Raw genomic sequence first — 46,243 nt, forward strand, 5'->3', positions numbered from 1 at the left:
CCGAGCCTGCCCTCATTCACCCCGGGATGAGTAGGGTTGCAAGCGCCGAATGCTTGATCGAACGGCCAGGCGCGCGCGGATGGCCTGCTCGATCGCGCGACGGTGAGGCTCTCAGCGAGCGTCGATGACGGATGACAAAAGACATGGCCTTCCCTGTTGGAGACGCCAAGGCCGGAATCCAGGCGCTGAGCCGATACCGCGAAACGAAAGCCGCGCGCAGTGCATTTGAACTGCTGATCACGGCGGTGCCGTTCGCGGTGCTTTGGGCCCTCATGTGGGCCGCGCTCGGCATCGGCTATTGGCTGTCATTGCTGCTCGCGGTGCCGACCGCGGCCTTCCTCATGCGCCTTTTCATGATTCAGCACGACTGTGGACATGGAGCCTTCTTCCGTCGACGCGTCATGAATGATTGGGTGGGCCGGGTCATCGGCGTCTTGACGTTGACGCCCTATGGCTTCTGGCGCCGTACCCATGCGACGCATCACGCGGCGGTCGGCAACCTCGACCATCGCGGCATCGGCGATATCGACACCAAAACGGTGAGTGAATACCTCGCGCTCGGCACCGCCGGCCGCCTTGCCTACACCGTCTATCGCCATCCGATCGTGATGTTCGGCATCATTCCAGCATACCTGTTCCTGCTGCACCACCGCCTTCCCTTTGGTCTCATTCGGGCCGGCGGACAGCCCTGGGCCAGCACCATGGGAACGAACGCGTCCATCGCGGCCGTCGTCCTGTTGATGGTGTGCCTAGTCGGGGTCGGGCCATTTCTCCTGGTGCAAGGCCCGGTGGTGCTGATCGCCGCCTCGATCGCGGTGTGGTTCTTCTACGTGCAGCATCAGTTCGAGGACACGCGATGGGCGCACGAAGAAGACTGGGACTTCCATGAAGCCGCCCTGCATGGGAGTTCGCACTATGAGTTGCCCCGTGCCCTCGCCTGGTTCACAGGGAACATCGGCGTGCATCATGTGCATCATCTGTGCAGCCGGATCCCGTTCTACCGTCTGCGCCAGGTCCTGAATGATCACCCCGAACTGGCGGGCGTCGGGCGGCTGACGTTCGTTCAGAGCTTTCGATGCGCGACGCTTGCCCTTTGGGACGAAAGACAGGGACGGCTGATATCGTTTCGCGAACTGCGGATGCGGCGTTCGAATGCGCGCTCCGCCGTTCCAAGACCCGCTGGCAACTGAAACACCGACGCCGAGATCAGCTCGGTCGCCGTGTTCGTAAGGCAGGGCCGTGAGCACCTGCAGCGCTAGAGGCACTCCGGCAGAAGACTGTGAATCGGCACGGGGTCTCGGTGCCGATCGGCGCCGAGACCCCGCGCCGATTCACAGAGATGGGTCGACAGGTGCCAAAGCCCGCCTTTGCTTTGAAGGACCGCTTCTCTATCGCGGCGTAGGTCAAGTGGGCGCGAGCTGTCGACAGCTGCAGAGTTGCAGCAGGCCGGGTCGGAGGAGGTTTTCGCGCAGCGTGGGTTAGGGTGCAGGAGGAGTTTTGCCCGGCATGAGGCCGAGCCACACGGGGTTCGTGCTTCTCTTCGGGGTCGGCACATTGGCCGCCCCATGATGGGATGAGAAGGCGGGGGTGGATCAATCTTTGGGGCGCCCTTGCCATCGCTCGGACGGCAGAGGCTGCGGACATTGCGATCTCACCCCACCCATCGTCCCCGTGGGGACCTCTTGCTGCCAAGGCAGAACTGGTTGGTGCTGGTTCTGAGCTGGCAGAGGTCAGCCGGCCTGGGCGCCGGCGGACACATCCATGCGGCTCCAGCGGAAGTCGGTGCCATCGATCCACATCCGATGGAGGATCACCGCGAGCCGCCGGGCGACCGCAACGATGGCACGCCGCATCCCGCGCCGTTGCGCCACCCGCAGGCCCCAGGCCTTGAGCCAGGACCAGGACCGACTCTGCGTCAGCATGGTCTGAGCGGCCTCGTACAGCATCGTCCGCAGCATGGCGTCGCCGCACTTCGAGATGCTGCCGTCATAGTCGGCTTCGCCGGACTGGTGGCGTTTAGGCACCAGTCCAACATGGGCGCCGACGGACTTGGAGTGGAGGAAGCGCTGGGGCTGGTCGACGGTCGCCTGGTAGGTCAGCGCGACGACTGCACCGACGCCGGGGGCCGTCATCAGCCGCCGGCAGGGGATCGTGCCGCACGAGCTCGAGTAGCATCTTGTGCAGCCTGGCGAACTCCTGGCGCATGATCCGCCGGACGACGAGCAGGGGTTCGACGATCGCCGACAGCCGCGGGAAGCCATCGACCAGCTCGCGGATCCGGGCCTCGAACCCGCCCCGAGCCACCGCACCCACCTTGAGGCCGAAGTTCCGCAGCGTGCCGCGCAGATCGCACTCGATGTCCAGGAGCTTGCGCTGGAGGAGCTTGCGGCTGGTCAGCAGCATCCGCTTCTCCTGGCTCGCCAGCGTCTTCACATGGACCGGCTTGAACAAGCCGACGCGCATGATCTGCGCAATCCCGCGCGCGTCATGGCGGTCCGACTTGTTGACCTGCTGCGCCTTCAGCAGCGACTTCATGTGCCGGGTCTCGACGCAGATCACCGGCAGGCCCGCCTCGGCCAGGCCGTTGACCAGCCACTGTGAGAGCGGTCCGGCTTCCAGGCCCACGCGGCTATACTCAACTCCGAGCGCCGTCAACAGCCCGACGATCTCGTCTGGCTCTGTCGCCACCCGATGCTCGGACACCACCTGGCCGGCGTCGTCGACGACGCATACCGACGTCTCCTTCACCGACACATCAAGGCCAACGAAATGTAGCATCATCGCGCTCCTTCCCCGATGTCTGAGGTCGAACCGACCTCCTCTGCATCGAATGTGAAGGGGCTGCGCGCTTCCGACATCAGTCGAGCCGCAGCCGCCGCGATACACCATCTTCGGGGGGCAAAGCGCCGTGGAGACAGCCGAAAGCGAATGGGCGCATTTGGGTCGATGCCATGTTGGCACTCTCCCATTGACTCTGCTAGTTCGCACCCTAAATCGAACTTGAGCGGCGGTGGGCAGGGGCTCCACCAGGCTGCCCCCGCCACGCTTCGGCAACCGTTTCATATTCATGGGGTGCAGCTGTGAGTATGACATCCAACGATCCCTTCGACGCGCTCTTCCGATTCCAGAGGGCCCTTGAAGCACGTCTCGCGAGCGATTGGCTCCGAGACGCGACCACCAGCACGGGGCCCTTTCCACCAATCAACGTCTTCCGACAGGGCGATGATTTCGTCGCTATCATCGAATTGCCGGGCGTCAGTAAGAGCGACCTTGAGATCCAAGCTAAGGAGAATGCGCTTCGCATCGCAGGCAGGAAATCAGTCAGTTATGTCGAGGGCGCGAGTATTCACCGTCGTGAGCGAGTTGGAGGCGAGTTCGATCGGACACTCTCGCTTCCCGTGGGAATCGATCCGGACGGCATAACGGCCGAGTATCGCGACGGTGTGCTCGCTCTGTTTATTCCGATAGCTGAGCGCGCAAAACCGCGGACCGTCCAGATCACGTAACCATGCATCGCCCTTGAAGATCGCCAACCCCAACTCGGGAGCGCAACCATGGTTTCCAAGCAAGAGCTTCAGGTCCAGCAGAAGCGAGAGGTCGAGAAGAGAGAGGAGGTCACCGTCCCCTCCCGAGTGTTCTTGCCGACCACCGACATCTATGAAACTCAGGACGCTTTGAACGTCGTTATGGACATGCCCGGGGTGCAGAAAAAAAATATTGACGTGGCCATTGAGGATGGCGTCCTGAGAGTGAGCGGCCGAATCGATTTCGACAAATATGAAGAGCTTCAGCCGATCTATACTGAGTACAACATCGGCCACTATTCGAGAAGCTTCCGTCTTTCGAGCAAAATCGATCAGACCAAGATCAGCGCGGAATTGAAAGATGGCGTGCTTTCATTGGTCCTGCCGAAGGTGGAGGAAGCAAAGCCGCGCGCTATTTCGGTCGCCTGACTATAAGGCAGCTGTCTGACACGCGAGCGAGCCGGCAAAGTGCTCGCCCGCGGCCGGTCGCCTGTCATGTCGTAGTCGCGGAGTTGCACACCGCGCCGAGCCTGAGCCTCTTGAACGCCCTGCGCGCCGTCCTTCGCTCTATGTGACGAGAGATAGGCCGATTACACCGCAGCAGATAGTCCGCCCGTCGACCGTGCGCGGTAGGCAGTGAAATGCTGATCTCCAACACGTTAGCAATCCCGCAAATGCCTGGCAGACCCGCCATAGGTCAGCGAAGGGGCTTGCGAACCCGGCGTTGCCGTCAGGCCCTCTAGGAGGGCCCCCATTTCCGATCACGACTGGCGTCCGGCCGGGAGCCCGGCCCCACCGGCCACGCTGGCGAACACTCGATCGTGGATGGCCATGCCGGCGAGCATCGCAACGACGAACACCGTCTTCGTCGGCAGGTCGAAGCTCTGCTCCAGGATGGGCCGGGAGCGGCGGCGCAGGATCAGGGTCCCGACCGCGGACACCGCCACCGCGCCACCGAGCACGAAGGCGAGGCTCGGATCCTAGCCACCCGCGACATCAAGGAATCCGCGGACCCGGGCCGGGTCCATCATGCCGGACATCGCGAGTCCGAGCCCGAAGATCAGGCCGGCGACCGGAGCGACCCCGATCCCCCCGATCATGGCAGACCTCCCCAGCGCATGAGGGTGGCGGTCGCGATGCCGGTGGCGAGGGAGGTCGCCACGGCCACGATCGACCGCGGCGAGAGTCGCGCGAGACCCGCAACCCCGTGACCGCTGGTGCAGCCGGAGCCCATCCGTGTCCCGAACCCGACCAGAAGTCCGGGCGCCACGAGGAGAAGCAGCGAGCCATGATCACCACTGTCCGCGAGGCTGCCTATTCCAAGCGGTTCTGTGCAGATGAGGCATTACTCTTGGGCGACTACGCCACTCGCTCCTATCGGGAATGCGCGAGCCCAAGGCAGCGTGCTTCTCGCTGTCAGGCAGTCGTGCATCCTGCAGCTCGACTCGATCTTCACATCCTCGCAAAGCTCAAGGCGGTGCCTGCGGCTCGTTTCTGCAATGTTGAATCCCTTCCTTCGCCCGAACTCCGAATCATGATGTCGTTGGTCGGGTGCGCCGGCGGCGGGGGAACATGGCTCGGACAACGACATTGGCGCTTCTGGGCGACCTCATGCTCGGCCGCGGCGTGAGCCGGGCATTGCGCCACCGGCCCCCCGAATGGTTCTGGGGCGATGTCCTGCCCATCCTCCGCCGGGCCGATGCGGTGCTAGCCAATCTCGAAAGTCCGATCACAACCGCCAGCCGGCGCCGAAGCTGGAAGATGTTCCACTTCCGGGCCGATCCGGAGGCCGTCCGGATCCTGGACTGCGCCGCCGTCCGCTTCGTGTGTCTGGCGAACAACCACATGCTGGACTTCGATGAGCGCGGGTTGCTCGACACCATGGCCGCGCTCGACACCGCGGGCATTCGATATGCGGGCGCGGGGCGAAACGCTGCCGAGGCGGCGGCCCCGGTCATGCTCGATCTGCCGGAGTTGAAGCTCGGACTGCTCGCGGCGACCGACAACATGCGCGCCTTCGGCGCCGGCCCCGATCGCCCGGGGACGAACGTCATCGAATTCAGGGAGGACTCCGCCGGCCTCGATTGGGTCGCCCGCTCGGTCGACACGCTGCGGTGCGCCGGCGCGGCTGTCGTGCTGCTGTCGCTGCATTGGGGTCCGAATATGCGCCTGTCGCCGAGCCGACGTTTCCGGCGGTTCGCGCATGCCGCGATCGAGCGCGGCGTCGACATCATCCACGGCCATTCCGCGCATGTGGTCCAAGCAGTCGAGCGGCATCGGGGCGGCATCATCCTCTACGACACCGGGAACTTCATCGACGACTACTGGAAGTTCCCGTTCCGCCGGACGTTCTGGTCGTTCGTCTTCCTCCTGGACATCGAGGGTGATCGGCTCGGGCGGCTCCGGCTGGTGCCGGTCCACATCCATTCCTCGCCGCTCGGCCTGGCGAAGGGCGAGACGGACTGGGCTATCAGGACGCGGATGCAGTCCCTTTGCGCCGCCTTCGGCACCCCCGTCCTCGATACTGCGGAAGGGCTGGAGATTCCGATCTCCCGATGATGTCGGCGACGTTTCCGCAGGCGCTGACATTGTCGAACCGACCTTGAATTGCAGGGTCGAGTGACGGCATCGGCAACGACAACAGATGGAATAATCGGCCGGTAGGCAATTGATCCTGGTGGTTTACACTGCCAGACGGTCTCGTACATTCTGCGGCAGCACTGCGCGCAACTGCGGCTTGCTCTTTTGCCTGTCGGGCGACCGCAGGAACCGACCACGAAAGTCTGGACACCATGAACCGCAGCCTTGAGCGGCTTCCACAGGAACCGGTGGACCGGTTTACCAAGCCGTTCACGCGGTTCCTTCGCATCGAGGCTACGGCCGGTGCCGTCTTGCTGCTCTGCGCCCTCTTGGCCCTGGTTCTCTCCAACTCCTCCTGGTCGACGTCGTTTCTCGCTGTGTGGGACATGCAGGCCGGTTTCCGGCTGCGCGGCTTCGAGTTCTCCCGCTCGCTGAAGCACTGGATCAACGATGGGCTGATGACGCTGTTCTTCTTCGTCGTCGCCCTCGAACTGAAGCGCGAGATGGTCCTGGGAGAATTGCGCAACCCGCGCATGGCGGCTCTGTCCATCGCCGCGGCTCTTGGCGGAATGGTCGTGCCGGCGGGCCTCTTCCTGTTGCTGGAAGGCGGCGGCAAGGGCGCCCACGGCTGGGGCATCGTCACGGCGACCGATACCGCCTTCGTGATTGGCTGCCTCGCAGTCCTTGGATCCCGCATTCCGCAGAGCTTGCGGCTGTTTCTCCTGTCGCTGGCGATCTTCGACGACATCGGCGCCATTGTGGTGATTGCGATCGGCTATGGCGGCGCTTTGGATTGGGCCGCTCTCGGAGTGGCAGGGCTGGGACTTGCGGTCGTCGCGGGGATCGCGCGCCTCGGCGTCCGGAGCTTCCAGATCTATTTCGCGATCGGCGGTACGATCTGGCTGGCCCTTGACGCATCGGGCATCCACCCGACGCTCGCGGGCCTTGTCCTGGGCCTGATGACCCCGGCGCACAGCTGGGTGAGCGACAACCGCTTGCGCGCGATCCTGAGTCGCGTGGTCGCCTATCCTCCGGGGAACCGCTGGAGCGGCGATACGACGGACCGGCGGGATCTCCGCCGCGCGAGCATCGCTTCCCGTGAAGCCTTGTCTCCCATCGAGCGTCTCGAGATCATCCTTCACCCTTGGGTGGCATTCACGATCATGCCGCTCTTCGCGCTGGCGAATGCCGGTCTGGCGATCTCCCCCGAAGACATGGGCGGAACCCTCGGGGTCGCGATGTTTGCGGGTTTCGTGTTCGGCAAACCCATCGGTGTGGTGGCTTTCAGCTGTCTGGCCGTGAGCCTCCGATTTGCGGTGCGCCCGCCCGAACTGCCTTGGAGCGTGCTGGCGGCAGGCGCTCTCCTGACCGGCATCGGTTTCACGATGGCGCTGTTCATCGGCGAATTGGCCTTCGATTCCAGCCTGCTCAACGCGGCCAAATTGGGCATTCTGGGCGCCTCTGCCGCCTCCGCGGCATGCGGATTGCTGGCGTTGGCATGGCTGACGTCTCCCGCCTGGCGGTGACCCGGATCAGACCGATCCTTCAGCCCACACCCTTGAAGTCCCCCGCCGAATTGCTGAACTCGCGACATCATCTCCATTGCAGCTCCCGCGCGCTGATCGCGAACCACCTGGAAGCCGGAAGACATGTGTTAGGATCCGTTTTGAAGGGCTGCGCACCCGCACTTGAACGATGATGGCGGGATACACAGGCAGGTGTCCGAAGGCTCCCCGGCCCGGAGGCTTTATGTGGATCCTGGAGGATCGCGGGCTGGCTGGTGATCGTGGGTCCGGCCAGGCGCTGAATGACGAGTTCGACTGCGAAGGTTTGCTGTGCGGCCGGATTCTTTGGCTGCAGATCCCCAGGATCAGGCGGTGCGTGACAAGAACAATCCGGAGCCGGCGCTGCGGCAGCGGCAACTCTGCGGCCTGACGATCATTTCGAGGATGCGGCCGACGGGCCCTGATCGCTGGGAAGGTGGTTCATTCTACAACTCGCATGATGGGAAAACATACGGTGTCTCAACGGAACTCAAATCCACCGATGTGCTCATTGCGCGAATCTATGCGGGGATCCCGGCTCTCGGCGAGACCAAGAGCCTTCAACGGATTCCACACGGCACATTGGAAGGTTGGTGATGAGATATTCGGCAGAATCCAAGAATTGATGCCGCCACGATTGCATTTGCATCGTGTCTTGGAGGAAGGGCGCGCCTGCTTCCTTCTGTCGACCTCACGCCGACGAGTCAGTTCGCAAGACCTCCGCACTGAGATTCGAGCTCGCGGAACGCACTAGAGAATGCGCCGAGCTGGTACTCCTGAGTCGCCCCGTCATGCCGCTCCAACTTGAAAGGCCTGCCGATCTTCGCGGAGTCGAACAGTTTCTTGGAATGCTTAGGCGATAGGATAATGGAATTGGAGCCATCTTCGGCCATAAGAGCGACGCTTTCGCGATTTTGATTGATTGTAAGATATCCAATGGGCGCCGATATAGCGCCACGGCTGCTATCAGCGCGACCAAATTTGAAAAATACGGTCATCGACAGATCAGGGGCTTTGCAGACGAAATTGACAGAGTCCTCCTCGTCGCGATGCTCTCTTATTGCCAGCGTTACGAAATTTCCTCCCAGGTCTTTCGTGATCTGACCAACATATTCAACCGTCTCATAAGACTGAGAGTTCCCGGCAACTGGACTCAGGACAGCAATGCCGATGCATGCAAAACACGTCCACTTCATCTCTGCCTCACTGAGGCCGTATCAGCCGCACTATCACTGACCCCATCGTCTTCTCCATTGAGCACACAATCACGTCTGGGAGACGCATCGCTCAAACCCAAGATTTAGTCTTCGCATCATGGCCACAACATGGGGTAGCTTCTGCTGTCATCGCACCACTAGGCTAGGCGCGGCACGAACTTCGCACGGCCCTCGCTGAGGCGGGCGATCTGGCGAATCTCCGAAAGGCCGAGGAGATAGGACACCACGGACTCGCCGCCCCGGTTCTCGTTCAGGCGGTCGGGATGCAGGCCATCACGGCAACTGCCGGTTTCCGGATCGACCAGAGACAGCGACAGGTCGTTGCCGCCGAGGAACCAGGCGAAGGCTCGTGCCGCGCCGGCTTTCCATTCGGCGTCGTCATCCGCCCGCCACGCCGCCAAGCACGCCGAGATCGCCGCCGCGGCCTCCAGGGGCTGCTGATCGAAGGGCTGCGGCGCCGTTCGCTTGTCGCCGAAGCTGTCCGACCCGACCGGGCGGAACACGCCTGCCGGCGTCGTCTGCAGCGCCATCAGCCAGTGCAGGGTTCGCAGGCCGGCATCGACAAAGCTCAGCGATCCGGTGGCCATTCCGGTGACGATCAGAGCCTGGGACAGGCGCGCATTGTCATAGGCCAGCCCCTCCTCGAACCACACCCAGTCCCGGGTCTCGACCGCCGCCAGGATCGCCATCAGCCGCTCGGCCAGATCATGCCGGACCCGCTCGGCCAGAGTGTCCTCAGGCACCACCGCGCAATATCCGTCCAACCCGAGCAGGGCGAAGGCCCAGGCGCGCGGCGATCTGAAGCCCTCGACCGTCGGCAGCGCTTCGGCAAACAAGGCCGTCGCCCAGCGCCGGCGCGACGGGCTGGCGTCGCCACGGGCGCATTCGCCCAGAGCCCAGAGGGTCCGCCCGTGGCTGTCCTCGGAGCCGCTGTCCTCGAGCCAGCGGCGGTCGAAGCTCATGAAGTTGCGGAACCGCTTGGTGTCGGGGTTCCACGCATGCTGGACGAAGGCGGCCAGACGGGCCGTCAAGGGCTCGGGCAGGCGCGGGTCGTGGGGGGTGTTGAGCGCACATGCCACCAGCAGCGCGCGGGCATTGTCGTCGATGCAATAGCCGTGGGAGCGATCGGGCACCGAATGGACCGCGTGCTGGAACAGCCCGGTGTCGTCGCACATCGACAGGAAATGGCCGAGCTCCAGCTCCGGCGCGGCGAGGCCGTCTCCCGACGGCTCGAATCGGTCCGGCTGCGCAATCACCCTGAAGCGACGCACTCGCTGGGCACGCGCGAAGACGGCCAGGTAGCGTTCCGCGGTTCGCGGCCAGGTCATCGACCGGCTGGTGGCATAGGCGCGCCTGCGCATCGCCTGCCGCCGGACGTCGTCGGTCAGCAACCCCGTGATCTCGCGGCCGATGGCCTCGGCATCGCCGAACGGAACCAGGATGCCGCGTCCTTCGGCCAGCAGTTCCCGTGCGTGCCAATAGCGTGTCGAGACGACCGCCTTGCCCAGCCCGAAGCTGTAGGCCAGGGTGCCCGAGGTCATCTGCGCTTCGTTGAGGTAGGGCGTGACGTAGACGTCGCACATGGCGATGAAGTCGAGCAGCGTCGCCCGGTCGACGAACTGGTCGAGCAGGACGACATTGTCCTCGACGCCACGGTCGCGCACCCGGTCCAGCAGACTTTCGCGATACGCCTCGCCCTGGTCGCGGACGAGATTGGGATGCGTCGCGCCGAGCACGACATAGACCGCATCGGCACGGCTTTTCAGGATCGAGGGCATGGCATCGATCATGACCTCGATGCCCTTGCTGGGGGAGAGCAGGCCGAAGGTGAGGATGACAGGCCGGCCGGCAAATCCGAGCTTGGACTTCGCCTTGTCGGGTTCGACGAAGGCGACATCGGGGATCCCGTGCGCGATGACCTCGACCTTGTCCGCCGGCACCGCATAGACCCTCCGCAGCAGCTCCCGGCCTTGCTCGGCCATGACGACCACCCTCGACGACAGCTCGATGACCCGGTTCAGGACGACGCGCTGCATCGGTGTCGGCTCGGACAGAACCGTGTGGAGCGTCGTGACGATCGGCATGGTCAGCCGCGACAGCAGCGCGATGATGTGGCCGCCGGCTTCACCGCCGAAAATGCCGAACTCATGCTGGAGCGAGACGACGTCGAATTGGCCGGCATTCAGACAATCGGCCGCATGGACGTAGTCCTCTATCCGGTCATCCTTGACCTGCAGGCGAACAGCGGCCGGGTAGTCATAGGCATGACCGTGGTCGGTCATCGCCACGATGCAGGTGTCCGCCGCCGCGATCGCCTGCTGCAGGTCGGTCGTGAAGGTGGCGATCCCGCAGCGGCGGGGCAGCGAGTTTCCGATGAATGCCAGACGGCTCGGCTGGGCCATGATCGTACCTCCTTCGGTCGGTCGGCGAATCCACCCCTGTTCCGTGACGGCCGTGCGGGGCGATCCGGACCTTCAGAGGACAGGTGCGGCACCGAGCGCGCGTTGAATGGCGCGGGCCAGGTCGGCCTCCCGAAACGGCTTCTGCATCACCACCGCGTCCGGCCTGAGCGCTTGGACAATCGACGAATCGCCGCTGACGAACACGTGCGGAACGGGCCCGGTCCGGAGTATTTCCTCGACGGCCGCGACGCCGCTGCCGGTGCCCAATCGCGCATCGACGATCATCAGGTCCGGCCTGCACCGCGCGGCCGCGGCCACCGCATCCGCCTCGGTGGCCTCGATCGCGCAAACCTCATAGCCCATCCCGCCGAGCACTTCGGCCAACAGCACGGCGATGACGGCTTCGTCTTCCACGAGCAGGACGCGGAGCGCTGCCATTTGGTTCATGTCGCCTCCGGCACTGTCTCGGTTCGTCCAGACTCATAACCATAGCCGGCGCGAGATCGCCGAGGGCAGGCTCGGAAACTACGCAGACCCACTCTGTCGCCGCGCTCTTGGCCGCCGCCACTCCCATCAGCAGGTCGCTGCCGCAATGCGGTTGTGATAGCATCGGGATGTTCCTCCTATTGGGAGGCAACCCCGTGAGGCCCATGCACCATGCCGGCAAGCCGTCCGCAGCGGGCCGGAGCGGTCCGGCCGCGACCGAGCCGGCGTGCCTCGCAGCCGCTATCCGGGGATTTCCCGGTCGTCGGAATCGGTGCCTCGGCGGGTGGCCTCGATGCCTGCAGGAAGCTGCTGGATGGCCTGCCCACTAAGACCGGCATGGCCTTCATCCTGGTCCAGCATCTCGATCCGACCCATGAAAGCATGATGGTGGGGCTGCTGGCCGGCCACACGACGATGACCGTGCGGCAGGCCATGGACGGAATGCCGATCGAGCGCGAGCACCTCTATGTCATCCCCCCCGGGACCTACCTGTCGGTGGGCGATGGGGCCCTGCACCTCTCACAACCCCAGGCGCGTCACGGCGCGCGACTGCCGTTCGACTTTCTGCTGCACTCGATGGCGGAAGCCTACGGTCCGCGGGCGATCTGCGTGATCCTGTCAGGAACCGGGGCCGACGGCAGCCTCGGGCTGAAGTCGGTGAAGGAGACGTCCGGGCTCGTCATCGCGCAGGACCCCGACGAGGCCGGCTATGACGGCATGCCGCGGAGCGCGATCGCGACGGGGGCGGTCGATCTTGTGCTTCCCCTGGCCAGGATTCCCGATGCGCTCGCGAAGCACGACCGGAGGATGAAGGGCATTCCTGGGCCCGACGGTTCGGCACCGCAGGATGCCGCGCAGATCCAGCTGCCCCGGATCATCGATCTTCTGCGGACCAGGACCGCCCATGATTTCACGCTGTACAAGCCGGGGACGCTGCAGCGCCGGATCGAGCGGCGCATGGCGATGGCGTCGATCGGGACCGCCGACATGGGCCGGTATCTCGAGATCCTGCAAAGCGATCCCCGCGAGCTCGACCTCCTGGCCAGGGACCTGCTGATCAACGTCACCAGCTTCTTCCGGGACCCGAAGGTGTTCGATCTCCTGGCCAAGGAGATCGTTCCCGACCTGGTCCGCAACCACTCACCCGACCACCCGTTGCGCATCTGGATCGCCGGGTGCAGCACCGGCGAGGAGACCTATTCCCTCGCCATGCTGTTCCGCGAAGAGATCACGGCGACGAGGCCCGGCCTCAAGCTGCAGGTCTTCGCCTCCGATGTCGATCCGGATGCCATCGCCGGGGCTCGCGAGGGGTTGTACCCGGAGACGATCGGGTCGGAGGTGCCGCCGGCCCGTCTCGCCCGCTTCTTCTCGAAGGAGGACCACGGCTATCGGGTGTCGCCCGAACTGCGCGCGGCAGTCGTTTTCACGGTTCAGGATGTGCTGGCCGACCCGCCCTTCTCGCGCATCGACCTGGTGTCCTGCCGGAACCTGCTGATCTATCTGCGCCCCGAGGCCCAGGAGAAGGTGGTCTCGCTGTTCCATTTCGCGCTGCGCGAGGGCGGCATCCTGTTGCTCGGCTCTTCGGAGACGATCGGGAGCCCCGACGGCCGCTTTGACGTGATCTCCAAGCCGGAGCGGCTGTATCGGCACATCGGCCGCAGCCGGCCGGGCAACCTCGGATTTTCGGCGGGTGCCGGCGACGGCGTCCGGGTCCCGGCGCGCCCGGGACAAGGCCCGGCGCCCTCACGCCAGGCCGTTCTGGCCGAGCTGTGCCGGCGGCTGGTGATGGAATCGTATGCGCCGGCGGCGGTCCTGATCAACCGCAAGCATGAGTGCCTGTATTCCCTGGGGCCGACGGACCGCTATCTGCGCATGGCGCCGGGGCACCCGACGCACGATCTGCTGGCGATGGCGCGGGAGGGCATGCGCACCAAGCTCCGCGCGGCGATCCAACGGGCCGGTCACGAGAATGCGCGCATCGTCGTCGGCGGCGGCCGGACCGATCACGACGGTCATCCAGCCGCGTTCAGCATCGCCGTGCAGCCCGTCCAGAGCGAGGGCGAGGAGCTGCTGCTGATCTGCTTCATCGACGAGCCGAAGCCGGAGCGCGAAGCAGGACGCCCGGCCTCCCCAGGACGCGGTCCGCGGTTCGCCGAGCTCGAGCAGGAGCTCGAGGCCACGAGGGCGGAGCTGCAGGGCGCCATCCGCAACCTCGAGATTTCGACCGAGGAGCAGAAGGCGATCAACGAAGAAGCCCTGTCCGTGAACGAGGAATACCAGTCGACGAACGAGGAGCTGATCACCTCGAAGGAGGAGCTGCAGTCGCTGAACGAGGAGCTGACCGCCCTGAACAGCCAGCTCCAGGAAACGCTGGAACGACAACGCACGACCTCCAACGACCTGCAGAACGTGCTGTACAGCACCGATGTCGCGACGCTCTTCCTCGACACCAGCCTCAACATCCGCTTCTTCACGCCCGCCACCAGATCGCTGTTCAACGTCATCCCCGGCGATGTCGGCCGACCGCTCGCGGATCTCCATTCGCTGGCGGCCGACGGCGCCCTTCTGTCCGACGCCAGGGCGGTGCTGCAGACCCTCGCGCCGATCGAACGGGAGATCGAAGCGCAGAGCGGCGCCTGGTATGTCCGCCGCATCCTGCCCTATCGCACCCAGGACAGCGGGGTCGAGGGCGTCGTCATCACCTTCGCCGACATCACCGAGCGCCGGCACACGGCGGACGCGCTGGAGGCGGCCAGGCGGCAGGCGGAGCTGGCGACCGCGGCGAAGTCGCGCTTTCTCGCCGCCGCCAGCCACGACCTCCGCCAGCCGCTGCAGACGCTGGCCCTGCTGCAGGGGCTGCTGGCGAAGAGCGTCGACGGGGAGAGGGGGCGGAAGCTGGTCGCGCGGCTCGACGAGACGCTGGGTGCCATGACCGGCATGCTGAACGCGCTGCTCGACATCAACCAGATCGAGGCCGGGACCGTCTGCGCGGAGAAGGTCCATTTCCCGGTCAACGATCTGCTGGAGCGGCTGAAGGACGAGTTCACCTACCATGCGCAGGCCCAGAGGCTCGCCTTGCAGGTGGTCCCGTGCGGCCTTTCGATCCACAGCGATCCACGTCTGCTGGAGCAGATGCTCCGCAACCTGCTGTCGAATGCGCTGAAATACACCAAGCAGGGTAAGGTGCTGCTCGGCTGCCGGCGGCGCGAGGGGATGTTGAGCGTCGAGATCTGGGACACCGGGGTCGGGATCCCGGTCGGGGAGTTGCAGACGATCTTCGAGGAGTACCATCAGCTCGACAATGCCGCGCGCGAACGGAGCCGCGGCCTCGGCCTCGGACTTTCCATCGTGCAGCGCCTGGGGAACCTGCTGGGTCATCGGGTGCGTGTCCGCTCCCAGCTGGGCAAGGGCTCGGTCTTCGCCGTCGAGATCATGCTGCCGCAAAGCGAGGCGGGGCCGTCGCGCGAGCCGCAGCGGCACGGCAGCGACGACCGGATCGCGGAAAGTGTCCACCGCACCGGCGCGATCCTGGTGGTCGAGGACGATCCCGAGGTGCGCGAGCTCCTCGAACTTCTCCTGAAGGACGAGGGCCACCGCGCCGCGGCGGCACCAGACGGCACCGCCGCGCTGGAGCTGGTGGCGCGGGGCACGATCCGGCCCGACCTCATCCTCGCGGACTACAGCCTGCCGGGCGGCATGGATGGGCTCCAGGTCACCGCGAAGCTGCGGGACAGGCTTCGCCGCCAGGTTCCGGTCGTCATCCTGACCGGTGACATCTCGACCGCCACCTTGCGCGACATCGCCCGGCAGGACTGTGTGCAGTTCAACAAGCCGGTGAAGCTGAAGGAGTTGGCGCAGGCGATCCAGCGCATGCTGGCGACGGCGCCGTCCTCGGCGCATCCGCACACCGCAAGCCCCGCCGAAGGGGCCGGCGACCCGGGCGAACCGGTCGTCTTCATCGTCGATGACGACAGCCATGTGCGGGACGGGATTCGCAGCGTGCTCGAGGAGAACGGCCGGATCGTCGAGGACTATGCGTCTTGCGAGGCCTTCCTCGAGGCCTATCACCCGGGCCGTGCAGGCTGCCTTCTGGTCGATGCCTACCTGCCCGGGATGAACGGGCTCGAACTGCTGCAGTGGCTGAGGGATGCCGGCCATCGGCTGCCGGCCATCATGATCACCGGCAACAGCGACGTACGCATGGCGGTCCAGGCGATGAAGGCCGGTGCGTCGGACTTCATCGAGAAGCCGGTCGGGCGGAGCGAACTGCTCGCCGGCGTCGAGCGGGCCGTCGAACAATCGCGCGATGCGAACAAGCTGGCCGCCTGGCGGGAGGCCGCGGCCAACCACGTCGCGGGGCTGAGCGCGCGCCAGCGCCAGATCATGGAGCTGGTCCTCGCCGGCCAGCCCAGCAAGAACATCGCCGCGGATCTCGGCATCAGCCAGCGCACGGTCGAGAACCATCGCGCCGCGATCATGAAGAAGACAGGATCGAGGTCCCTTCCGGCGCTGGCCCGACTGGCGCTGGCCGCTGCCTGGACCGGCGCCGACGAACCGCTCACCTGACCTGGTTTTCCAGCCTCAGCCGCGCGGCGACAAGTCGACAGGGTTTGTTGCATTCGCAGAGCGAGTGACGAACAGCCGACAGATCTTCGGAAAATACTCAGCCGGCCACAATCGCTTTGCAAATCGACTTGTGTCGTCCCCACCTGAATTGTGCCGCCGGGCGAATCCAGCGCCGGCGGGGCACAGGTCATCCGGCCAATTCGGGTGCGGCGTCGAACTCCGGCATGCGCATGACAGCATCCTCTCCCTCGGACGGGCGGCCCGTTCAGGCGGGCGGCATCAGCCCGCAAGTGCGGCAGCTGGCCGAACAGCTGCTCGCCACCGGTTTCGACAAGCTTTCGGAGCGGGAGTGCCGGGTGATCGCCGGTGTCGCCCAGCGCGCCCAGGTCAGCCGGAACGTCAATCACGCCTTCGAGGAGAGGCGCACCTTCGGCGACCGGCTCGCCGATCGTGTCGCGACCTTCGGCGGCTCATGGGTGTTCATCACGCTGTTTCTCACAACGCTGGCCGGCTGGGCTCTGTTCAACAGCGCGATTCTGGCCGGGCTTGTCGAGGCCTTCGATCCCTATCCCTACATCTTCCTCAACCTCCTGCTCTCGATGCTGGCCGCGCTGCAGGCGCCGATCATCATGATGTCGCAGAACCGCCAGGCGGCGCGAGACCGCGTCGCCGCAGGTCTCGATTATGAGATCAACCTGAAGGCCGAGGTCGAAATCATGGAGCTTCACGAGAAGCTGGATCGGATCCGCTCGCAGCATCTCGAGGAGCTGCTGCGCGCCCAGCAAGAGCAGCTCCGGCTGCTGACGCGCCTGGTCGACGGAGGCGGCGCGGTGTGAGTACATTCCGAGCCTGCCGACGCCGCGGCCTTCCCGCTACGCTCGGAAATGTCGAAGGCGTGGAATTTCGAAGCCTCGCGACGGATGGCTACAGCCCCGCTTGGAGAACGCTGTCATGGACAAGGATCGGATCGCCGGATCGGCGAAGGAGATCAAGGGCTCGGTCAAGGAAACCGTTGGCGCGGCGACAGGCGATGCCAAGCTGCAGGCCGGCGGCAGGGTAGACAAGGCTGAGGGCAAGATCCAGAACGCCGTCGGACGCGTCAAGGACGCGATCAGGCATGCGCTGAGGATGTAGCGGCGCTCCCGACTCTCGCACGGCGATCATCGTCTGATGGGGCAATGGCAATGGGCACAATTCTGATCGTCATCCTGCTGATCCTGCTGTTCGGCGGTGGCGGCTACTACGCTCACGGCCGCTATGGTGGTGCAGGACTCGGCGGCGTCCTCGGGTTGGTTGTTCTCGTTGTCGTGGTGCTCTGGCTTCTCGGCGGCCTGGGCGGCAGGATCTAGTCGACCGTCACTGATCTGAGGCAAGACTCCGATGCCTCTCGGGCGGGTCTGAGTAGTTTCCGAGCCTGGCGCCACCATTTCGCTGCCGATTACGCTGCGCTTGGTTGTTCGAAATCTCTGGACCATCGGTACCCGGCCCCTCGGTCAAGTGCGCCGGATGCCGATGCGATGCGGGCGCAAACCGGACATCACCGACAGCATGCCGATCAACGTCGGCGACATGAATCCGGAACGAGGGCGGCCGAGCCAGGCGGCTTGCGCCGCCCTCCTCGAGAGGTATGCCAGAGCCTCGGCACCGTCGTGCCGATCATCCTGGTGGCGGCCACGACTGAAGGATGCTTCTCAATGTCCACCATCACTGCCGCGACAGAGCGGCAATTTCTCGCGACCGTGGTCCCCTGCATCCGGGATCTTCGCCGCCTCGCGAACTTCCTGACGCGAAACCCCGCCGACGCTGACGATCTCGTTCAGGACACGCTGTTCCGTGCAGCCCGCAAGCTCCACCTATGGCAGCCGGGCACCAAAATGATGGCCTGGCTCGTCGTGATGATGCGCCGACTCTACCTCTCGCATTTCATCGACAGCAAGCACAACCGAGCCAAGACGATTCCGATCGACGACTGGGATGCCAGCACGCCGGCGACGCAAATGCAGACGGTCGAAGTGATGGAGGTTGCGGCGCGCTGGCAGAATCTCTCGAAGGACCATCGAGAGGTTCTCGACGTGGTGGCGGTCTGGGGTGCCTCCTACGAGGAAGCTGCGGAGCATTTCCACATCCCGACGGGGACGATACGGTCCCGGTTGGCCCGGGCCCGAATCCGCCTGCGAGACGACACGGGAGCGGCACGCCGCGCGGCCTTCAGACCAGACGTCCAATTGCGATCGCCTGGTCCGAGGCGTCCACCAGATCCATCAATCGGGACGGGTTGAAGTCGGGGTCGTCGTCGTCGAGCAGGGCAACGGCCAGCGTGCAGACGATCGCGCTCTTCTCGTTGTCGGACATCGGGACCTCCGAATGCATGATCAGCTGCCGCAGCCATGTCGCCAGCTCCACTGGCGACATTCTCTCCTCGCGGACCTGATCGAGCATCGCCCGGGTCATACGGGCGGCGCATTCGAACCTTGCTCGGTCACTGAGCGGTGTGATTTTGGGCGTCGGCGAATGTTTCATCGGTTGGTGGGTAACGGAGCAAAGCCCTGTTCCAATCTTTGTGCCCTCCGGCGGTTTTATTTTTCGGGTCGCGCGAATGTGACGGCCTCACTGACCGATCCATGGATTTCGGAAGAATTCGTCCGGGATGCCGAGTTACGTGGGCATTCGCTTCGGCCACCCCGGAGTCCGGCTCATGAAGGGACGGATGAGATGATGTACCTTTCCCCCCGGCCCTCGCAGCGCGTCCTGGTTCTCGGCCGATCGCCGGCGGTCAACCAGAGTGTGGTGGGGCCGCTTCTCGCGCTCGGCATCCCAGTCCAGGGGTCGACCGATCCTGAGGAAGCCGCCCGACAATTCGACGCTGCCGATTTCGACCTGATCGTCTTCGGGCGTGGCGTCGTCGGGCCGTTGAGCGAGCGGTTGACGCGTGACTTTACCCTGCAGAATCGCGACATCCGATGGATCGCCGCCGTCGCCCCGGCGGCGGTCAGGCAGATCCTCTCGGCGCTCGATCACGATCCGCGGCTGCCCCGACACGCCATGAACTTCCGGGTGATGGAGGACGGCCCGGACTGCCTGGTGCGGGCCACGGTCCTGACGCCCTGCACCGTGACCATCGAGATTTACCATCACCCCGGCGCGGGCGCCCCCGCCGCCGGGCTTGTCGACCGATCCGAGACTGAGCCCGGCCCCTTCGAGCGTCGGGTCGCGGGCCGTCATCTCGAACAGGCGCACACGCTCCTGATGACGCTGGGTGGGAACGAGTACTTCCTGCACCCGATCAGTTCGCCTCCGACACAGACGGCTTCGGAAGAACAACCTCCATCTTCGCCACGGAAGATCAACTGAAAGCAAGAGACGGGGTTTGATCCTCAGTGGGTTGCTCACGTCTTCGTCATCAATGCAAGAAAAAGGAATTCGAGATGCTTGCCCTCATTCGAAAAGTCGCCATCGTGACCGGGGCCAGTTCCGGAATTGGCCGCGCGACCGCGTTGTGGCGGATCGGCCGCCGCTTGTCGTTTGTAAATCGGCATGGGGTCCAAACGCCGATCGGGGCGGCAAGGGCCAATTTCACTCGATACTGAGGGGTCCCGACCTTGCGCCTACTCACACTTGGGGACCAAATTGCTCGGCGCCTCCGACTTACGCTCTGGAGGGCCATTTCCGTGCGGGGTAGAAGCTATAACCCAAATGATCCATAAAATATTATGTAATCCGCTTGACTCTCCCGAGCTCGCTCAGGCTTTATATCCCCATCCACCATGCAGTCGTGGATCATAGTGGATAGGTTATGGTTCGAAATCGTTAAGGCTGGTGCGGATTGCTCCGCAGCAGGCGACGCAACGCTAGAATTTCTATTACTCGAAATACTTCAAATCCACTTGCCCGGCCTGTCGATCCCCAGCTAGGCAAATCTGTTGCGTCGACTTTTTGCAGGAGAGATTCGTGATAGCCTATAGAGCTGTAAGGCTGGCCGCGATCAGCACCGTCGATCATGAAGATGACACGGCGCCTCCTCAGTCGATTCTTCGGCCCGATGTCCACACCACAGACCGTGTCGCTGTCGCCGCGCCACCGCCGATGCCGTCCAAAGGAGATGTGCCGCTGATCTCGATCATCGATCCCCGCACCCTCAACCGGGACAGCTTGGCGCGGGCGCTCGAGGTGACGGAGAGCCGGTTCCGCAGCCACACATTTGCCTGCCTCGGCGACTGGCTGCAGAATGAGCAGATCCGTGAGGAGACGGTGGCAGTGCTGCTGGGCATCGGCGCGACGGATGCGGACGATCCGGGTCTGGCGGAAGACATTCAGCTCCTAGCGCGGGAGTTCGGCCACATCCCGGCGATCGTGATGGGAGACGTCGAGGACCCGTTCCATGTGCTCAAGATCCTGGGACACGGCGCCCGGGGATACATTCCGACCAGCGTCAGCCTGCCCGTTGCCGTCGAGGCCATCTCGCTTGCCCGGGCCGGCGGCCTGTTCGTGCCGGCCAGCAGCCTGATGCAATCCCAGCGGACGCCATCTGAACGATCCCAGGCCCCTTCCTCCGTGGTCCAACTGCTCACCGAGCGGCAAGCGGCCGTCGCCGAGGCGATTTCCATGGGCAAGGCCAACAAGATCATCGCTCTTGAGCTGAACCTCTGCGAGAGCACGGTGAAGGTCCATGTCCGCAGCATCATGAGGAAGCTTCAGGCCCGCAATCGCACCGAGATTGCCTTCAAGCTCCACAATTTGGCGCCGCGCCGGGCCGGCCCCGCCAAGGCCTGGTCACCGGCCATGGCCGCCTGAGCCGACAGGCGGAGTATGTGCCAGCAGTAGATGGCGCTCCGTCCAACCAGCCGGACCCCAAGCGCGGCGGCGCGGCGTGCGGTAGTCTGCGCACCGAGACCTGCTGGTTGGCTGGCACATCCAATTGATCACCGCCTCGCGAGATCGATGGCGGACATTGATGGCGGCTCAAGCCAACTGTCAAGCACTTCGGGGTTCAGGGGCGGAATTCGTCCTGGCTGGGTCTTGATAGATGCCAATTGATAGCGGCCAGCCGCGCAATCGTGTTAAATTCAAATAGATATTGCGCGCCCCGTGTTTGGGTGGCGTCGTCAAAAGGCCTTGCGCCGATGAATAAGCCTGCGCCGATCGTCCTGCGACGTCTCGCCGCCATCTTCAGCGCCGATGTGGCCGGCTACACCCGCCTGATGAACATCGATGAGGCCGGCACACTCCGTCTGCTCGGCTCCCATCGCGAGGTGATGGATCGCCTGATCGCGCAGTATGGTGGGCGCGTCGCCAACACCGCGGGCGATGGCCTGCTTGCTGAATTTCCGAGCGCCGTCGATGCGCTCCAATGCGCACTCGGCATCCAGGAAAGAATTGCCGCGGTGAATGAGGAGGTGCCAGAGGAGCGCCAAGTCACCTTTCGCATGGGTATTCACGTCGGCGAGGCGATGGTCAGGAGCGGCGACCTCTTTGGCGACGTAGTGAATGTCGCTGCGCGAATGCAGGGCTTGGCACAGCCAGGATCGGTGTGCGTGTCGGGCGCGACGTTTGACTATGTGCACACGGGGCTATCGTTGGACTTCGACGACCTCGGCGCGCGGCACGTCAAAAACCTTGAAGCGCCCGTCCGCGCGTACTTGGCGCGTCCGTCCGGGCGCCCGCTATCACGAGCTCTTCCGCCTGTTCATCGCCGCGCGGAAGCACATCTGGCGCGGCGCTTCCATGAGCTCTGCCATGCTGCGGCATTGAAGGTCACGCACACAGACGATCTCCAGCCGAGGGAATTCGGAGTCATCGCATCGGTGCATGACGCTCCCGGGATCGACCAGGAGCGGCTGGCCGAGCGGATGGGCCTCAATCTGGCGACCGCCCGACGGATTGTTAAGCGCCTTGAGGGCCGGGGCGTCATTGAGCGTTCGCGGCAGGTGACCGGCGGGCGCTCCCGAGTGCTTGGTGTCACGCCGGTGGGCGCAGAAATTCTTCAGCGCATGCGCCCAGCCATCCGCGCCGCCCACGACCGTATCATGGCTCCGCTTTCGGAACGCGAGCGAGAAATACTCACCGAACTTCTGGCAAGGGTCATTAAGACCAGGGACATCAAGGCCAGCAACGGTTGATAAAGGACATCCGCAAAGCTTCCTTGTTGACCTGATTTAAGGCCTAATGGACGTGTGGCTCCGGCCTGATACACTCGGGTTGCTCCAGGCCGAGGAAATGAATGTGCTCGGGCTGTCACCCGACACACGGCCTTGCGGCTATAGTATTTCTACCCGTACTGACAGGCTCGGGAAGGAACGCACGGAGCGTAAGGGTCACCCGAGAGGGTGGCCCTTCACGATCGGCGATCCTCTGGCGCGCAGCGTCACGCACTTCGCTCAGAACATGCCGAGCTGGGTACTGACAACCCGCGCACGTCGGCACCCGATGGCCTCCGCACCTATGCCAACCCGCTGGGAATCGCCGACCGCATCGATCGTGGCGTCGTCGTCGACCGCGTCACCAACGTCTTCGAGTAGCCCGGTACCTGCCGGATGCCGGATGCCGTGTAGAGCTGACGGGACCTGGATGGGCCGCCGCCATGGCCTGGTGGCGTCGCCGCAAAGCCCACGGGGACGGCAGCCGGCCGTTTGACGCGGGCTGCGACGGTGTGCAAAGCGGTGATTGCCGGAAGATCCGACCTTCGGTACGAGAGACTGCTTAGGGTCACGTGCGATCAGGTCCGCTTCGAAGAGCCGAATGCGTTGGCCGGTTTTGGGCATCCTACTCGGGCCGACTTGATCGGGAAGGGGCCGGATCCAGCCAATTCGGTCTATGTCCGCTGTCGGAACGCCGGCGCTGTGGCCGCATATGGCGCTCTCCAGAAGCGCGATCGCCGAGCCGACGACGGCAGGAGCATCCGGGTCACGACCGGCAAGATCGTTGGAATAATCTGTCTGTTTCATGAAGGCCCGCTCGGGATTACCTCAGCTCACGCGAGCGGAGCGGCACGAGGCCTGAGCCCATCCGCAATCACCCAATGTCCCGAATTCGTCATCCCCATGACGACTGCGAGCCGGACGGCGCGAGCACTCTGGTCCTAGGGTCGACACCTTCTGCAATCTCCGCGACCTAGGAGACCCGCCTTGCTCTCGACGGCCGCATGACCGGCGCGCTGAAACTCCTGACTCTCGCCGGCTATGTAGCGCTCCTGCTGTGGGGCGTGCACATGGTCTCGACCGGGGTGATGCGGGCCTTCGGCTCGGATCTGCGCCGGGTGCTGGGCCGGAGCCTGCGCTATCGCCTCAACGCCTTCCTGGTTGGGCTCGGGGTGACCGCCGCGCTCCAGAGCAGCACCGCCACCGCGCTGATGGCGACGTCGTTCGTCGCCTCCGGCGTGATCGGCCTGGCTCCGGCGCTTGGGGTGATGCTCGGCGCCAATGTGGGCACCACCCTGATCGTGCAGGTGCTGTCATTCAAGATCGCCCTGGTCGCGCCGATTCTGATCCTGGTTGGCGTCATCGCCTTCAAGCACGGCGGCCGCACCCGCACCCGCTATCTCGGCCGGGTCTGGATCGGTCTTGGGCTGATCCTCCTGGCGCTGCACCTGCTGGTGGTGGCCATCGAACCGGCGGCCGAGGTGCCGTCGGTGCGGGCGGTGTTCGGCGTCGTTGCCTCGGCCCCGGCGCTCGGCGTGCTGATTGCGGCCGGCCTGGCGTGGGCCGCCCATTCCTCCGTCGCGGTCGTGCTGCTGGTGATGTCGCTCGCCGGGGCCGGGGTGATCGAGCCGGCGGCGGTGGTCGCGCTGGTGCTGGGCGCCAATCTCGGCAGCGCGATCAACCCGGTGCTGGAGGGCGCCGGCAGTGGCAACCCTGCCGTCCGCCGGCTGCCGGTCGGCAACCTTCTGATCCGCGTCGTAGGTCTCGTCGTCGCGCTGCCGCTGGCCACCCTGGTCGCCGACCTGCTGCTCTGGCTGAATCCTGACCCGGCGCGCCTGGCCGCCAATGTCCACACCGCCTTCAATCTCGTGCTCGCCATTCCCTTCGTCATCGCCCTGCCGGCGGCGGCAAGGCTGCTGGAATGGCTGCTGCCCGACCGGCCGGAGAACCTTCAGGACCCGGGCGCGCCGCTCCATCTCGACGAGGGCGCCCTCTCCGACCCGCACCTTGCCTTGGCCAACGCCGCCCGCGAGACTCTGCGCATGGCCGACATCGTCGAGGGCATGCTGCGCGGGGTGGTCGATGCCTTTCAGGCCGACGACCGCAGGCGCGTCGCCGAGATCAGCCGCATGGACGACGGCGTCGACGGCCTGCACCGCGCGATCAAGCTGTATCTGACGAGGATCAGCCGCGACGGCTTCGATGACGAGGCCGGCCGCCGCTATTCCGACGTGCTCAGCTTCGCCATCAACCTCGAGCACATCGGCGACATCATCGACAAGAACCTGATGGAGCTGGCGGCCAAGAGGGTGCGGTTCCGCCTGGCCTTCTCGGCCGAGGGCACTGAGGAGATCCGCGCCATGTGCGAGAGGCTGCTGGCTAACCTGAAGCTCGCCGTCGCCGTATTCATGACCGGCGATGCCCACGCGGCAGCCAGGCTGATCGCCGAGAAGGAGGTGTTCCGCGAGCTCGAACGCCACGCAACCGAGACGCACTTCCTCCGGCTGCGCGAGGGCCGTCTCGAAAGCATCGAGACCAGCTCGTTGCATCTCGACATCCTGCGCGACACGAGGCGCATCAACTCCCACATCTCCGCCGTCGGTTACCCGGCGCTCGATGCCGCCAACGGTGCCCGCCCGATGTCGGTGCAGGAGCGGTCATCTGGCTGGGCCGAGGCGGCGTTCGACGGCGGCGGCTAGCGCAAGCGCCGGGGCTGAAGAGGCCGCTCGGAGCATAGTGCCATGACGGTGTCGGGTTTCGTGCCCCGGCACCATGCCGGCGTACCGAAGAACGATGTGCAGACAGACACTTACGGCGCCGCCTCGCAGAGGTGGTGTCAGTCTTTCATCTTGCTTTCGCGCGGCCCCTCCCGCCCCGAGCCCGCCCACCTGCGATCCCTCAAATCCAATCTATCGGTCTCCAGACCCTCGAAACCAGAGAGCGGCCGGCCGTTTCGACCGCTCTCCGAGCCTCGATCCGGCCTCTCAATCGCCGTTTCGGAACGCGTTTTCGGCGCTGGGAAGGTCATCGAATTCGCGCATGACGAGCATCATCTGAAGCCTGCGGGAGCGGTCGACGATGCAGGTCGCGACCCGATATCGGCCGCGGAAGATGCTCAGGATGCGCACCCGATCCGAGCCGTCGAACTCGTCGTCATCGAAGCTCTCATGAGGTCCGAGATCGCGTTCGGCGATGCGTCCGTCCCAGATGAATTCGCCCAGTTCAGCAGCGACGAACCGCTCGACCACGGCGTCAAGTCCGTCGCGTCCGAACTCGATCTCGAGATCACGGACGAGCTGCGGGAAGCGGTCGAACGAAGCGTGCGGATGATCGAAAACGTGCATCGGTTCCTCCGTCATTGAGCCGTCCTCCTCGTCGAGGACATCTTCCGGGAGCAGCCGGCGGAGGCTCCGTCAGGGACGCCGAAGGCGCCGCGAAGCGGGGCGTGGGGGAGCCGAATTGCGATAGCAATTCGGGGGGACCGCGCATCCTTGACGGAGCCTCTGCCTCCGGCTGGTAGGATGGGGAGGCCGAGACGAAGCCCCTGTCACGGCGGTGCCGATGGGCCGCGGCTCTGTCGGCCGGAGCTGCGATTCCTGGCGAGAAAGCCGCCCCCGCGAGGTGCGAGGGCGGCGGGCCCGAGGCTCAATCGATCGGGTTCCAGATCAGGGCGAAGACGTCCGGGTCGTCCTGTCCGGCGGCGCGGCCGAGATTGGCGTAGAGCTTGCGGGGGCCGAACTCGGGGGCGGCGAGCGACAGGCTGACATAGGGCTTGCCGGAGGCCTCGCCGGTGCGGATCCAGCCGGCGCCGATCTCGACGCCTTGGGTGAGGACGCGGAAGTCGGGCTGGGTGTCGCCGGACTTCGAGCTGTTGGGGACGATGTCGATCTCGGCGCGGATGGAGAGGGTTTTGACCTGGCCCTTGTAGCCGCCGGTGGCGAGCTTGGTGACGTGTCCGATCGCAGACATGGTGTGTCTCCTTCTGAGTGTCGCGGGGGCCTGTCCCGCCGCGATGGCGGACCGTCGCGGGCGAGACCGGGCGGCCCGAACCCGTGAGGGCCGGAGCGGCAGCGAAGGACCCGGACGGACCGGTTTTGTGGAGCGAAGCGGGCGCGAGGAGCCGCCGGAGGCGGCGGGGAGAAAACCGGTCCGGGAGGGTTTTGGGACGGCCGGCGCCGCCCGCAGGTCACACGCCCGAGCGCGGCGGACCAGGCCCCGGCACAGAGCCGGGAGGCACCATGCCGGGCGGGCAACGCCAGCCTTCGCGGCCGGCAGCAGGGCGCAGAAAAAGGCCGCTCCCGCGCTGGACGGGAGCGGCTCCGGGAAGGGCAGGGACGGCGATCCGTCCTGCCGCTGCGCCTCAGGCAAGGGCGCCGCGATCGGTGTAGGAGCGGGCCGAGAAGGCCATCCAGGCGGGCGTCCAGCCGTCGACCTTCTCCCGCCCGTTGGCACCCTCAAGGCAGTCGCGGACGATGCTCTTGCGGACCTTGAGCGTGGCCGAGAGGTTCGCATCCGCCACGGCCCGGCCGGCAACCTCGGCCAGCATCGCGTCCACCGCCTCGCGGTCGCGGACCAGATCGAAGAAGGCCTGGTCGGCCTGCCAGGCCTCGGCCATGCGGACGCCGAGCTTGGTGCCGGCGGCATCGACAGCGGTGCTGCCGGCCATCAGCGTGTCGCCCATGGCAATGGCGAGGAGGCGCATCACCTCCTCGTCGGAGAGCGCCATCAGCGCCTCGAACACAGCGGCGGTGGCGTCCTCCCCGGCATAGCGGCCGACCGTAAGGGCCTCGTCCTCGCTGCGGTCGAGCCGCTCCAGGACGGCATGGCGCTCGGTCGCGAATGTCGCCTCCGACGTGCTGCTGGCGAGGCTCGCGGCGACGGCCTCGTTCGGCGCCTGCTGGCCTTCGCGCTCCACCTGCCAATGGCCCGAAGGCGCGATGACATGCGCCAGCAGCAGCCGCAGCGCGATGCCCGGATGGCCGGGCAGCGCCGCCCGCACGGCAGCATGCCGGTGCAGATCGAGATAGCGCCGGAGCGCCCTGCTGACCTCCGGCCGCGCCGCCGGCTCCCGCTTCTCCGCGTCTGTCTTCGGCCGCAGGCGGCGGGCTTCCTTGCGGGTGAGCCAGCCCTCGTGCAGCTCGACCTCGCCCTGATGCGAGACGGTGACGAAGACCTTGCCGCCCTTCGCCTTCGGCACCCGCTCATGCTCCCATTCCGCGAAGTGGCGGCCCGTCTCCAGCACCTCGACGGCGGCCCAGCCCTGGCCGAGGAAGGCATCGCGGCGGGCGGCGATCGCCGCGTTCTGGAGCGGCCAGAAGACCTCAGGATCGGCGAAGTAGCGCTCCTCCCGGAACAGGTCGGAGACGATCCGGCCGGGATAGTCGTCGAGCGGGAACAGCGCCGCCGAGACCGGGATCGCCTGCCCGCCGAACAGCCAGCGCTTGGCCTGGAGCCCGGTCGGTGTCCACTGCTTCGGATCGTCGAACAGCGCCAGCCATTCGCGTTGCTTGCCCTTCGGCGCCATCGTCAGGTGACGGATGGTCTCCGCGTCGACCTCCTGCCGGCGGTAGAGGTCGCGGAGTCGGGGCAGCAGGTTGCCGAGGGCGAGGCGCTGCTTCACCATCGTCTCGGTGAGGCCGAAGGTGGCGGCGATCTGGGCGATGCTGCGGCCGGCCCGGATGAGCCGGGCGAAGGCCTCGTGCTGGGTCATCGTGCGCCAGGATGGTGGTGTGGGAGCCACCTGGCTGTTTGCATCCCTGCGGGGTGGAAGACCCCGAACCGAGTGCGCCGCAGTGCGCGAGGAGAAGCAGATGGGTGAGGTGAACCGGGTGCCTCCGGGGAGCCATACATCAGCAGAACCCGTCAAAGCCGGCCGCGGGAGGACTTCCGCCCTCCTGAGCGGGCCGGCCAGCGAGTCCGTCACGGCGAGGGCAACCGAACCGATGCTTGAAGCCCCGGAAGAGCACGAATGCCACCAACGCGGAAGTGGGTGGACCGGCCGCAAGGCCGGTGGAGAGCTGGGCCGCACTGATGACGTTGCGGTCCGGAGGCCGGCGCGTAGCGTCGGTCAGTCTCTGGTCCAGCCTGCGGTGACCAGAGATCGGATTCCACACGGGGTAAAGTCGGCGCCTACAGCGGACGAGGGGAAGCAAACGGAACCTGGGAACCCTGCCACCGTCTCCCCAGCCTCCGGGCGAGGGATGATCGAGGCGACCGGTGATCGCGGCGGCGGGGGGCGGAGTCCTCGTAGTAGTCAGAGGGCGGGAAAGCCGCTCACACGGCGAAGGGGGACAGTGGGGTCAGCTGGCCAGCAGGAGGAGGGCGCATGCCCGGCTCGGTGAATGCCGAGTTCATCCTCGACATGCAGCGCAAGCTGTACCGGTGGAGTCACGCGGACCCCGACAAGGGGTTTGCCGACTTGTTCAACGTGATCTGCGATCGTCGAACGCTCACCTTTGCCTGGAAGAAGCTGACTCGCAGCGCGGGCAGCAACACACCGGGAGTGGACGGGCTGACGCGACGCAAAGTCGAAGGGCGACCTGGCGGTGCCGAGGCGTACCTCGAGGGTATCCGAGAGGAACTCCGCACTGGAACCTACCGGCCCGAACCTGTCCGGCAGAGGCTGATCCCGAAGCCGGGCAAGCCGGGAAAGTTCCGACCGCTGGGCATTCCCACGCTCAAGGATCGTCTGGTGCAGATGGTCCTCATGCACGTCCTGGAGCCCATCTTCGAGGCGGACTTCTATCCGACCTCGTACGGGTTCCGACGCGGGCGGAGCACCCATGATGCGGTAGCCTCGATTCGAGGCCAACTCCAGCCGACGCGGGCGGGGCGCACACGCGTGCGCTACGTCATCGAAGGCGACATCAAGGGATGCTTCGATGCCATCGACCATCACCTGCTGATGGAGCGGATCCGACGAAGGATCGGGGACCGCAAGGTCCTGCGCCTGATCGGGGCGTTCCTGAAAGCCGGTGTCCTGGCCGAAGGCATGGTCCGGCACCCGGTGACGGGGACGCCGCAGGGAGGCGTGATCTCGCCCCTCCTGGCGAACGTCTACCTGACGGCGCTCGACGAGCGTTACCGGCGCTGGACGCCTGCTCCGCGTGACGATCCCGGACGGGCGGTCCGGCAGCGCAACCGAGACTGGAAGCGCGGCCAGCCGACCTTCTATCTGGTTCGATACGCGGACGACTTCGTGATCCTGGTCGCGGGGTCGCAGGACGATGCGGAGGCCGAACGGGAGCGGCTGGCGAGGTTCCTCGAGGAGGAGCTTCGCATGGAGCTCTCCCTGGAGAAGACCCTGGTCACGGCGGTCGAGGAAGGCTTCACCTTCCTCGGCTACCGAGTGGTTCTGGAGCGATCGGCGCTCGCTGACCGGCCGGTCGGAAAGGGCAAGATCCCTGTCGACAAGGCACAGGCGATCCGTCGACGCATCAAGGCCATGACCACGCGGGCGACGACCAGCCGGTCGCTGTCCGACCTTCTTCGGGAACTCAACCCGATCGTCACGGGATGGCGGACCTACTACCGCTATGCTGTTGGAGCCCGCGGCGAGTTCGCCAAACTCGACCACTGGCTCTGGCGGCGCCTCTTCATCTGGCTCAAGAAGAAGCACCCCAGAACATCGTCCCATGTGCTGCGGCGGCGGTTCCGCGGAACCGTCCCGGCCACGCGGGGACGTTGGGGTGATCAGGGAGTCTGGATGCGGAGGTTCCAAGACGGCGGGACAGCCCGCTACCCGTTGCGCGGCAGCAGGATCTCGAACGGCTGGAACATGGATCAGATCGGGTTCGCGCTCCGTGGCGCGGACGACTTCTGGCCATCGTTCAACACGTTGAGCACCGCCCTTGCGGGCACCGCGGCAATAGCCGCCCATGGAGAGCCGGATGCAGGGAAACTCGCACGTCCGGTTCGGCGAGGGGGATAGCGAGACCGATCGGCGCAAGCCGGCACGGCGCGTTATCCCTACTCGACTCGTCCATCGCTTAGGTCAGGTGGCAAGTGTCCTGCGTGGTGCTGTCCGGCGGATATCCGCCGCCTTTCCCGGCTCAGTCCCGCGTCGCTGTCTTCCGTGCGGTGGCGGTGATCGGCACTGCGCGGAGCGCGGCATCGCGTTCGGCGACGAGCCGGGCGTGCAGCCGTCGGTAGCGCTCCGCTTCGGCCTCGGCTGAGCGGGCGCGCTGCAACAGCAGCGCGTTCTCGCTGATCATGCGCCGTTCGTCCTGCTTCATCGTCTTGATCGTCGCGCGCAGCTCGTCGAGCTTGTCCTGCCAGCTGATCGGCGGTTTCGGAGCGACCGCCGCAGCCTGGAGCCTGTCGAGCATCTCGCGGTGGTTGGTGTAAATCGCGTTGCGACCGACGCCCGCCTCGCGCGCGAGGACGGCGACGGTGAGCCGGTAGCCATCTTGGTGCCGCGGATGGATCGGGCGTCCTTGGACGAGCCGATCGAGCGCGTCGCGCAACCGGGCGCGGCTTGCCTCGAGCCGCCTCTCATAGGGACTGATCCTGGTCGGCATGGCGGTCCTCCCTGCCGTGGTCGAGCTGCTCCAGGATGCGATCGCATTCGGCGATTCGCGCCACGGCCAGCGCGCGGCTGCCAGCGTCGAGCGCCGGCTGGTCGAGCAGCTTCAGATTGCGCGCACGCCGCACCTCCCAGACGGGTCGATGCCTGGCCGTAACCGCGAAGTTGGCGCAGGTCGAGCACGTGGTCTCGGTGCGCAGCGCCGGATTGGGGCCGGCCTCGCCGCCGAAGCAGGCGGAGGTCTCGGGACGATAGACGCAGTAGCCCCAGTCGCACACGCCGAGCCGGAGGTCGGTCTCTGCCATCAGGAAGTCGACATAGGCCTGGACGTCGCCGTCGCGCGTGCGACCGCGGAACCGCGAGCGCGCGGCGATCCTGCGCCCAGCCTTCCCGCCGAGCGCGGCGGCGGTCAGCATCTCTTCCAGCGCCGCGCGCGTCTCCTCCTGCGCATGGGCGTCGATCAACTCGTCGAGATGGAAGTCGGTGCCCACATAGCCGCGGTCGGTCATGGCCCGGGTCACGTGGCCGAGATGGAGCTGTAGGGCGTGGAGCCCGGTGCGGTCGCGCTTGCCGACGAAGCGCGCGAAGGTCTTGCGACCCTGATGGGTGTTGAGGTGCCAGGGCTCGCCCTCGTGCAGTGGCAGGCCGATGAACGGTGCGAACAGGTGGTTCAGCCGGCGGATGATCGTGTTGAGGATCGGCAGGTCAATCTCGACCGCTGGCCCTATGAGGCCCGTGCTCGACGTCACCAGCCACAGATCGCTGCGGCCCGATCGACGGCGCAATGGCTCGGAGAGCTGCTCCATCACCGTGATCGCGCGTACGACCGGTTCGGGCGCCACCCAGCGATGCGCATCGCCATGATGTCCGTGCGCGGTCTTATAGATCCGACCAGCAAGATAGGCGAACCGCTCGTCCCCGGCGGCGGAATCGTGACGCTCGACGCACCCAACCTGTAGCCCGAGGATCTCGGAGACCCGCGCGCCCACCAGATAGGCGATCACCACGAAGCAGGCGTCGTAGAGGCGGTCGACGAGCTGGCGCACCCGCTTGGTGCTGGTGACCGGCGCCGCCTGCCAGGGCACATCCTCGCCGGGCAGCGTGGCGAAGCGGAAGGCCGCGATCGCGTCGACCACCCTGAAGCCGGCCTTGGTCGGGCTGAGGCCCGAAGCGAGCGCCGCGTCATAGGCGTCCTGGGCCTGCCGGTGGAGCGCAATCACATCGTCGGCCGCCGGCCCGATCAGCCGCAGCGCCGACGAGACCAGCGGCACCGCGATCGCATCGGGCGTGTAGGGCAGCCATCCCCGCTCACGCTTCCGGAACATGCCGGTGACGCCTGGGAACGGATCGCCGATCGCCACGGCCGGATAACGCCCGCCCTGCAGGTAGAGGAGGACGAGCAGCCGGCGATAATGGTCGAGCGTCGACGGTGCGATCGGGTCGCCCTTGGGGTTGCGTCGATCGGCCATCGCGGCCAGGAACCGTTCGCCCGCACCGCGATCGAGGTCCGCGAACCGGCGGTAGCCCTGGTCGGCCATCCAGCGGATCAGGAGCCTCAACCCCTTGAACAGGCCGACGAGCGTGCCGTCGTGCAGATGCCTGCGCCCCGGCGGTGGGTCGACCTTCACGCTCCACAGGAAGGTCTTGGCCGCCTCACGCCAGCCCGAGAAGCCGGGATCGGTGAACCGCCCGACGGCGACCGTAAAGTCCCAGTCGAGCGAGAAGTCGCTGCGGTTGCCTCCGGGACGGAGGCCATCCAGGTGCCAGATGCCGTCGCCGAAGCGCGAGCGCGACGAGACGGCGACGTCAGGCGCGAACGCCGCATGAGGCGATGCGGCGATCATTCGAGCACCGGGAGCGCTGGCAGGGTCGCCAGGATCGACCGCGCGTCCTCGTGCAGATGGCCCGGGAAGTCGGGCAGGATGTCGTCGACCAGGATGCGATGGCTCGGGCTGTAGATCAGCGCCCAGCGCGCCGGTTCGAGCGTCAGCCGCGCCGCTTCCAGAACCTCGATCGCCTGCAGGATGCGCGCGAGATGATCGGCGTCGAGCGGGATCACCAGGCCAGGGCATCTGAGGCAGGCGCCGAGCCGCGAGCAGGGCCGGCCCGGCCTGTCGCCGGCCAGCGGGTTGAGGCAGTCGTGGCTGAACGGCACCGTCACGCGCATAGGCTCAGGCGCGGCGTCGGCCTGGTCGTTGGCTTCTCCCGTGATCCACCCGATCATCAGCGCCTGCGCCCGCGCAATGGTCTCAGTCTGCAGGCGCCGGGCTTCGGGGCCGCGCACATAGCGCTCCGTGGTGTCGATGCGGACATGGTTGAGCAGCGCCTGGGCCGCGATCAGGTCACCCTGGCTCGCCGTGTACACCTGGGTCGCTGCACTGCCGCGCAGGAACGCGGCGGCGAAGTCGGGCAGCGGCTCACGGCGCCGTTCGGGCGCGGCGCGGTTCCAGATCGCGATCCGGGCATTGGCGCGGACGATGAACCGCTTGATGCCGTTGCCCAATGTTCCCATCGGCACAAGGCCGACCCCATGTGTCTTCTCGCTCTTGGTCAGGAACAGCAACTCGCGGTCCTGCGGCCGCGCCTGGGCCGCCAGCGGGGCGGTCATCGCGAGCAGCCGATCGATCAGATTGGGGGCGGCATAGGGCCGTCGGCGATCGAACGAGCGTCGCTGCGCCCGCTTCACCTTCATGCCGGCGCGCGGCTTCCCCCAGTCGATCATCACCCGGTGCTCGTCGAGCGGGTGCGGGCTCTGGCAGTCGCGCCGCAGCCGACGTAGCGCGTCCGGATTCCCGGCGGTCTGGATCGCGACGGCGAGGAAGAACGCCGGCAGATGGTCGAGCGTCAGGTGCAGATAGCCCGCGAGCGCGCGCAGGCCACCCCGCCGGTTGAAGGTCGATCCTCCGATGCCCGTGTCTTTCGCCGCAGGCACGACGCCATTGCCGGCCTTCGCGATCGTCCGAACGAACCGCCAGAGCTCGGCGTCGGCGCCCTCCGCCGCGGCGCGCGTGGCGAGGATCCGGCGCCCGATCTCGAACCGTTCCCAGGCCTCGTCGATCTCTTCATAGGCCGCCTGCAGGATGCTCTTCAGCACCGGCTCGTCGAGCTTGCGACGCGGCTCGGGATTGCGCAGAGGATAGGGATTGTAGGGGAAGTCGATCCGGCTCGGCAGCCGCTCGGGCGCATGCCGCTTGGTCCAGTCAACGAGCTGCCGCAGCGCCGAGAGCAGATTGGCCCGGGCCGGCGCCGACCAGCCGCGGCCCTGCTGTCCGGGCTGCCGGTCGAGCCATGCCATGTAGCGCCCAACCATCGCCGAACTCAGGTCTGCCGCGCTCGCAATCTTGCCGTCCTCGTGCGCGAACGCTGCGAAGACCCTGAGCGCGCGCCAGCAGCCACGCTGCGTGTCGTGGCTGGAGCCGGCATGATGCCCCCTGAACGCCGCCCCGAGCAGCATCGTGACGTCAGCCGGCAGGCCGAGTTCGTCGAGCTCAAACCGCCTGGCGACGTCGCCCCAGGCATTGCGGAAGACGACGATGGAGATGTCCTCCGGCACGGCCAGCCGCCGATCGATCCGTGCGCGGCTAGCGGCCATCGCCGACCAGCGCGCCATAGAGATAATCGACGCTCTCCTCCAGCTCGGTGCTGTGCAGTTCCACGCAGCGCAGATAGATGGCGGTGCTGCTGATCGAGCTGTGGCCGAGCAGCGTCTGCACCACCTTCAACGGGTTGATGTCCGGGGTCGTGCGAGCCTGATGCTGGAGCCGCGCCAGCATCGTCATCGCGAAGGTGTGGCGCAGCCAGTGTCCCGTGCCGACCACGCCTGCAGCCGCGAACGCGGCGCTCATGGCGGCGGTGAAGCGGGCCCGGCTGACGGCCATACCGTGGTGGTTGAGGAACAGCGCCGAGGGCGGGCGGTACGCCCGATCGATGCGCCGCAACCTGCGGATCAAAGGCCCACGCACCTCATCGATGTAGCGATGCGTGGCGTCGAGCAGCCGGATCGGCGGATAGACGGTGCGTGGTCGATCGCCCTTGGTGATCGTCAGTCCGACCCCGACCAGCGGATGATCGTCGGCATCGAGATGGGCGGTCTCCGGGACTTGGTAGACGTCGAGCGCGCACAGCTCCTTCCGGCGCATGCCGGTCACCAGCGCCCAGCTCGCCATCAGGTCATAGGGCGGCGCGAGCACGGCGAAGAGGTGGCATAACTGATCCGCCCGCAAGGCGCGCGGCAGGCGCTCATGCTCGGAGACGGTCAGCACATTGGCGGCGACGACGCCAGGGCGAAGCTCGAGATGACCCAGCATGGACCGGCGGTGCCGACCGATCCGCACTTCGACGAAGTGGAACGGCAGGGCATCGATCCACCCGCGATCATGGGCCCAGCTGTAGAAGCGACAGACGGTGCGCACCCGGTCGTTGATGGTCGAGCGCGCATAGGGCCGCTTGGTGTGGGAGCTTGGGCGCGCCAGCATCCGGTTGCGCCAGGCCGCGATCTCCGGTTCGCCGACGTCCCACCACCCGACACCAGATTGTTCGAGGCTGTCGAACCAATCGTGGAGATGCTCGCCATAGGTCCGGATCGTCTCGGTGGCGTGCGACCGTCCCGGGACGGTCGCCAGCTCGAACAGGAAGGCGAAGGCAGGCTCGACAATCGCCAGCCCCTCGTCGACGATGATCGGAAGGCCGGCCGGGATCTCGCCATATCCCGGCAGGGCTCTCACGATGCGGGCCATCTGTCCTCCATGGCGCGCTCCCTGCGCGGTGATCCAGGGCAGACAGTCCCCTTGGCAGCACAGCCCCTCGGCCAAAGAGGACGGTTTCGCTCTCGTGACTTCGGGTGGAAACGGGCCTACGGGTTCCCCCCGCCCCGGACCCCACCCCCCGGGCTTGCCCAGGTGGGCAAACAGGCACCTCCCACGCGCGCCGCTCCGTCGCTCGTGGGGGCACTGCGCGTCGCGCGCGGGTCCCTCCTGTTCGCTACCTGGACAAGCCCAGTATGGCCGGCGTCAGGCACGAGCTTCACCACCGGCACGGGATCGTGCCTGGGGCCGGCCTTAAAGTTGGCGACCAGCCGCTCGCGCAGGGGATCGGGGATCAGGAGCATGGCGCCGCCTCCAGGATCAGGTCGGCGGCGCGGCTGGCGTGGCTGGCGGCGCGGAAGATGGCGCGCACGTCCTCGTGCAGAAGCGCGAGCCAGGCGCCGAGATAATCGGCGTGGCGGACGCTCGGGACGATGCCGAGCGAGGCGCAGACGAAGGCGCTGGCCATCTCGGCGACGAGTTCCTCGCGGCCATAGGCGACCGAGCCGTAGACGCCGGAGAAGTCGCGGTCGAGTCGCGAGGCATGGCCGGTCCAGTGGCCGAGCTCATGAAAGCAGGTGCGATACCAGTTGATCGGCACGAAGAAGGACGCGCGCGGCGGCACCTGCAAAAAGTCCTGGCTCGGCACGTAGAAGGCGCGGTCGCCGCCGATGCGGATATCGGCCCCGGTCGCCTCGATCAATGCATCGGCCTCGGGCACGATCGCATCGTCGGCGACCATCGGGACCGCGCCGCCAACCCGCTCGGGCAGGCCGTCGCACTGGGCGGCATTGAAGACGGTGAAGCGCTTGAGGAACGGCACGCCCGCGGGTTCGTCGTCCTCCCGGTCGGCGCGCTCGCGCTCGGCCCGGGGCACGAAGCGGTCGGCATAGACGACCGTCGTTCCACGCTCGCCCTTGCGGACATGGCCGCCCAAATCCAGCGCCTGCCGGAAGGTGAGCCAGTCCTGTGAGGGGAAGCCGCGGTCCACGGCGGCGTCCCACAGGATCAGGATGTTGATGCCGGAATAGCGCCGCCCCGAGACGGCGTTGCGGGGCAGGCCGAGCGGGCAGGGGCTGTTGCCCCAGGGCTGGACCCAGGGCACCCGGCCCTCTTCCAGTTGGCTCACGATACGGCCAGTGACGTCGGCGTAGAGGGACGGCCGGTCGGGTTCAGGGCGGCGATCGACAGCGGGCATGGGACCTCTCCCTTGGCTCTCCAACCCGCCCGGCCCCGGACAGCGGGGTGGGCGGCGAAGAGCGACCGGGAGGTCCGCCGGCAAGGGCCGGGCGCACCTGCCGGGGCCCCATCGCGCCTGCGCGATGGGGTGGCCATGGCCGGAACGAAGTGGAGGACCCGCAGCGAAGCGGAGGGTTGCGCCCGGCCCGGGCGGGCCTACAAGGGCGCGACGCCCACCCCGCGGCCGGGGAACGGTCAGCTCACGAACGACATCGACGCGGCGCCGACAGGCTCGCCCGAGGCATGGCGGAGGGGCTCGCGAAGGCGACGGACGGCCGCCGCTCGGGGGCGAAGATCCTTCGGAGACACGGCCTTCGCCGACAGCGGCCTGGCGATCGGTCTAGGGATCGATGTAGTTGGACAGTCCGCGTTCCACGACAGCCTGGACGACATGGGGAAAGGCATACGGACGAACCCGGTTCCCGCGCCTTTCCAGATCCTGGATCATCTTCCGGAGAGGCCGTCCGTAAGACCCCAGCATCGTGTTCAGCGATTGGGCCAGGGACTTGAGGCGGCTGTCGCCCGGCCGAGCCTCGATTTCCCTGATCACGCTCGACAGGGCCGCGCGGGGCTCGGTGGGCAGCCAGCAGACGAACAGGCGCGTTGCCTGGAACAGCTCCCGGTTGAGAGCAGTGCGCTGCGGCACCGGACCGTTTCGGGCGCCCCGATCTCCGGGGTCGCCTGGCGCCCTGCCGAGATCGTCGTCTGATGGGCCGTCCAGGAGGGGATTGAAGCAGGGCAGCGGGGCGGCCGGGATCGCGCCGAGGAAGCCTCTTGCCGCGGTTTTGCCCGCGTAGAAGATTTCAATGATCCTGGTCTCTCGATGCTGCGCCTCGAACATGTAGTACGAGGTTTCGACCGGTCGTCCTCCCGCACAGCTCCGCTTCGTCTCGCCGACCAGTGTCCGGAGGTGAAGCACCGGGGTGACGACGTACTCCCGGCAAATCCTGTCCTTGTTCGCTGGGCCGGTGCACGTCCCGATCGGCACGAGAGCCTCCGAAGGCGATGGGTCCGATGGGAAAGATTTCCACTGATCGCGTGCGAGTCAATCGGGGAGCGTCCGGTCCTCGGTGTAATCGCGCCGGAACGAGTGTTCTCGATCGGCGTTCGGTCCGACCACCAGCCAGCCGGTGCGGACCGATTCGGCCGCCCTTGGAGCCTGGACACGTGCGGTCCGCACATCGACTGCGAAGATTTTGATATTTTCTGCGGGAATTTTGTCGGGTATACCCGACTGACAGGTACCGGGTCGCAACCTCTTCTGCCCGCATGGAAAGCATGCGGCAGATCGTGGCCCGGAACCTCCGGCGCATTCGCGGGGAGAGGTCACTGACGCAGGAGGAGTTGGGGTTCCGGGCCGAGGTCAATCGCAGCTACATCAGCGACCTCGAGCGGGGGAAGTACAGCGCTTCGGTCGAGATGCTCGAAAAGCTGGCCCGCGCGCTGAATGTCGATCCCGCCGCCTTCCTGGAACCGCCGCAGAAGCGGGCCGGGAGCAGCTGAGGCCCGCCACGGGCCCCGCCCCCCGGACATGTGACGCGTTCCGCCCGCGCCGTTCCTTCGGAATCGCGAGGGCATGAGCCATGCCGCGAGGGCGGACAGAGAGAAAGCCGGATCCGGTCGACGTCGCCGTCGGCTGGAACATCCGCCAACGGCGGCAGCAGGCCGGCGTCAGCCTCGAGCGGGTCGCAGGCCGGCTTGAGCTATCGTTCCAGCAGCTCCAGAAATACGAGACCGGGGCGAGCCGGATCTCGGCCGCGATGCTGGTCCGGATCGCGCAGGTGCTGGAGGTGCCGGCCGCGCAACTGCTTGCCGGCGTCGCGGACGGCGCGAATGGCGGGATCTCTCCGGATGAAGTGGAAGAGCGCCAGGCAGCGCTCGCGCTCGCCCGCGATCTCCTGGCGATCCCCGATCCGACCGTGCGCCGCAGCCTGCAGTTGCACCTCCGGGCGCTCGCCCGCGCCGGACGGGAGACGCCGTCCGGAGCGTGAGCACCCGGCACCGGTCAGGCCCGCGGCGCGAAGGGGTTCGGGGTGTCGATGAAGCTGTCGCCCGGATGCTTGGCGATCCGCATCCGCAGAAGGCTCTTGACCCGCCATGGCTGGCCGAAGAGCGCGATCCGCTCTTCCTCCAGCGTCCCGGCGTCGAGCTCGCCCGCGAGGCCGGCGAGAACCTCCTCGATCGCGGCCGCGGCCCGACGCCAGCTCTCGCCCGGTGCCATCGCGCCGTGCCGGGAGAGCAGCGCGACCAGTTCGCGGACAAGGCTTTCGAGCACGGCGTGGGAGACCATCTCGCGGAGCGCGTCGCGACCGGCGACGACCATTTCCCGGGTCGCCTCCGGCATCGGGTCGGACGGATCGATCGTGTCCGCCAGCACCCGCGCCCCGAAGTCCCGGGCGACGATGCGGGCGATGCGATGGCGCTCGTCGACGATGACGAGCGTGTTCTGCTGATGGGCCTCGAGCGCGATGCCGTGGAGAAGCGAGAGGCGGAGGAAGGCGCCGAGGGCGATGCGGCAATAGCCGCCGAAGAACGTGGCGATGCCTCGTCCGGCGGCTGTGGCGAGCTCGAGGAACAGCGGCTGCCCGGTGACGGGCGACGGCACGAAGAGCGCCGCGGCCGGGATCGCAGTCTCGCCCGGCTGGAGGATCTCCGCCACGGACTGGCGGAGCAGGGCGGAGAGCATGCCCGGGCGCTCATCCCCGGGACCGGCAGGACGCATGTGAAGACCGAGCGGCTCGCCCAGGATCGCAAGGTTCCTGGCGAGGCGTCCGTCCCGCTCCAGGAGGGCCGCGAGCCGCCGGGTCATCCAGGGGCCGGCCGCGACGACGCCGGGTCCGAGCTCGCGCCTTGAGCTCGTCACCTGGATCGAGAGCGGGAGCTTGAGGTAGGGGGCGGAGGCGGGTTCGAGGGGCGCGAGGGTGCGCACGGACAGCATCGCCAGGCACCCGGTCTCGACCCCCTCCGGCGTCAGGATGTCGCCGCGGGCGATCTCCTCGGCGAAGTGCCGAGGCACGATCGCCTGCCATTGCCAGGGATGGACGGGAAGCGGGAGATAGGCCTCCGGATCGGTACCGGACGCCGCGACGGCCGAGCGCCAGCGGTCGATCGCGGCCGGAAAGTGCCGGGCGAGGAAGGCTTGCGCATCGAGGCCGGGCGAGATGGTCTCCACCGCGAGCCTGTCCCGGCGCACGGCGAGCCAGGGAACCCTGACAGGCCGTGCGAACTCGGGCGCGTAGCGCCGGCTGTCCTCCGCGGTGAAGCCGATCCGCGTCTTGGCGCAAGGGTGATGCGGATGGCCGACGGCGCCCCATTGCTCGATGAAGGATGTCCGCTCGGCCGCAGGGAGCGAGCAGCGGACCCAGTCGAGGAGGGTCGGGCAGCCGTGGTCCCGGGCGGCCGCGGCGATGGCGTGGTCGCGTGCCGATCGCGCCTGGATCGACAGCGTCTCGTTCCGGAGGCTGTCCTCGATCTCGTCCCGCAACTGGCGCCACCGGCCATCCGGATGCAGCGACCGCAGAAACGAGATGAGGTCGAAGGGATCCTCGATCGGCCGGGGATCCGACCCGTGGGTGCACAGGATGAGGCCGTCGACCTCGGCATGGCGCCAGCCGACAAAGGGCGGGCGGCACCGGAGCCGGAGCGTCCCGGCCGCGGTGTCGACCGATATCCGGACTCCCCCTCGGGGGCTCTCCGTGGCGGGACGCTTGCCGCCGAGGAGGCCCTCCGCCAGCGCGCATCTCAGGAGGCGCTCCAACGTCCGCCGCCGCGCCAGGACGGCCGCCTCCTCGATCGAGATCGGGCGGAAGGCGGTCATCGACGCCCCCGCCCGGGGCCGGCCCTGCTTGCGGAGAGGGGGCGGCGGAGGAAGGCTTCGACGCGGCGGCCGAGGTCGGTCGGCAGCGGGACAGCGGCGCGGCGGATCGCCCGGAGGTCCTCGATGTCCTTCGGCCGTCCGGAGGACTGCGCGGTCCCGAGCTTCTCGGCGACCGCGTCCTCGACCGGGACGGCATAGCCGAAGTCGGGATGCCGGCGCGGCCGCGCCCGGTCCGGATGCGCGATGACGACCCAGTTGAGGACGACGGAGCCGGTGTCGTGCCGGAACCGCGCCCAGCGCTCGGTCTCCTGCCAGGCGCTGCCGTCGATCGCGAAGCCATGCTCCAGCAGCACCGAGAGATCCATCCGGATCGCCGCCCGGGCGGCCCTAGCGTCGGGATGATGGATGTCGAGGTCGCCCGGATGCCGCGCGAGATAGGGGTGGAGGACGGTGCTGCCGGCGATCCAGCTGCGCGGGGAGCGGCGGCCTCTGAGGAGAGCCAGTGCGAGGCTCTGTGGCGGGGCGAGGCTCATGCCGCGCGCCCCTTCGCGGCCGCGAGCTCCGTCGCGAGCCTCCGTCGCCAGGCCCCTGCCGCGTGGAGCCCGGCCCGAAGGATGAGCGCATCCCAGGGCGCGACGGGGCGGCGGGTGATGAAGTCGTCCAGCGGGCCGGTGTTTCCCTCGAGATAGGCCTCGACCAGCCCGGCCGCGGCCGGCGTGGCGGCTGCGAGCCGGCCGAGCGCGCGAACCGAGCGCCGCGCGGTCTCGACGGCGTCGCCCGAGCGTGGCAGGACGAGGAGGCGATGCAGGTCGACGCCGCACTCCGGTGCGAGGAGGCGCACCAGCGTCGGGAGGGCGGAATGACGTGTCCAGCCCCAGGGACGCCGGAGAGCGGCGCGGCCGGGAAGGCGTCCCGCCGGCAAGGGAGCGAGGATCCGTCCCTCGCGCACCATCGCCTCCTCGTTGTCGCTGACATGGATCAGGTTCGCGACGGGGTTGTCGCACCAGAACCGGCCACGGATGGTGTCGGGGGCGCTCTCGGCCGGCTGGGTCCAGCCCTTCGCCCGCTGCAGCCGGGTCAGCGCCTGGTCGCCCGCCCACCAGGTGATCCGCACGGGGGCGCCGGCATAGAGCGCCTCGACCAGCGGCCAATGCGCGCCCGCGGTGCCGCCCGAGACGGCATAGAAGGCCCGGATCGAGGCCGCGTCATGCACCCGGACCACCGCGGCCTGCAGCGCGAGCCCTGTGTGTTCGGCGATGTGGCGGTCGAGCATGCGGCAGAGGCCGGAGGCCAGCGCGTCCGGCGCCTGGACGCAAAGCGCGAGCCAGGGTCGGCCGGGAGCGAGGGCATCGGTCCCGGTCATGACGCCGCCTGCCGCGCTGGCCGGATCAGGGTGCCGCGGCACGGCCGCCGCTCGATCCAGTCGACGACCCGCTCGGGGTGGCGCCCGTTGAGGACGGCGGACTCGATCCCCTTTGCTGCGATGAAGGCGGCGGCGCAGGCGTCGACCGAGGTGTGGCCCATGGCGGCAAGGTCGTCGGCGGCGATCTCGGGCAGGAGATGCTCGGACTCGCCGACGCGGCCTGCGGCATAGACGCCGTCGACATCGGTCAGGACGGCGTAGCGCCCGGCCCCGAGGAGCCAGGCCACCCAGGCGCCGATGGCGTCGGAGGTCACATCCCAGCTGGGCTCGACCGGTTCGGCCGCGAAGATCAGCCGGGAGGGGAGGAGGATCGGAAGGCTCCCTTCGGCGAGCGCGGCGAGGCACTGGCCGACCGTGGCGCAGGCCGCCGTGCCGCTGGCGATCCCGGGATCGGCGAGGATGAGCCCGGTCTGGTCCTGCGCGAGCGCGCAGGCGCGGTGGGCGGTCTCGGAGGCGAGCGGCCGTTCCCGGTCGATCGCCTCGATCGCCTTGTCCGGCCGACCGCCGCCGGGGACGACCAGGATCCTGTGGCCCGCGCCGACGAGGGCGACGAGCGCACCGACCAGCCGGGAGGCTTCGGCCAAGTCGCGGGTCAGGCTGCCGCCGATCTTGACGACGCAGCCGAGGTCGGCCTGGACGAAGCCTGGGGGAGAGCGCCGCATGTCAGCCGTGCCCCGTCGATGCCGTGCCTGTGCCTTCCGCGGCCATCCGGATCTCCGGTGCGAGCTCGGGCAGGGCCGTCCAGACCTTCTCGAAGGCGGCGACATAGGCGCGCATGACATCGGCTCCGTTCGGCGGCGCGATCTCGACGATGTCGAACAGGCCGGCGAGCAGCTTCTCGGTGTTGGGAAGCGGCGGCCGCTCGGCCTGTTCGGGCCAGAAGGGGAGATAGGCCCAGGCCGGCCGGCGCAGCCAGATCCAGACAGGGACCCCTTCCTGCACCAGGAGGTCGACGATGAAGTCGCGGGTGGCCGCGACGGCCGGCAGCCCGAGCTCGCCGGCCTCGAGCAGGAGCGCGAAGTTCAGGAAGGAGTTCCGGGCTTCGGTGAAGCGGTGAAGGAGGCGCAGGCCCGGAAGGCCGGAGAGGCCGATGCGCAGGATGGCGGCATTCTCGGCCCGGGCCGCGAGCTGCTCGTCGAGGCTCGGCACGCGGCTCAGGGCGATGGCCGCGGACAGCACGTTCGGGCGGTAGTTGAGGCCGTAGCTCATCGGAGCGAAGACCCGCCCGCCGTCCCTGGCCGAGCTCGAGAGCGACACCCGGTCGACATGCTCGATCAGCCCGGGCTCGGTGGCGCAGAGAAAGCCGAGCTCGCCGGCGCCGAGATGCTTGGCGCCGTTGCCGGAGAGGGTGAAGGCATCGCTGACGAGCCGGCCGGCGCCCGGCTCCGGCCTGAGCGCCCCGATCGCCTGGGCGCAGTCGTCGACGATTGCGATGTCGAGCGTGCGTGCCGTCTGCCGGAGGCGCGGGACGTCGGAGACGTTGCCGAAGAGATGCGAGAGGAGGAGGACGCCGACCTCGGGCGAGAGCCTGGCGAGCGCGTCGTTCTCGTCGATGCAGGCGTCCTCGAGCGAGACGTCGGCGAAGACGGGCTCCAGCCCCGCGAAGTGGATGGGCCCGAGGGCGCCCGGCCAGTTGAGGGCCGGCGTGAGGATCTTCGGCCCGCGCTCCCGGAGATGGTCGAGCGCGATGTGGATCGCGGCGGTGCCCGAGCCGACCGCACGCACCCGGAGGCCATCGCTCCACTGCGCCAGCGCGTCCTCAAGCCGCGAGACGATCGGATGGTTGACGCGGTGGTAGCGTCCGCTGCGGGCGGCCTCGATCAGGGCCGAGACATGGTCGAGCGACGGAGCCGGCCAGCGGGCAAGCCGCCGCTGGTCGAGGACGGGGCGGCCGCCATAGGCGGCGAGCGCCGCCTTGGGGCTCGGGATGCGGGGCTTCGTTGCGCGCAGCGCAGCATGCCTGGTCACGGTGAGACCTCCCTGCCGGTGCCGCTATATTGGCGGCCGAGCGTCGGTATTGGAGTGGAGGTCTCAACTGTTCCCGGATGTCATAGAAGAGTCAAAAAGCTTCTCCGAATGTATTTGACGATGCATTCCAGAAAGTATTGCATTCGACTTTGTGGATTGCCGATTTTTATTCCGGCCCTGCCGCCTCCCGGTCGAGGAGCACGGTGGCGTCCGGATGGAGCCGGAGCGCCGAGGCGGGGCAGGCGGGAGAGACAGGGCCGAAGCACAAGGCTTCGGCGGCGGGCCGCTTCGCAGCACCGGTCGCGAGCAGCAGGAGGCGCCGGGCCTCGAGGATCGTGCCCACCCCCATGGTGATGCCGGTCCGCGGCGGCTGCATCCCCGCCGGCAGGGCGCTCCGGCCGTCCTCGCGGGTCGATCGCGCCAGGCGCACGACCCGTGTGCGGGAGACGAAGGGCGACCCCGGCTCGTTGAAGGCGATGTGCCCGTTCCGGCCGAGCCCGAGGAGCTGCAGGTCGATGCCTCCGGCAGCGCGGATCCGGGCCTCATGGCGCCGCGCCTCCTCGGCCGGATCGATGCTGATGCCGTCCGGCACATGGAGCCGCTCGGACGGGATCCCGAGCGGGACCGTGACATGCCGCTCGAGATAGCTGCGGAAGGCGGCCGGATGGCCGGGAGCGAGCCCGACATATTCGTCGAGCCCGAAGAGCTCGACCCCGCCGAACGCCGCCCCCTCGGCCGCGGCCCGGGCCAGCCGGGCATAGACCGGCTCCATGGTGCGGCCGGTGGCGACGCCGAGGACGAGGCCGGGGCGGGCGGCGACCGCCGCGAGGATCTCGGCGGCCGCGGCGGCTGCGACCGCCTCGCGGTCGGGAAGGATCCGGATCTTCATGGTCTTCGGTTCCGGGAACGATGCCGTCGAGGGATGCATGCCGTCACCGGGCGGCCGGGCCCCAGGGCCCGTAGAGCGCCTCGATCTCGCAGCGGAGGCGCTGGACGAAGTCAGGCCCGATCTCGACGTCGTGGGCGATCGAGTGCCAGAGCCCAGCGTCCCGGACGAAGCGGCGGAGCCCGGAGAGCGCGCGGGCGACGTCATCCCAGGTGACGCCCATGGCCTCGGGCCGGATGTCGAGGCCGACATGATGGAAGGCGCGGAGCATCTCGTCGGCCCGGCTCTCGTGCAGGAGGGATCCGATCGCGATCCCGAGGCAGACGGGCGGGCCGTGGATGAACTTGCGGCCTGTGCCGAATTCGAGCGCGTAGAAGAAGAAGTGATCGATCCCCTCGATCGGCCGCGGATTCCAGCCGTTCGTGTGATAGCTCGTCCCGCGGGCGAGCCCCTCGACCAGGACCTGGATGCCGGTGTCGGTGAGGTCGCGGATGTCGTCGAGATGGGTGAGGACGCGGTCGACCGCGGCTTCGGCGTCCGCGGCGAGTCCTGGGTCGAACGGCCATTTCGGCTCGCCGCGGCCGCGGCTTGCGGCGTATTTCCAGTCGAGGACGCCGGTGTGGGCGCACAGGATGTCGCCGATGCCGGAGAGGTTCAGCGCCCGCGGGGCGGCGCGGATCACGTCGAGGTCGATATAGACCGCCTCGGGCACGGCCCAACCGACATAGCGGACGACGCCGCCGGAGCGCACGCCGGCGCGGTGGCCCCAGGCGGCGTTCATGCTGAGCGCGGTCTGGACCTGGAAGAGCGGGCGCCGCCGCCGCCACGCGAAGTATTTGGCTGCGTCGATCGCCATGCCGCCGCCGAGCCCGACCACGGCGGCAAAGTCCGGCAGGATGCTGAGGTCCCGGAGCAGTTCCTCCTCGTCGACCGAGCGCACGAAATACGGCTCGCACTCGGCACCGTCGAAGGCTTCGACGAAGAGCGGCCACAGATCCTCCATGGTGACGACGAGGAAAGGGCGGTGGACGAAGTTCTTCAGCTCGCCGACGAGGTTGCGGCCGAGGATGGTCTGGAAGCCGTGGGCTTGGGGCATGGTGGTCTCCGAGGAAGGCGTGAATCCGGCCGGTC

General features: G+C 67.2%; 41 protein-coding genes and 1 pseudogene. 18 read left to right on the plus strand and 24 right to left on the minus strand.

Annotated features, from left to right (window positions below):
• The first annotated feature begins 143 nt into the window (after positions 1-143).
• Complete coding sequence (locus FFK22_RS28355) at positions 144-1,190, plus strand: fatty acid desaturase (RefSeq protein WP_138889761.1); 1,047 nt, start codon at positions 144-146, stop codon at positions 1,188-1,190.
• A 540-nt stretch (positions 1,191-1,730) separates the two neighbouring features.
• Here the strand turns inward: FFK22_RS28355 and FFK22_RS28360 are convergent.
• Positions 1,731-2,778 (minus strand): annotated as a pseudogene (locus FFK22_RS28360) (IS110 family transposase).
• A 308-nt stretch (positions 2,779-3,086) separates the two neighbouring features.
• Here FFK22_RS28360 and FFK22_RS28365 point away from each other — a divergent pair.
• Together FFK22_RS28365 and FFK22_RS28370 are read left to right on the plus strand one after the other, a co-directional pair.
• Positions 3,087-3,506 carry an Hsp20/alpha crystallin family protein gene (locus tag FFK22_RS28365; protein WP_138889762.1) on the plus strand — a complete coding sequence of 140 codons (420 nt, stop codon included), beginning with the start codon at positions 3,087-3,089 and terminating at the stop codon, positions 3,504-3,506.
• 48 nt (positions 3,507-3,554) lie between these two features.
• Complete coding sequence (locus tag FFK22_RS28370; RefSeq protein ID WP_138889763.1) at positions 3,555-3,953, plus strand: Hsp20/alpha crystallin family protein; 399 nt, start codon at positions 3,555-3,557, stop codon at positions 3,951-3,953.
• Between the two features lie 332 nt (positions 3,954-4,285).
• On the opposite strand, the gene FFK22_RS44000 is transcribed toward FFK22_RS28370, so the two are convergent.
• From FFK22_RS44000 to FFK22_RS44865, 3 genes are read right to left on the minus strand one after another with little or no spacing between them, the layout of a single operon-like run.
• Positions 4,286-4,471, minus strand: coding sequence for a hypothetical protein (locus tag FFK22_RS44000; protein ID WP_221938927.1), 186 nt, complete (start codon positions 4,469-4,471; stop codon positions 4,286-4,288).
• A gap of 33 nt (positions 4,472-4,504) precedes the next feature.
• Entirely contained in the window at positions 4,505-4,624 is a 120-nt protein-coding gene (locus FFK22_RS44550; RefSeq protein ID WP_306770184.1) for a DUF6691 family protein, read from the minus strand.
• Complete coding sequence (locus tag FFK22_RS44865; protein WP_138889813.1) at positions 4,621-4,863, minus strand: YeeE/YedE family protein; 243 nt, start codon at positions 4,861-4,863, stop codon at positions 4,621-4,623. The genes FFK22_RS44550 and FFK22_RS44865 overlap by 4 nt, the downstream gene beginning before the upstream one ends.
• 251 nt (positions 4,864-5,114) lie before the next feature.
• Here FFK22_RS44865 and FFK22_RS28385 point away from each other — a divergent pair, with 251 nt between their 5' ends.
• From FFK22_RS28385 to FFK22_RS28395, 3 genes are all read left to right on the plus strand, one after another.
• Positions 5,115-6,083: a CapA family protein gene (locus tag FFK22_RS28385; protein WP_221938929.1), complete on the plus strand. Its 969-nt coding sequence runs from the start codon at positions 5,115-5,117 to the stop codon at positions 6,081-6,083.
• A gap of 233 nt (positions 6,084-6,316) precedes the next feature.
• A complete protein-coding gene (gene nhaA, locus FFK22_RS28390) occupies positions 6,317-7,630 on the plus strand; it encodes a Na+/H+ antiporter NhaA (RefSeq protein ID WP_138889764.1) in 1,314 nt (437 codons plus the stop codon).
• Between the two features lie 351 nt (positions 7,631-7,981).
• Positions 7,982-8,245: a DUF2147 domain-containing protein gene (locus tag FFK22_RS28395; RefSeq protein ID WP_186002700.1), complete on the plus strand. Its 264-nt coding sequence runs from the start codon at positions 7,982-7,984 to the stop codon at positions 8,243-8,245.
• Between the two features lie 107 nt (positions 8,246-8,352).
• Here the strand turns inward: FFK22_RS28395 and FFK22_RS28400 are convergent, their stop codons facing one another.
• From FFK22_RS28400 to FFK22_RS28410, 3 genes are all read right to left on the minus strand, one after another.
• The gene (locus FFK22_RS28400; protein WP_138889766.1) at positions 8,353-8,844 is read right to left on the minus strand and encodes a hypothetical protein; all 492 of its coding nucleotides are present in this window, start codon (positions 8,842-8,844) and stop codon (positions 8,353-8,355) included.
• A 158-nt stretch (positions 8,845-9,002) separates the two neighbouring features.
• Positions 9,003-11,267 carry a glycosyltransferase family 4 protein gene (locus FFK22_RS28405; protein ID WP_138889767.1) on the minus strand — a complete coding sequence of 755 codons (2,265 nt, stop codon included), beginning with the start codon at positions 11,265-11,267 and terminating at the stop codon, positions 9,003-9,005.
• Between the two features lie 72 nt (positions 11,268-11,339).
• A complete protein-coding gene (locus FFK22_RS28410) occupies positions 11,340-11,714 on the minus strand; it encodes a response regulator (protein WP_221938930.1) in 375 nt (124 codons plus the stop codon).
• 210 nt (positions 11,715-11,924) lie between these two features.
• Here FFK22_RS28410 and FFK22_RS28415 point away from each other — a divergent pair, with 210 nt between their 5' ends.
• The 5 genes from FFK22_RS28415 (at position 11,925) to FFK22_RS28435 (ending at position 18,598) form a co-directional block, all read left to right on the plus strand.
• A complete protein-coding gene (locus FFK22_RS28415; protein WP_138889768.1) occupies positions 11,925-16,319 on the plus strand; it encodes a chemotaxis protein CheB in 4,395 nt (1,464 codons plus the stop codon).
• Between the two features lie 116 nt (positions 16,320-16,435).
• Positions 16,436-17,155 carry a DUF1003 domain-containing protein gene (locus tag FFK22_RS28420; RefSeq protein WP_306770185.1) on the plus strand — a complete coding sequence of 240 codons (720 nt, stop codon included), beginning with the start codon at positions 16,436-16,438 and terminating at the stop codon, positions 17,153-17,155.
• Between the two features lie 115 nt (positions 17,156-17,270).
• Entirely contained in the window at positions 17,271-17,453 is a 183-nt protein-coding gene (locus FFK22_RS28425) for a CsbD family protein (protein WP_138889769.1), read from the plus strand.
• Between the two features lie 50 nt (positions 17,454-17,503).
• Positions 17,504-17,668, plus strand: coding sequence for a DUF3309 family protein (locus tag FFK22_RS28430; protein ID WP_138889770.1), 165 nt, complete (start codon positions 17,504-17,506; stop codon positions 17,666-17,668).
• Positions 17,669-18,013: 345 nt separating this feature from the next.
• On the plus strand, positions 18,014-18,598 hold the full coding sequence (locus tag FFK22_RS28435) for an RNA polymerase sigma factor (protein ID WP_186002701.1): 585 nt from the start codon (positions 18,014-18,016) through the stop codon (positions 18,596-18,598).
• Here FFK22_RS28435 and FFK22_RS28440 read toward each other — a convergent pair.
• The gene (locus FFK22_RS28440) at positions 18,528-18,758 is read right to left on the minus strand and encodes a hypothetical protein (RefSeq protein ID WP_138889772.1); all 231 of its coding nucleotides are present in this window, start codon (positions 18,756-18,758) and stop codon (positions 18,528-18,530) included. The genes FFK22_RS28435 and FFK22_RS28440 overlap by 71 nt on opposite strands.
• Before the next feature lie 273 nt (positions 18,759-19,031).
• Between FFK22_RS28440 and FFK22_RS28445 the strand changes: the two genes are divergently transcribed.
• From FFK22_RS28445 to FFK22_RS28460, 4 genes are all read left to right on the plus strand, one after another.
• On the plus strand, positions 19,032-19,670 hold the full coding sequence (locus tag FFK22_RS28445) for a hypothetical protein (RefSeq protein WP_138889773.1): 639 nt from the start codon (positions 19,032-19,034) through the stop codon (positions 19,668-19,670).
• A gap of 597 nt (positions 19,671-20,267) precedes the next feature.
• A complete protein-coding gene (locus FFK22_RS28450; protein WP_138889774.1) occupies positions 20,268-21,110 on the plus strand; it encodes a response regulator transcription factor in 843 nt (280 codons plus the stop codon).
• Between the two features lie 329 nt (positions 21,111-21,439).
• The gene (locus FFK22_RS43255) at positions 21,440-22,435 is read left to right on the plus strand and encodes an adenylate/guanylate cyclase domain-containing protein (RefSeq protein ID WP_186002702.1); all 996 of its coding nucleotides are present in this window, start codon (positions 21,440-21,442) and stop codon (positions 22,433-22,435) included.
• Positions 22,436-23,457: 1,022 nt separating this feature from the next.
• Positions 23,458-25,152, plus strand: coding sequence for a Na/Pi cotransporter family protein (locus FFK22_RS28460; protein ID WP_138889775.1), 1,695 nt, complete (start codon positions 23,458-23,460; stop codon positions 25,150-25,152).
• A gap of 285 nt (positions 25,153-25,437) precedes the next feature.
• On the opposite strand, the gene FFK22_RS28465 is transcribed toward FFK22_RS28460, so the two are convergent.
• The 3 genes from FFK22_RS28465 to FFK22_RS28475 form a co-directional block, all read right to left on the minus strand.
• Entirely contained in the window at positions 25,438-25,812 is a 375-nt protein-coding gene (locus FFK22_RS28465; protein WP_138889776.1) for a hypothetical protein, read from the minus strand.
• Positions 25,813-26,098: 286 nt separating this feature from the next.
• The gene (locus FFK22_RS28470) at positions 26,099-26,422 is read right to left on the minus strand and encodes a DUF736 family protein (RefSeq protein ID WP_138889777.1); all 324 of its coding nucleotides are present in this window, start codon (positions 26,420-26,422) and stop codon (positions 26,099-26,101) included.
• A 391-nt stretch (positions 26,423-26,813) separates the two neighbouring features.
• Positions 26,814-28,163, minus strand: coding sequence for a chromosome partitioning protein ParB (locus tag FFK22_RS28475; RefSeq protein WP_138889778.1), 1,350 nt, complete (start codon positions 28,161-28,163; stop codon positions 26,814-26,816).
• Positions 28,164-28,778: 615 nt separating this feature from the next.
• Between FFK22_RS28475 and ltrA the strand changes: the two genes are divergently transcribed.
• Positions 28,779-30,383: a group II intron reverse transcriptase/maturase gene (ltrA, locus tag FFK22_RS28480; protein ID WP_138889779.1), complete on the plus strand. Its 1,605-nt coding sequence runs from the start codon at positions 28,779-28,781 to the stop codon at positions 30,381-30,383.
• Between the two features lie 121 nt (positions 30,384-30,504).
• On the opposite strand, the gene FFK22_RS28485 is transcribed toward ltrA, so the two are convergent.
• The 6 genes from FFK22_RS28485 to FFK22_RS28510 form a co-directional block, all read right to left on the minus strand.
• Entirely contained in the window at positions 30,505-30,972 is a 468-nt protein-coding gene (locus FFK22_RS28485) for a hypothetical protein (protein ID WP_138889780.1), read from the minus strand.
• A complete protein-coding gene (locus FFK22_RS28490) occupies positions 30,947-32,821 on the minus strand; it encodes an integrase (RefSeq protein ID WP_138889781.1) in 1,875 nt (624 codons plus the stop codon). The genes FFK22_RS28485 and FFK22_RS28490 overlap by 26 nt, the downstream gene beginning before the upstream one ends.
• Entirely contained in the window at positions 32,818-34,587 is a 1,770-nt protein-coding gene (locus FFK22_RS28495; protein ID WP_221938931.1) for a hypothetical protein, read from the minus strand. The genes FFK22_RS28490 and FFK22_RS28495 overlap by 4 nt, the downstream gene beginning before the upstream one ends.
• A complete protein-coding gene (locus FFK22_RS28500; protein ID WP_221938932.1) occupies positions 34,559-35,788 on the minus strand; it encodes a tyrosine-type recombinase/integrase in 1,230 nt (409 codons plus the stop codon). Before FFK22_RS28500 ends, FFK22_RS28495 begins: the two co-directional genes overlap by 29 nt.
• Positions 35,789-36,074: 286 nt before the next feature.
• Entirely contained in the window at positions 36,075-36,977 is a 903-nt protein-coding gene (locus FFK22_RS28505) for an ArdC family protein (RefSeq protein WP_138889782.1), read from the minus strand.
• A gap of 381 nt (positions 36,978-37,358) precedes the next feature.
• On the minus strand, positions 37,359-38,006 hold the full coding sequence (locus FFK22_RS28510) for a hypothetical protein (RefSeq protein WP_138889783.1): 648 nt from the start codon (positions 38,004-38,006) through the stop codon (positions 37,359-37,361).
• Positions 38,007-38,296: 290 nt separating this feature from the next.
• Here FFK22_RS28510 and FFK22_RS28515 point away from each other — a divergent pair, with 290 nt between their 5' ends.
• Complete coding sequence (locus FFK22_RS28515) at positions 38,297-38,521, plus strand: helix-turn-helix domain-containing protein (protein ID WP_221938933.1); 225 nt, start codon at positions 38,297-38,299, stop codon at positions 38,519-38,521.
• Positions 38,522-38,601: 80 nt separating this feature from the next.
• Complete coding sequence (locus FFK22_RS28520; protein WP_138889785.1) at positions 38,602-39,009, plus strand: helix-turn-helix domain-containing protein; 408 nt, start codon at positions 38,602-38,604, stop codon at positions 39,007-39,009.
• A 14-nt stretch (positions 39,010-39,023) separates the two neighbouring features.
• Here FFK22_RS28520 and FFK22_RS28525 read toward each other — a convergent pair whose 3' ends face one another.
• The 7 genes from FFK22_RS28525 to FFK22_RS28555 all read right to left on the minus strand — a co-directional run bounded on the left by FFK22_RS28525 (position 39,024) and on the right by FFK22_RS28555 (position 46,208).
• Positions 39,024-40,835, minus strand: coding sequence for an IucA/IucC family siderophore biosynthesis protein (locus tag FFK22_RS28525; RefSeq protein ID WP_138889786.1), 1,812 nt, complete (start codon positions 40,833-40,835; stop codon positions 39,024-39,026).
• Positions 40,832-41,368 (minus strand): hypothetical protein, encoded by a 537-nt coding sequence (locus FFK22_RS28530; RefSeq protein WP_138889787.1) that lies wholly within the window; start codon positions 41,366-41,368, stop codon positions 40,832-40,834. Before FFK22_RS28530 ends, FFK22_RS28525 begins: the two co-directional genes overlap by 4 nt.
• Positions 41,365-42,198 (minus strand): nucleoside-diphosphate kinase, encoded by an 834-nt coding sequence (locus tag FFK22_RS28535; protein ID WP_138889788.1) that lies wholly within the window; start codon positions 42,196-42,198, stop codon positions 41,365-41,367. Before FFK22_RS28535 ends, FFK22_RS28530 begins: the two co-directional genes overlap by 4 nt.
• Positions 42,195-42,920, minus strand: a complete 726-nt coding sequence (locus FFK22_RS28540; RefSeq protein ID WP_138889789.1) for an aspartate kinase — start codon at positions 42,918-42,920, stop codon at positions 42,195-42,197. Before FFK22_RS28540 ends, FFK22_RS28535 begins: the two co-directional genes overlap by 4 nt.
• Position 42,921: 1 nt before the next feature.
• Positions 42,922-44,226 carry a DegT/DnrJ/EryC1/StrS family aminotransferase gene (locus FFK22_RS28545; protein WP_138889790.1) on the minus strand — a complete coding sequence of 435 codons (1,305 nt, stop codon included), beginning with the start codon at positions 44,224-44,226 and terminating at the stop codon, positions 42,922-42,924.
• Positions 44,227-44,392: 166 nt separating this feature from the next.
• Complete coding sequence (locus FFK22_RS28550; protein WP_138889791.1) at positions 44,393-45,115, minus strand: glucosamine-6-phosphate deaminase; 723 nt, start codon at positions 45,113-45,115, stop codon at positions 44,393-44,395.
• Between the two features lie 43 nt (positions 45,116-45,158).
• On the minus strand, positions 45,159-46,208 hold the full coding sequence (locus FFK22_RS28555) for an iron-containing alcohol dehydrogenase (protein ID WP_138889792.1): 1,050 nt from the start codon (positions 46,206-46,208) through the stop codon (positions 45,159-45,161).
• Between the last annotated feature and the right edge of the window lie 35 nt (positions 46,209-46,243).

Source organism: Mycobacterium sp. KBS0706 (genome assembly GCF_005938675.2).
Classification (GTDB): Bacteria; Pseudomonadota; Alphaproteobacteria; order DSM-16000; family Inquilinaceae; genus Inquilinus.

What these genes read in the sequence shown, in the direction of transcription:
- FFK22_RS28355 (WP_138889761.1), top strand. Translation starts at nt 144, where the DNA reads ATGGCCTTCCCTGTTGGAGACGCCAAGGCCGGAATCCAGGCGCTGAGC.
- FFK22_RS28365 (WP_138889762.1), top strand. Translation starts at nt 3,087, where the DNA reads ATGACATCCAACGATCCCTTCGACGCGCTCTTCCGATTCCAGAGGGCC.
- FFK22_RS28370 (WP_138889763.1), top strand. Translation starts at nt 3,555, where the DNA reads ATGGTTTCCAAGCAAGAGCTTCAGGTCCAGCAGAAGCGAGAGGTCGAG.
- FFK22_RS44550 (WP_306770184.1), bottom strand. Translation starts at nt 4,624, where the DNA reads ATGATCGGGGGGATCGGGGTCGCTCCGGTCGCCGGCCTGATCTTCGGG.
- nhaA (WP_138889764.1), top strand. Translation starts at nt 6,317, where the DNA reads ATGAACCGCAGCCTTGAGCGGCTTCCACAGGAACCGGTGGACCGGTTT.
- FFK22_RS28400 (WP_138889766.1), bottom strand. Translation starts at nt 8,844, where the DNA reads ATGAAGTGGACGTGTTTTGCATGCATCGGCATTGCTGTCCTGAGTCCA.
- FFK22_RS28405 (WP_138889767.1), bottom strand. Translation starts at nt 11,267, where the DNA reads ATGGCCCAGCCGAGCCGTCTGGCATTCATCGGAAACTCGCTGCCCCGC.
- FFK22_RS28410 (WP_221938930.1), bottom strand. Translation starts at nt 11,714, where the DNA reads ATGAACCAAATGGCAGCGCTCCGCGTCCTGCTCGTGGAAGACGAAGCC.
- FFK22_RS28415 (WP_138889768.1), top strand. Translation starts at nt 11,925, where the DNA reads ATGCCGGCAAGCCGTCCGCAGCGGGCCGGAGCGGTCCGGCCGCGACCG.
- FFK22_RS28425 (WP_138889769.1), top strand. Translation starts at nt 17,271, where the DNA reads ATGGACAAGGATCGGATCGCCGGATCGGCGAAGGAGATCAAGGGCTCG.
- FFK22_RS28430 (WP_138889770.1), top strand. Translation starts at nt 17,504, where the DNA reads ATGGGCACAATTCTGATCGTCATCCTGCTGATCCTGCTGTTCGGCGGT.
- FFK22_RS28435 (WP_186002701.1), top strand. Translation starts at nt 18,014, where the DNA reads ATGTCCACCATCACTGCCGCGACAGAGCGGCAATTTCTCGCGACCGTG.
- FFK22_RS28440 (WP_138889772.1), bottom strand. Translation starts at nt 18,758, where the DNA reads ATGCTCGATCAGGTCCGCGAGGAGAGAATGTCGCCAGTGGAGCTGGCG.
- FFK22_RS28445 (WP_138889773.1), top strand. Translation starts at nt 19,032, where the DNA reads ATGATGTACCTTTCCCCCCGGCCCTCGCAGCGCGTCCTGGTTCTCGGC.
- FFK22_RS43255 (WP_186002702.1), top strand. Translation starts at nt 21,440, where the DNA reads ATGAATAAGCCTGCGCCGATCGTCCTGCGACGTCTCGCCGCCATCTTC.
- FFK22_RS28460 (WP_138889775.1), top strand. Translation starts at nt 23,458, where the DNA reads ATGACCGGCGCGCTGAAACTCCTGACTCTCGCCGGCTATGTAGCGCTC.
- FFK22_RS28465 (WP_138889776.1), bottom strand. Translation starts at nt 25,812, where the DNA reads ATGACGGAGGAACCGATGCACGTTTTCGATCATCCGCACGCTTCGTTC.
- FFK22_RS28470 (WP_138889777.1), bottom strand. Translation starts at nt 26,422, where the DNA reads ATGTCTGCGATCGGACACGTCACCAAGCTCGCCACCGGCGGCTACAAG.
- FFK22_RS28475 (WP_138889778.1), bottom strand. Translation starts at nt 28,163, where the DNA reads ATGACCCAGCACGAGGCCTTCGCCCGGCTCATCCGGGCCGGCCGCAGC.
- ltrA (WP_138889779.1), top strand. Translation starts at nt 28,779, where the DNA reads ATGCCCGGCTCGGTGAATGCCGAGTTCATCCTCGACATGCAGCGCAAG.
- FFK22_RS28485 (WP_138889780.1), bottom strand. Translation starts at nt 30,972, where the DNA reads ATGCCGACCAGGATCAGTCCCTATGAGAGGCGGCTCGAGGCAAGCCGC.
- FFK22_RS28490 (WP_138889781.1), bottom strand. Translation starts at nt 32,821, where the DNA reads ATGATCGCCGCATCGCCTCATGCGGCGTTCGCGCCTGACGTCGCCGTC.
- FFK22_RS28495 (WP_221938931.1), bottom strand. Translation starts at nt 34,587, where the DNA reads ATGGCGCGCTGGTCGGCGATGGCCGCTAGCCGCGCACGGATCGATCGG.
- FFK22_RS28505 (WP_138889782.1), bottom strand. Translation starts at nt 36,977, where the DNA reads ATGCCCGCTGTCGATCGCCGCCCTGAACCCGACCGGCCGTCCCTCTAC.
- FFK22_RS28515 (WP_221938933.1), top strand. Translation starts at nt 38,297, where the DNA reads ATGCGGCAGATCGTGGCCCGGAACCTCCGGCGCATTCGCGGGGAGAGG.
- FFK22_RS28520 (WP_138889785.1), top strand. Translation starts at nt 38,602, where the DNA reads ATGCCGCGAGGGCGGACAGAGAGAAAGCCGGATCCGGTCGACGTCGCC.
- FFK22_RS28525 (WP_138889786.1), bottom strand. Translation starts at nt 40,835, where the DNA reads ATGACCGCCTTCCGCCCGATCTCGATCGAGGAGGCGGCCGTCCTGGCG.
- FFK22_RS28530 (WP_138889787.1), bottom strand. Translation starts at nt 41,368, where the DNA reads ATGAGCCTCGCCCCGCCACAGAGCCTCGCACTGGCTCTCCTCAGAGGC.
- FFK22_RS28535 (WP_138889788.1), bottom strand. Translation starts at nt 42,198, where the DNA reads ATGACCGGGACCGATGCCCTCGCTCCCGGCCGACCCTGGCTCGCGCTT.
- FFK22_RS28540 (WP_138889789.1), bottom strand. Translation starts at nt 42,920, where the DNA reads ATGCGGCGCTCTCCCCCAGGCTTCGTCCAGGCCGACCTCGGCTGCGTC.
- FFK22_RS28550 (WP_138889791.1), bottom strand. Translation starts at nt 45,115, where the DNA reads ATGAAGATCCGGATCCTTCCCGACCGCGAGGCGGTCGCAGCCGCCGCG.
- FFK22_RS28555 (WP_138889792.1), bottom strand. Translation starts at nt 46,208, where the DNA reads ATGCCCCAAGCCCACGGCTTCCAGACCATCCTCGGCCGCAACCTCGTC.